The following is a 57,671-nucleotide window of genomic DNA, read 5'->3' on the forward strand; positions in this document are numbered from 1 at the left end:
CTCGTAGTCCTCGTCGCGCGGATTGGTGCCGTCCTCGCCGACGACCCAGTCCAGCACCGGAATGGCGATCAGCACGATGATCGGGCCGATCCACCAGAACACCCGCAACCCGGTGTGCAGTACCAACTGTGACGGCAACAGGGCACAGCCGGGGGCGATGAGCCCGAGCACCCACAGGTATCGCTTCGGGTCAGGCCTACCCGAGCGATTGCCAACCGATTGCACGTTTGCCCCACTAATTGATTCCTCTGGACTATTGCCAGTAGATAGGTACAGACATTAGGACCGTTACACAAAGTTTCGGGAGCCGTAAGTGGCAACCGTTACATACGGTTCGGTCCATTTTTCAGCCGTTACTCATGTCCCGGCAATGACCGCATACGGCGGGCAAACACCACACCCACCCTCGCACGATGCGTCGTCCTCTCGTTCGAGCCTTGCAGATCGTAAGTTTCCGCCTGAGAGCACACACCGGGCGAGTCGACGCAATCGTTATACAACACAACACAATTCGGATAACTCCGAGGCGGTCGCAACGAACCGGCCGACTGAACTTCGCACGAAGTCAGCACTCTCCGCCGCCAGAAATATCACATTCGACGCCGCCCCGCCCGATGCACCCGGAGCCCGACGCTTCTACCGTAGAGCCACGACACAACGTGAGGTCGTGCCGCATAGCTGCCCCGGTCCCCCGACCACGCTTCCGGCAACCTCCGGCCGCGCGGCGGACCGCCCGGCGTCCCCCGAGGCCGAACACGCTTCGACCGACCCGGACCGGCCCCGTCCGAACCTGTCCGGGCCCGCCCGCAACCGCACGTCGAACGCAACCCGAACGATGCGAACCCGAGATGTGCCGTCCCTCACGCCGCGCGCGCTCATCTCCGCCAGACGTACCGCACCTGCGGTCGGCCGGCGCGGCCGTAGTCGGTCTGCCGCTCCACCGCGCCCGCGGTCGCCAACTGCTCGAGATAACGCCAGGCCGTCACCCGCGAGACGCCCACCGCCCGTCCGGCATCGGTGGCCGAAAGTCCCTGGGGCGCTGCTCGAAGCGCCCGCGATATCTCTTCGAGAGTCGGCGGGGAGATGCCCTTGGGCACCGATGCCTTCGGATCCGGGGTGCGCAAGGCACCGAACGCCCGATCGATGTCGTGCTGGGTCAGCGCCGATTCCTCGGCGGGCAACGCGGCCCGGAATTCCAGGTAGCGCTCGAGCTTGTCCCGGAAGGCCGCGAACGGGAAGGGTTTGAGCAGGTACAGCGCCACGCCGTGGGCCACCGCGGCGCGCACCATCGCCAGATCCCGGGCCGAGGTGATGGCGATGATGTCCGGGCGCGGACTCAGCCGGGCCAGCGCAGCGCTCACCTCGAGGCCGCCGATATCGGGCAGCCCGATGTCCAGCAGCACCAGCTCGATCGGCTCGCCCTCGGCCACCGCCTGCGTCGCGGCACGGATCGCGTCCCGGCCGGTGTGGGCGATACCGACGGGCGTGAAACCGGGTACTCGCCGCACATAGGAGTCGTGGGCCTGGGCGATACGTGCGTCGTCCTCCACGATCAGTACCCGGATCATCGCGGAATCCTCACCACGACAGCCGATTCGGGAGTTCGTTCGGCATGCAGGACGCCGCCGTGACGCGTCACGAGCCGCCACACCAGTGCGAGCCCGAGCCCGTGGTGATCGGACTTGGTGGAATGTCCTCGTTCCACGGCGCGGGCGAACGCCTCCTGTGACATGCCGGGACCACTGTCGGCGACCCGCACGAACAGTTCCGAATCCCGGGCGCGCACGGTGACCTCCACCCAGGCGTCGGCGTCCTCGGCGACCGCGTCGATAGCGTTGTCGATGAGGTTGCCGACCAGGGTGATCATGTCGTGCGCGCTCAGCGGCGCGGTGGAGTCCAGCGCGGTGTCCTGCGCGACGGTGAGTTCCACGCCGCGTTCGATCGCCTGATCCACCTTGCCCAGCAGCAACGCCGCCAGCGCGGGTTCGCGCACCGCCTCGGTCAGCCGGTCGATGAGGGCCTGGGACAGTTGCAGCTCCGCGGTCGCGAATTCCACGGCCTCGCCGAAATGCCCGAGTTCCACCATGGTGATCACCGCGTGCAGCCGGTTGGCGGACTCGTGCGCCTGGGCGCGCAGCGCGGCGGACAATCCACGGGCGGAATCCAATTCGCCCATGATGTCCCGCAACTCGGTGTGGTCGCGGATCGTGAGCACGGTGCCCAGGTTGCGTCCCGACCAGGTGACGAGGTCCTGATTCACCACCAGCACCCGTTCCGCGGTCACATGCATCTCGTCCCGCACCACGATCGGGTCGAGGTGCTGCAACGACACCGGCAGGTCGGCCCGGCGCACCGGTCCGGCCGGGAGTTCGAGCAACCGGCGGGCCTCGTCGTTCACCACCGTGGCCTCCTCGGCGTCCCGCTCGAACACCACCAGGCCCTCGTGGATCGAGTGCAGCACCGCGTCGTGATGTTCGTAGAGGGTACGCAGTTCGCCGGGACCGAGCCCGTGCGTCTGCCGCAGCAGGCGTCGCCGCAGCAGCAGCGCCCCGAGCACGGCCAGGAGCAGTCCGGCCGCCGCCGCGCCCAGGATCAACGGCAACTGCTCGATCACCTGATCGACGACGCGGGACCGGGTCACACCCGCCGAGACCAGCGCGACGACGTGACCGCCGTCGTCCTGGACCGGGGTCACCGAGCGGATGGACGGACCCAGCGACCCGACGTAGGTCTCGGTGAACGTCTCACCGTCCAACGCCCGACTTATGTTGCCGCTGAACGGCTTTCCGATCAGCGCGGGATTGGTGTGGGTGTATCGGGTGCGGTCCGGAGCCATCACGACGATGAAATCGACCCCGGTCCGCAGCCTGATGCGTTCGGTCACCGGCTGCAACTCCCGTTTCGGGTCCGGCGCGCGCACCGCCGCCACCGTCGCGGGAGACTGCGCGATCGCCACGGCGATGCCGAGCACCCGCTGTCGCGTCGCATCGTCCTGTTCGCGACGCACCTCCCAGACCGCCAGCACGGAACCGACCGCGATCACCACGATCAGCGCGACCAGTTGTACGACGAAGACCTGACCGGCCAGGGTCGTTCCCCGGCCGCGCCGGAACCCGGCCCAGCCGCTCGCCCGCACGACACCTCCCGTGAACCGAATTCCGTGAACGAAATGTACGCAATAGTGACCGCCGTCACGGTAGCCGCCAGGATTGGCTCCACCAACGCGTGGCCCAGCTCACGCCGGACCGGAGGCACGATCGTCATGACCAACTCGACCGGGTCGCACCGTCGCGACCGCACCCACTGGCTCTACCTCGCCGTCATCGCGGCGGTGGTGGCCGGAGTCCTGACCGGATGGCTCGCACCGGGTTTCGGGAAGTCGGTGGGAAATCTGGGCACCATATTCGTCGATCTGATCAAGATGATGATCTCGCCGGTCATCTTCTGCACGATCGTGCTGGGTATCGGCTCGGTGCGCGCGGCCGCGCGGGTCGGCCGAATCGGCGGGATCGCCGTCGCCTACTTTCTGGTCACCTCGACCGTGGCGCTCGCGATCGGACTCGCGGTCGGCAATCTGCTGCATCCGGGCAGCGGACTGAACATCCACGCGCACGCCGCCGACGCCGCAATCTACACCAAGCAGGCCGCGGGCGCGGGCGGCACCTGGCATTTCCTGGAGAGCATCGTCCCGACCTCGTTGCTGTCCGCGCTGACCGCGGGCAGCGTGCTGCAGACGTTGTTCGTCGCGCTGCTGGTGGGATTCGCGATCCAGGCGATGGGCGCTTCGGGTGAACCGATCCTGCGCGGTGTGACACTCGTGCAGAAACTGGTGTTCCGGATTCTGTCCATGATTCTGTGGCTCGCGCCGATCGGCGCGTTCGGCGCGATCGCCAACGTGGTGGCCGATACCGGACTCGGCGCGGTGAAACAGCTTGCGGCACTGATGTTCGCGTTCTATCTGACCTGCCTGATCTTCGTCTTCGGCGTCCTGGGCCTGACGATGCGACTCACCGCCGGGATGTCGATCTTCCGGCTGGTCCGCTACCTGGCGCGCGAATATCTGCTGATCTTCTCCACCTCCTCCTCGGAGTCGGCGCTGCCGCGGCTGATCGCCAAGATGGAACATCTGGGCGTGGAGCGTTCGACCGTGGGCATCGTCGTGCCGACCGGATATTCGTTCAACCTGGACGGCACCGCGATCTACCTGACGATGTCGTCGCTGTTCATCGCCGACGCCACGGGTAAGCCGATGTCGCTCGGCGCGCAGATCGGCCTGCTGGCCTTCATGGTCATCGCCTCCAAGGGTGCGGCCGGAGTGACCGGTGCGGGACTGGCCACGCTCGCGGGCGGCCTGCAGAGCCATCGTCCGGATCTGCTCGGCGGCGTCGGGCTGATCGTGGGTATCGACCGCTTCATGTCCGAGGCCCGCGCGATCACCAACTTCTCCGGCAACGCCGTGGCCACGGTTCTGGTCGGCACCTGGACCCGCACCATCGATCCGGACCGCGCCCGGTCGGTGCTGAATCGGGAGTTGCCGTTCGACGAATCGGCACAGGCCGAGGAGCAGTCGACCGAATCTCCCGCCACGCCCGCCTCGGAGCAGAAGGACCTGATCACGGCCTGAGAGCCTGCGCCGCGCACGGCGCAGGCAGTCAGCGCAACGGCAGATCGGAATCGTCGGGCAGGGAATCCACGGACCACCAGCGCAGGTCCGTGGATTCCGAACTGCGCACCGGGACAGCGTCCTTCGGCGCGCGGATCTTGAACAGCAGGTCCAGGTGCCGGGTGGGGCGACCCAGCGAGCAGGTGATCGGATGCGCCTGGAGGCCGTAGAGACCGGGTTCGATACTCAGGTCGGGGATGCCCGATTCCTCGGTGGCCTCGCGCAGGGCCGCGGCCTGCACGGTGTCGTCGGATTCCTCGCAGTGGCCGCCGAGCTGGATCCAGCGGCCCACACGGGGATGCAGGGTCAGCAGGACCGCGCGTTCGTCGTGCGAGAAGACCATCGCCGACGCGGTGATATGTCCGGCGGCGTGCTCGCGCAGGCACCCGCGCGGAGCCGAGCCCAGGAAGGCGAGCACGGCCTGACGCAGCGACTGCTCCGGCCCCGTTGCCGCAGGCCAGGTTTCCAGCAGTTCGGTCGCCGACTCGTGCAACGAACCAGCGCTCACAGCTCGACCAGACCGATGCCGGGATCGCGCGGCTCGCGCGGGGTGAGTTCCTCGTCCGGATAGCCGACGGCGATCGCGCCCAACGGATTCCACTCCGCGCTCAGCCCGAGCACCTCGCGGGTCGTCTCCGGGGCGAAGATGGTCGACCCGATCCAGCAGCTGCCCACGCCCTCGGTGGCCAAGGCGACCAGCAGTCCCTGCACCGCCGCGCCGACGGCCACGGTGAACATGGTGGATTCGGCCGCGCGGCGACGCTCGTCCGGATAGTCGTGCGCACCGTCGGGCAGGCAGAACGGAATGATCACCTCGGGTGCGTCGAACAGGATCTGCCCGCGTGCGACCCGACGCTCCACACTCTCGGCAGTGCGGCCGTCGCCGGTGAGATCCGCGCGCCACCGATCGGCCATCGTCTCGAGCAGCCGCGCCCGCAACGCCCGATCACGCACCCAGACGAACCGCACCGGCCGGGTGTGATGCGGCGCGGGAGCGGTCAACGCCACCGCGACCGCGGACCGGATCAGCTCGGGATCGACCGGGGTGTCGGCGAATCGGCGCACCGATCGTCGCAGCAGCAGCGCCTCGTGCCGCCCCCGTTCGATCGCCTCGGCGGTGCCGAGCCAGAACAGATCGTCCTCGCCGCCGCGCAGCAGATCCGCGGCGCGCGAACCGTCGTCGTGCGGGCTGAGCCCGCGCACCACCGCGACCGGGACGCCACCGAGTTTGCCCTTCGCCAGATCGGCTGCGGCAGCGAGTTCGTCGGCGACCGCGACCTGGGTGACCTGCAGTTCGTTACCCTGCCCGTCGACCGAGCCCGCGTAGTCGTGCAGCACCCGCAACCCGGCCGCGCCGATCGCCGCGTCGGTCTGACCGTTGCGCCAGGCACGGCCCATGGTGTCGGTGACGACCACCGCGACGTCCACGCCGAGGCGCTGCGCCAGCGCGCGGCGCAGGGCCGAGGCGCTGGCGTCGGGATCGCTGGGCAGCAACACCAATTCGCCCTGTTCCACATTGGAACCGTCCACGCCGGAAGCGGCCTGCACGATGCCGAGCTTGTTCTCGGTGATCAGGGTGCGGCCCTTCTGCGCCAGCACCCGCACCGACTCCGAGCGCACCAGCTCCCGGCGGAGCGCATCGCGCTCCTCGGGATCCTGTGGCGCGGCGACGATCCGGCCCTCCACCTTGGCGACGATCTTGCTGGTCACCACCAGCACGTCGCCGTCGACGAGCCAGGGCGCCTGTGCCGCAATATGTTCGGCGAGGTCGTCACCGGGACGGAATTCCGGCAGGCCGGGCACCGGGATGATCCGCAGCTCACCGCCGGGCGCGTGATCACCGGTGTCCGACAGCACCGGTGCGCGCTGTGTCGAGGATTCACTCACGGCTTCACCCCCGCGATATCCAGTGCCTCGCGGGCCATTTCGGCGGTCGCGGCCGGATCGGTCATCAGCAGCGGCACACTGCGCACCTCCACGCCCGGGACGTCGGCGGTGTCGGTGGAGTGCACCAGCCAGCCGTCCAGGATGCCGGTGTCCGAGCGCGCCCCGAAATGCCTGCCGATGGCCTCGGCGCTGGTCTCCACACCCAATACCGAGAGGCATTCGTCCGCCATGCCGCGCAACGGTTTTCCGTCGATCACCGGTGACAGGCCGACGACCTTGGCGGTGGTGGTGCGCAGCGCGCCGCGAATTCCGGGGACCGCGAGGATCGCGCCGATGCTCACCACGGGGTTCGACGGAGCCAGCAGAACCGCATCGGCCCGCTCTATGATCTCCGTCACACCTGGCGCCGGAGTGGCTTGATCCGCCCCGATTGTGACGAATCCATGGGTCTCGACGTCGGCGCGATAGCGTACCCACCACTCTTGGAAATGAATCGCGCGACGTTCGCCAGCGTTCTCCGGCTCACTGATGACGACGTGCGTTTCACATCGGTCGTCGGTCGCGGGAAGAAGTTTCACACCGGGTTGCCATCGGTTGCACAACGCTTCGGTGACCGCGGAGAGCGGGTATCCGGCACGCAACATTTCACTGCGAACCAGATGTGTCGCGATATCGCGATCTCCGAGCCCGAACCAATCGGGCTGGGCGTGATATTTCGCCAACTCCTCCTTGGCATGCCAGGTTTCCCCGACCCGGCCCCAGCCACGTTCGGTATCAATGCCGCCACCGAGCGTGTACATGCAGGTGTCCAGGTCCGGGCAGATGCGCAGACCGTGCATCCAGACGTCGTCGCCGACGTTCACGATGGCCGAGATATCGGCATCGGGCAGTAGTTCACGCACGCCCTGTAGGAACCGTGCGCCGCCGACTCCGCCGACCAGAACGGCAACACTGGTTCGGGGACCGGCATACTCGGCAGCGGGCGCGATGTCCGCTTGTTCTCCAGTCACATCCGCATAGCCTATGCGTTGCTTCGAAGGGCCCGCCGAGGAGCATATTTGCTGCTCATTTGCTACTAGACGGTCACCGAACGGCCTAGAACCGGGTCGCGGATAGTAACGGAATTGTGTCGGCAGCTTGACCACCGCGCCGTCCGGCGTGTCTAATCACAGGCATGTCATTCCGGGCATGCGCGAGAGCACAAGGCGCAGACCAGGTTTCGAACAAATGTTCGAACAGGAGTGACAAGCTCGGGGATGTCCGCGGGACAACGTCGCGGTGTTGGGCCGTCGGTTTGCACATCGGGTCCGACGGATAAATCTTTCTGCGCTAACACACAGTGAGGAGGCGGAGCGATGGCCGAGGAGCTGGCCCCGTCGGGCATTCCGGGTGGTGTATCGCAAACCGATTCCACGGCAGGCGCAGTTCCAGGCGTCTGCACCGACCGCTGGATCGATGAACGAGAGGGGGGAAGCATGGTGACCGGAATCGAGTCGGACACACCCGTACAGCTGGACGGTCACTCGCAGCAGGGCGGCCAGTGGGCACGCACACAGCGCAAGCCCGAGCCGCCACAGCTGAGCCTCATCGTCACAGACTTCGATGCGATGTTCGACACCATCGAGGAGCAGTGGCAGGAACGGGCCCTGTGCGCCCAGACCGATCCGGAGGCGTTCTTCCCCGAGAAGGGCGGCTCGACGCGCGAGGCGAAGCGGATCTGCATGGGCTGCGAGGTCCGCGACGAGTGCCTGGAATACGCACTCGCCCACGATGAGCGTTTCGGCATCTGGGGCGGCCTGTCCGAACGCGAACGCCGCCGCCTCAAGCGCGGCATCGGCTAACTCCCCCGCCTCTCCGCGACTTCAGCGGGTCGTGGGGCCGCGAGATTTGGGCTTCGGGCCGGCGGTTGGGTAGATCCTCGGGTTCTGGGCGTTCCCGGGGAGTTACCGGTGTACGTGCGAAGTCAGTTGCTGCTTTTCGTTGTCCGCCTCGCTGCGCATCGGGGGCGAGACGTTACTCCTCGGGGTCGATGACGTCCGGTTCTACGCCCAGATAGGTCGCGATCTGCTGGACCAGTACCTCGCGTAGCAGGTCTACCAGGTCGTCCGGATCGTTGGCGCGCAGCTCGAGTGGCTTGCGGAACAGCACGACGCGGGCGCGGGTGGCCGCGCCGCGTGAATCGACCCCCGCGGGAATCAGGCGGGACAGCGGCACCGCGCCGTCGGCCACCACCTCGTCCGGCCAGGTCACCGAATCCGGGTGCAGCGCACGGATTTTGGGCACGTCGTCGACCGCGATATCCAATTTCGTGAGCCGGTCGTGCCAGCGGCTGTCCAGGGGCGCGAACGCCTCGAGCACCAGTCGGTCGAACTGCTGCCCGCGCGTACGCCAGGCCGGAACCGTCGGCGGCAGCATCGGGCCGCGCACTCCCCGCCCGCGACGGATCACCGACCGTGCCGTCGGCGGTCGCCGCTTCCGTGAACGCGTCATAACCACGAGATTAGTCACTCCGTCCGGCACCGGGGCGAGGAGGTGAACGCGACAAACTGGTATGCCGCATTCGCGCGTGTCTCCTCGGCGCGCGGGCCCCGGGAGGGTTACTCTCCTTTGCGTGATTCCCATGCGTCGTTGCTGCCGACCCGGCTGCAAGAACCCGGCCGTCGCGACGCTGACCTACGTCTACTCCGATTCGACGGCCGTCGTCGGCCCGCTGGCCACCGTCGCCGAACCGCATTCCTGGGATCTGTGCGAGACCCACGCCTCCCGGATCACCGCTCCCAAGGGCTGGGACATGGTCCGCCACGAGGGCAGCTTCTCCTCCGCCAGTCCCGACGACGATGATCTGACCGCGTTGGCCGAGGCCGTGCGCGAGGCCGGGATGCGCCGCCGCCCAAGCGAACCCGAACAGCGCGGCTACTCCGCGGAGTACCAGCCCGCACCGCAGCGCCCGGCCCGTCCGGCCCGCACCGGCCGCCGTGGGCACCTGCGTGTACTGCCCGACCCGCCGAACTGAGTGGCGGATCCGGGACGGAATATGTCCCGGCGCATCGGCCCTATTAGGGTGTTGGGCATGACAGTCGCCCGGTCTGCCGAATCGGTTCAAGCAGTTGTCAAGGCTTATGACGTACGGGGTGTGGTCGGAGAGCAGATCGACGAGGATTTCGTTCGCGACGTCGGCGCGGCCTTCGCCCGTCTGATGCGCGCGGAGCAGGCGACCCGGGTCGTCATCGGCCACGATATGCGCGACTCCTCCCCCACGCTGTCCGCCGCCTTCGCCGCCGGAGTCCTGGCACAGGGCCTGGACGTGGTGCAGATCGGCCTGGCCTCCACCGACGAGCTGTATTTCGCCTCCGGACATCTGGGCTGCCCCGGCGCGATGTTCACCGCCAGCCACAATCCCGCGCGCTACAACGGCATCAAGTTGTGCCGCGCCAACGCATTGCCCGTCGGCCAGGACACCGGACTGGCGACGATCGCCGAGGAACTCGTCGAGGGCGTCCCGGCACACGACGGCGCACCGGGCACCGCCACCGAGGAGAGCCTGCTCGACGCCTACGCCGAATTCCTACGCGGGCTGGTCGATCTCGGCGGCATCCGCCCGCTGAAGGTCGCGGTCGACGCGGGCAACGGCATGGGCGGGTACACCGTGCCCGCGGTGCTGGGCGCGGTGTCGGCGCTGACCATCGATCCGCTGTTCTTCGAACTCGACGGCTCGTTCCCCAATCACGAGGCCAATCCGCTGGATCCGAAGAACCTGGTCGATCTGCAACAGCTGGTCCGCACCTCGGGCGCGGATATCGGCCTGGCCTTCGACGGCGACGCCGATCGCTGCTTCGTGGTGGACGAGCGTGGCGAGCCGGTCTCGCCGTCGGCGATCACGGCCCTGGTGGCCGAGCGCGAGCTGGCGAAAGAGCCCGGCGCGACCGTCATCCACAATCTGATCACCTCGCAGTCGGTGCCGCAGCTGGTCACCGAACTCGGCGGCACCGCGGTGCGCACCCGCGTCGGCCACTCGTTCATCAAACAGCAGATGGCCGCGACCGGAGCGATCTTCGGCGGCGAACATTCCGCGCACTACTACTTCCGGGATTTCTGGGGTGCGGACTCGGGTATGCTCGCCGCCCTGCACGTGCTGGCCGCGCTGGGCGGCGGAGACCGTCCGATGTCGGAACTGGCGTCGTCCTATTCGACGTATGCGGCCTCGGGCGAGATCAATTCGACGGTGGCCGATGCGAAGGAGCGGACGATGGCCGTGCTCGCGGCATTCCAGGATCGGGCCGTCGCAGTGGACCGGCTGGACGGGGTGACCGTGCAGCTGCCCGAGGACGCGTGGTTCAATCTGCGCGCCTCCAACACCGAGCCGCTGCTGCGTCTCAACGTCGAGGCTCGTTCGACCGAGGAAGTAGACGCACTCGTAACCGAGATCCTGAGCATCGTGCGCGGCTGACTGGAATAGTGGAATCACAGGGTGTGTATTCGCCCCCGGACTTTTCACTCCGTACGGACAGGTTCTCCCGGCCTGGTGACTCGATGAGGGGAGGTGGCAACGCCCGATGATCGCAGGGACACCTGTTCTCGACCTCGATGACGTCGCCTCACTGGAGGCCGCCGATTCCGGGGGGACATTGCGTTCGGCCGCATCCGGTGGCGCCCAGGTGCGCGCCACCGCGGCGGCTGTCGGCGAAGGCGTGCTGACACGACTGAGCGATATGCGGCCGCGCAGCCTCGTGATCGTGACCGGCGCGGGTCGTGCCGCGCGGGCGGCCGCTCTGCTGGTGGCCTGTCTGGGCGACCGCGCGGCACTGCCGATCGTGCCCGTCACGGCGATTCCGCAGTGGGTGGGCCCGCTGGACGTGGTGCTCGTCGCCGCAGACGATGCGGGCGATCCGCGGGTGATCGGCGCGATCGATCGGGCGCTGCATCGTGGCGCGGAGGTCGTGGTGGCCGCACCGGACGAGGGTCCGCTGCGCACCGCCGCCGCCGGACGCGCGGCCATGCTGCCGCCTCGGGTGCCGGTGCTGGACCACAATCGCCTGCTGCGATATCTGGCGATCGGCATCGCCGTCCTGCAGGCGATCGATCCGACGCATATCGGCCCGCTCACACCGGATCTGGAGACACTGGCCGACGCACTCGATGCCGAGGCCCTGCGCGACGGACCCACCAACGAGGTCTTCCACAACCCGGCGAAGATGCTGGCCGCGCGGATGCACCAGCGCAGCATCGTGCTGTCCGGGGACTCCCCTGCCGCGACGCAGGTGGCCGCGCACATCTCCGAGGTGCTGCTGTCGTCGGCCGGGCAGATCGGGACCGCCGCCGAGCTGGCTCAGGTGGCGGCCGCGCACAACCTGATCTCCGAGGCCGCCGGCGCTGCCGCACCCGGTTTCGATCCGCTGTTCCACGACGAGCAACTCGACGGCCCGGCCCCCGTGCAGCGGGTGGGCCTGTTCGTGGTGAGCGCGGACGCCGATCAGCTCGCCGCGCATCGTCGCCTGACCATCTTCGGCGCCGGATCCGGCCTGATCGATGCCGAGTTGGTGAACGTCGATGCCGAACTGATCGCCGGACAGCCGGGCGAGCAGAGTCCGCGAGCCGTACGCCCCGGCAGCGAACTCGAGCAGCTCGCGGTGCTCGTGCTGCGGCTGGAGACGGCCGCGGCCTACCTGCGCCTGCTCAGCGGTCCCGCGACACCGGCCGATCGTTCTGCCCACTACGACGGGGGCCCTTTCTAGTGCACGAACTCGTGGGTGCGTTGCGTTCCTATGCCTGGGGCTCACGCACCGTTCTGGCTCAGCTGTGCGGACGTCCGGTGCCATCGGCACATCCCGAGGCCGAACTGTGGTTCGGCGCGCACCCCGCCGACCCGGCACAGGTGCACATCGACGGACGCACCGAATCGCTGCTCGAGTTCGTCGCGGCGGATCCGCAACGTCAATTGGGCGCGGTGGCACCGGAATTCGGCGGACGGCTGCCGTTCCTGCTGAAGATCCTCGCGGCCGAGGAGCCGTTGTCGCTGCAGGCGCATCCCAGCGCCGATCAGGCCCGCGCCGGATTCGAGCGGGAGAATCTGGAACGGGTGCCGCTGGATTCGCCCATGCGCAACTACCGCGACGACAGCCACAAACCCGAATTGGTGGTGGCGCTGAACCGATTCGAGGCGCTGGCCGGATTCCGCGATCCGCACCGCACCGTCGCGCTGCTGACCGCCCTGGCCGTTCCGGAGCTGAAGCACTATATCGGACTGCTCGCCGCACAACCGGATTCGTCGGGTCTGCGGACGGTGTTCACCACCTGGATCACGCTGCCGCAGGCCATGCTGGACACACTGCTGCCCAAGGTGCTCGACGGCTGTGTGCGCTATCTGGCCGACGGCCACGACGAATTCACCCCGGAGGCGCGCACCGTTCTCGAACTCGCCGAGGCGTATCCGGGCGATGCCGGTGTGCTGGCCGCGCTGCTGATCAACCGGATCACCCTCGAACCCGGCCAGGGTCTGTTCCTGGCGGCCGGGAATCTGCACGCCTATCTGAACGGGGTCGGCGTGGAGATCATGGCCAACTCCGACAACGTCCTGCGCGGCGGGCTCACCCCCAAACACGTCGATGTGCCCGAACTGCTGCGGGTGCTGGATTTCGAACCGCTCGCCCTGCCCATCGTCACCCCGGAGCCGGTCGACGAGCATTCGTTCCGATACTGCACGCCCGCAACGGAATTCGCGCTGCGCCGCTTCGAACTCGAGGCCGGGGCCGACCCGACGCCGATTCCGCGCACCGGGCCGGGCATCATCCTGTGCACGGCCGGGACGGTGCGGCTGCTGCAGGGGGTCGACGACCTGGAGATCACACCGGGCGGCGCGGCCTGGATCTCCGCGGCGGACACCGATATTCGCGCGCAGGCGGTCGACGGGGCGGCACAGCTGTTCTGCGCCTGCGTGGGCGGTGAGTAGTGCTCCCCGACCCGATATCGGACCGTTCCGCTAGGGTTGCGGACAAATCGGACACTGATCGAGCAGGGCGACGAAAGGGTAGGGGCGAGGGGTATGTCTGCGAGTGGCGGTAAGAAGGCGATCTTCGCTGCACTCAGCGCGAACGCGGGCATCGCAGTCGCCAAATTCGTCGGTGCGCTGATCACCGGATCCGGATCGATGCTGGCCGAGGCCGTGCACTCGCTGGCCGACACCGGAAATCAGGGACTGCTGCTGCTCGGTCAGAAGCGCGCCGAACAGGAGGCCGACGAGCTGCATCCGTTCGGCTACGGGCGCAATCGCTACTTCTACTCCTTCGTCGTGGCGCTGGTGCTGTTCACGCTCGGCTCGATGTACGCGATCTGGGAGGGCATCCACAAGATCCAGCATCCGGAGGAGCTGAGCTCGCCGATCGTGGCGGTCGTCATCCTGGCCATCGCCGCGGTGCTGGAGGGCTACAGTTTCGCCACCGCCATGAAGGAGTCCGCGGCGTTGCGCGGCAGCACCGGATGGTGGCGGTTCATCCGCAATTCCCGCAATCCCGAACTTCCTGTGGTGATGCTCGAGGACACCGGGGCCCTGGTCGGCCTGCTGATCGCACTGCTGGCGGTCGTGCTGACCATGCTCACCGACAATCCGGTCTGGGACGGCATCGGCACTCTCGGCATCGGAATCCTGCTGGGCGTCATCGCCGTCGTACTGATCGTGGAGATGAAGAGCCTGCTCATCGGTGAGGGCGCGACTCCCGAGCAGATCCGCGCGATCCGGGAGAACCTCGTCGACGGCACCCACATCGATCGGGTCATCCACCTGCGCACCGAATACCTGGGCCCCGAGGAACTCCTGGTTGCCGCCAAGGTTGCGATCGTTCCCGGTCTGGAGATCGGCGATATCGCCACCGCCATCGACGCCGCCGAGGAGCGCGTCCGCACCGCGGTCCCCATCGCCCGCCTCATGTACATCGAGCCCGATCTCTACCGCACCCAGCCCGCGTAACACCGCGACCGCGCGGGCGGACCGCATTCCGGTCGCAGCGTGATCATGGCGTCCGCAGGCGGGATGATGACGTACCGAACAGCGATCGGTTGTCGTGCAACAGAATTCCTCGCCCGGCGGTCAGCCGGGGATCGCGGCGGTTCCGGCGGCGAGGGTGAGTGGATCGGTGCGGATGCCGAAGCGGGTGCGCAGGGCGTGCGAGGCCGCGTGCAGACCGGACATGCCGTGCACGCCCGGGCCGGGTGGGGTGGATGCCGAGCAGAGGTAGACCCCGGGAAGCGGAGTCGAGTACGGATTCCAGCGCGGAGTGGGACGTAACAGGGTCTGGCGCAAGGTCATCGCGCCCGCCGAGATGTCGCCGCCGACGTAGTTCGCGTTGTACGCCGGCATCTGCGCGGCCGTGCGGACGTGCTGGGCGAGAATCAGATCGCGGAAACCCGGTGCGAAGCGCTCGATCTGGGCGATCACCTCGGCACTGACGTCGCGCGAGGAACCGTTGGGGACGTGCGCGTAGGCGTAGAGCGTGTGATTGCCCTGCGGCGCACGGGAATCGTCGACGACGCCGGGCTGGATGACCAGTACGTACGGCCGATCGGCATGGCGCCCGGCGGCGACGTCCCGCTCGACCGCGAGCGCCTCGGCTCGGGTGCCGACCAGATGCAGCGTCCCGGCCAGCGCACAGTCCGGCGTCCGCCACGGCACCGGCCCCGACAGCGCGAAATCCACCTTGCACGCCGCGCCGCCGTAGCGGACTCGGGAGAGTTGGGCGGCGTAGCGGGCCGGTAGGCGATCGCCGCCCAGCCGCAGCAGCTCCGCGGGTGCGGTATCGAGCAGAATTGTTCGCGCACTCTGCAATTCGTCGAGCGAGTCGATCCGGTGACCGGTCACGATACGTCCGCCGGACCGTTCGAGTCCGCTGGCCAGCGCATCGACGATGGTTCGGCTGCCGCCCCGCGGAATCGCCCAGCCCCCCACGTGCGCGAGGGTGCCCAGCAGCAGCGCGACGCCCGCGGCGGAGAATGCGCGCGGCGGAACGATCGCGTGCGCGGCCACTCCGGTGAACAGCGCGGCGGCGGCTTCCTCTCGAAAACGCAAGTTCCACAGCGGCGATGCCTGTTCCAGCAACCGCCGGCCGAAACGCACACCGGTGATCGCGTCCAGCGGCGGATGTCGGGTGTCGGACATCGCCAGGGCCACGAGTTCCAGCCAATCGCGCACCAGCGGACCGAACAACCCGCGCCACGACGCGCCGTCGCGGCCCAGCCCGGCCACTGTGCGATCCAGGTCGCGCCAGGCCAATCCGGCCGCACCACCGTCGAGCGGATGGGCGTAGGAGATCTCGGGAGTGAGCAGCTCCACACCGTGCGCGGCCAGATCGAAGGCGCGGAAGAACGGGGAGGCCACCGCCATCGGATGCGCGCCCGCGCACTCGTCGTGCCGGAAGCCGGGCAGGGTCGTCTCGGCGGTGCGACATCCACCGCCGAGCGTGTCCGCCGCCTCGAACACCTGCACATTCAGTCCCGCGCGGGCGCAGATCACCGCCGCGGCAAGACCATTCGGCCCGGATCCGACAACGGCGACGTCCATGATCACCATGGTAGGGGCAGATCTCAGCGGCGTGTCCAGTGGTCGACGAGGACGGCCAGGCGCTGGTCACGAAACGCCGGGCGGAGCCGGCCGTGCTGTTCCAGCGTCGCCAGCCCGTGCAACGCCGCCCAGCCGACCTCGGTGAAGGTCTCCACGTCGTGCCCCGCGGCGAAAGGCGCGAATACGGCCGCTAGCTCGGCGAACGCATCCTGCAACGCCTGGGGTGCACCCTCACCGAAGGTCAGATTCACCTTCTGCACGAACATCGCGTCGTACAGTGCGGGACTGTCCCGGGCGAAGTCCAGATAGCCGGTCGCGACGGCGGTCAGGGCCGCTTCCGGGGTCCGCGCCGCGACCCGCAATTCTCGGGACCGAGCCGCTATCTCGGCGCACCCCTGTTCGGCGACGGCGGCCACGATCGCATCACGCCCGCTGAAATGGCTGTAGAGCACCGGCTGGCTGTATTCGATCGCCTCGGCCAGCCGCCGCACGGTCACCGCCTCCCAGCCCTGAGTCTCGGCGATCTGCCGCGCGGCATCGATGATCATTTGATGCCGCTCGGCCTTTTGCCGTTCGCGTCGCGTCTGGGTGCTCATATCCGAATCCTAGCATCGCTAGACAATATAGCCGTGCACAATCTAGCATTGCCACATCAGTTAGCGCTGCTAGATTCAGGCGCGCAGACCATGACACCGTCCCGCATCACCACCGGCGTACTACTCATCCGCGAACGCCGCGCCGCGCCGACTCCGGCCCCTGCCGAAGTCGTCTGAACGGGACCGGTGAGACACGCTGCGCCACAGCAGGAATCGGCAGCGGCCCGCCGAGGAATTCCTAGACGTCCGTGGAGAATCGAATCCCGCCGTCGGGCAGATCGACGCCGGGCCAGATGCGGGCGCCGCGCAGGAGTTCGCAGCGGGCCCCGACACTCGCGCCGTCACCGATCACGGCGTCGCGGACCAGCGCCCGCGGGCCGATCCGAGCGCCGAAGCCTATGATCGAACGTTCCACGGTGGCACCGGCTTCCACGCGCGCGCCGTCGAACAGGACCGCGCCGTCCAGGCGCGCGCCCGCGCCGACCTCCGCGCCGCGGCCGACGACCGTACCGCCGATCAGCAGCGCACCCGGAGCAACACCGGCCCCCGGATGCACCAGCGACTCGCCACGCTGGCCCGGCAGCGCGGGCGAGGGCGCGATACCGCGCACCAGATCCGCCGAACCGCGCACGAAATCCTCGGGAGTGCCCATATCGCGCCAGTACGAGACGTCCACGTGGCCCTGGATGTGCGCACCCTCGGCCAGCAGCGACGGGAACACCTCGCGCTCCACCGACACCGGACGCCCGGTGGGGATCTTTTCGATGTACTCGCGGCGGAACACGTAGCAACCGGCGTTGATCTGATCGGTCGGCGGATCCTGGGTCTTCTCCAGGAAGGCGGTGACCCGCCCCGAATCGTCGGTGGGCACACAGCCGAAGGCCCGCGGATCGCTGACCCGCACCAGGTGCAAGGTCACATCGGCCTCGGTCGCGGCATGAGTGTCCAGCACCGCGCCCAGATCCGCACCGCCGAGCACATCGCCATTGAACACCAGCACGGTGTCGGCGCGCAGTTTGGGCAGCACGTTGCGGATACCGCCGCCGGTGCCCAGCGGCTCGGTCTCGGTGACGTACTCCAGATCCAGCCCGAGTTCGGACCCGTCGCCGAAGTGCTCCTCGAACACCTCGGCCTTGAACGAGGTGCCCAGCACCACGTGGGTGATACCCGCATCGGCGATCCGGGCCAGCAGATGATGCAGGAACGGCAGACCAGCGACGGGAAGCATCGGCTTGGGCGCGGAAAGTGTCAAGGGGCGTAGCCGGGTGCCCTGACCGCCCACCAGGATCACCGCGTCGGCCGTCGCGCCGGGCTCGAGCCCGGCGGTACGGTTCGTCGACTCAGCGTTGTCCGCCATCAATCTCCCCTTGTCAGGTTCGGTCCACGCGGGCGTGGGTGGAAGTCGTCGCGCTAACGCTGTGCGTCACGTTCGCGCAGCGCAGATCGAACCGCAAGCCTGCAGCGAATCGCAAGTCCGGCCTTGAGAGCCCACCGCAACGGTGCCTGCCACCAGTGCGGATGCCGATCGGCCTGAAAACGATATGCCGACGCGTGATGCGCGGGCAACATCGTTTCGGGATGGCGGCCCGCCGCATGGCCCTTCGCATGCGTGACCTCCGCCGAGGGCACGAAGACGTTGTGCCAGCCCGCGCGGCCCATCCGGTCGCCGAAATCGACGTCCTCCATGTACATGAAGTACCGGGAGTCGAAGCCGTCGATGCTGTCGAACGCGGCGCGGCGCACCAGCAGGCACGAACCCGAGAGCCAGCCCACGGTGCGCTCGGCGATCCGCTCGTTGTCCTGACGGTAGCGCCGTGTCCAGGGATTTCCCGCCCAGACACTGCCGAGAACGGCGTGACCGGCGCCGTCGAGCACGCCGGGCACCGATCGCGCGGACGGGTACACACTGCCGTCGGGTTCGCGCACCATCGGGCCGATCGCCCCGGCGCGCGGCCAGCGCTGCGCGGCCTCGAGCAGGGTGTCGATCGAATCGGTACCCCAGCGAATGTCCGGATTGGCGATGATGACGAACTCGATCTCCGGATCGATCTCCGCCACGGCCCGGTTGATCGCGCCGCCGTAACCGATATTGCCGCCGGTCCGCAGCAGCCGAACATTCTCGTTCGCCTCGGCCGCGAGTTCGGGGGTTCCGTCGTTCGATCCGTTGTCGGCCAGGATGACCTGCGGCTTCTCGCCGGTCGCGGTGGTCAGGGTACTGATGAAATGCTCTAGGTGCTCGCCGGGCGAATAGGTCACGGTGACCACGACCAGACGGGGCCGAGGGGTCGTCTCACCGTCGTGCCGTTCTACTGCATCCGAAGAGTTCACCGGTGCAGCCTACTGGTCCGGGCGAGCCAGCGCGTCGTCGAGTGCGAGCCGCCAATCACGCAGCGGGGTCAGTCCCGCGTCGGTCCAGGCACGGTTCGACAACACCGAATATGCCGGGCGCGGTGTGGAACTCGGATATTCCGCACTGCTGCACGGACGCACCCGTTCCGGATCCGCGCCGACCCCGGCGAAGACCGCGCGAGCCAATTCGAACCAGCTGGCCCGACCGGCGTTGGTGGCGTGCAGGATCGGCGCGATACTCCGCACATCGGCAGCGACCGATCCAACCAGTTCGAACAGACCCGCGGCCAGATCCGGGGCGAAGGTGGGCGAGCCGATCTGGTCGTCCACGACGGTGACGGTCTCGCGTTCGCGTTCCAGCCGACGCATGGTCGCGACGAAATCGCGCTGATCACCGGTGTAGACCCAGGCCGTGCGCACGATGTGCGCGTCGGGCGCGAGGCGCAGCACCGCCTGTTCACCGGCCAGTTTGGAACGGCCGTAGACGGTGGTGGGCCCGGTCGCGTCGCCGGGCTCGTACGGGCGGGTCCCGGTTCCGTCGAAGACGTAGTCGGTGGAGATGTGAATCAGGGTGGCGCCCAGCGCGGTACAGGCCGCCGCCAGTACCGCCGGTCCGGTCTCGTTGCGGGCGAACGCGCCCGCGACATCGGATTCGGCGGCGTCGACAGCGGTGTAGGCGGCGCAGTTGAGCACCACGTCACCGGGTTCGAGGACGGCGCGCACACCTGCGTCGTCGGTGATGTCGAGATCCTCGCGGCGCAATGCCACGACGTCGGGAGCCTGCGCGCACACGGCTCGACCGAGTTGGCCACCCGCGCCGGTCACCACCACACGCCTGGAATTTTCTGGGCACACGCGGGCCAGTCTGGCACGCCACGCCCGTCGCGCTTGAGGGGTGCCCGCGACTGCGTTGGCTAGCCTCGATTCACGGGGTCGATACGTGGAAAGAGCGTGCAAAGAGTTTTCTTCAGGGCGTGGCCGAAAGGATCAGAGCATTGCCGCAGAAGCTGTCTCCCGCTCGGCCAGGACGACCGCCTGCCGCCCGTCCGGGCCGACTGCTGGTCGCGGCACTCGCGGCCCTGATCTTCATCGTGACCGGTTTCGGCTGGCACAGCGTCGACGGACTGATCTCCGGCATCGAGCGGATCGGCGATCTGGGCCTGGGCGGCGGCAGCGACGGAGCCACCGACATTCTCATGGTCGGCGTCGACAGCCGCACCGATGCGCACGGAAACCCGCTCAGCTCCGCCGAACGGGCGATACTGCACGCCGGGGACGAGGTCGGCACGAACACCGACACCATCGTCCTGATCCGGATACCCAACAACGGCCGTTCGGCCACGGCGATCTCGATCCCCCGCGACTCCTACGTGGACATTCCCGGCATCGGCAAGGGCAAGATCAACTCGGCGTACGGCGCGACGAAAGAACTGACCCGGCAGAAGCTCACCGCGAAGGGCGTCTCGGATGCCGAGGCGGACAAGCGGTCCACCCAGGCCGGGCGCGAGGCGCTGATCAAGACGGTGGCCGATCTGACCGGTATCACCGTCGACCACTACGCCGAGGTGGGGCTGGTGGGATTCGTCCTGCTCACCGATGCGGTGGGCGGGGTGCAGGTCTGCCTGAACAACGCGGTCGACGAACCGATGTCGGGTGCGGACTTCCCGGCGGGCGTGCAGCGGCTCACCGGTGCGCAGGCGCTGAGCTTCGTGCGTCAGCGGCACGATCTGCAGCGCGGAGATCTGGACCGGATCGTGCGGCAGCAGGTGTTCATGGCCTCGCTGGTGCATCAGGCGCTCAGCGCGAAGATCCTGGCGAATCCGTCCAAGCTGGATGCGCTCAGCAAGGCGGTGGGCCGCACGATCGTGCTGGACGACAAGTGGAACGCACTCGATTTCATGAAGCAGTTGCAGGACCTCTCGGGCGGGCAGGTGCGATTCGAGACGATCCCGGTGGCCGATATCAACGGCACCACCGACGACGGCGAATCGGTGGTGCGGGTGGATCCGTCCGCGGTCCACACCTATGTCGCCTCGCTGGTCGGCCGTTCCGGCTCGGGCGGTGTCACCCCCTCGCAGGTGACCGCGGACGTGTACAACGCCAGCGATACCTCGGGATTGGCTTCACAGGTGGCACACGCCCTGGCGAACAAGGGATTCCGCACGGGGACGGTGGAGAACTGGTCGGGCGCTCCGGTGTCGACGAGCCGGGTGCTGGCGGCCAGTACCTCCGACGCCAAGGCCGAGGCGGTGGCCAAGGCGCTGGGCGGGCTGCCGGTGCAGGCCGTGCCGGGGACGCCGGAGGGGGCCGTGCGGGTGGTGCTGGCCGGTGACTACTCTGGTCCGGGCTCGGCGGCGGGCGAACTGTTCGATACGTCGGGGTCGGGGAGTTCGACCACCGCGACTCCGGTCCCGCCCGCGGCTCCCATCGACGCAGGCCAGAACGGACCGAAATGCGTGAACTGACCCAGACTCTCACCGATGCGCTCCTGGAGCCGATCCTGGCCCGGGACCCGGCCGGACCGCGGATCACCTATTACGACGACGCCACCGGCGCACGCATCGAACTGTCCGCCCTCACCCTGGCCAACTGGGCGGCCAAGACCGCGAACCTGCTCCGCGACGAATTCGGCCTCACCCCCGGCACGCGGGTCGCGGTGCTGCTGCCCGCGCACTGGCAGACCGCCGCGGTGCTGCTCGGCTGCTGGTGGGCCGGTGTGGAAGTGGTGCTGCGGCCCGACGACGACGCGGAACTCGCGCTGACCACCGCGGGGCGGCTCGACGAGGTCGACCACATCACCGAGGTGGTGGCGCTGTCGCTGGACGCGATGGGCGGTCCGGTGCGCGATCTGCCGCTCGGCGTCACCGATTTCGCGACGTCGGTGCGGACCCACCGCGATCAGTTCCACCCGCGTGGCGCGGGCCTCGCGCTGGACGGCACATCCGTCGCCGACACTCTGGCGCAATCCCGCGAATCGGCTGCCCGGCAAGGAATCTCGGAGAAGGACCGGGTGCTGTCCGAGGCGCCCTGGGATACCTCCGCCGAGGTGATCGACGGTCTGCTCGCGGTGTACGCGGCGGGTGCGTCGCTGGTGCAGGTGGACAATGCCGATCCCGCGAAGCGTGCGCCGCGCGTCGGCACCGAGCACGTCACCGTGTCACGATCCTGATCGATCGGCATCGCCATCGCGATCCGGACGGGTTCGCTATCGCGATCCGAATCGACTCGATGACGCACCCCGTTCGTGGATCCGCACACGGTTCGAAAGCGGCTGGGAGTGCGGTTACCGATAGCGGGTGCGCCTGGGACAGAAGTGTGTACGCGCTGGTATCGCGCTCGTAGCATGGGGCGTGGCAGTCCTACCGCGGTAGGGGATCGAGTCCGACCGCAGGACGTTTCCGCGAGCAGTACGCGTACGTACCGTGGATGCCGACCGGACGACAACGACGATTTGGGGGTAGCTATGGGGCCGCTGTACTGGATGCGGTGGATGTCGGTGCAGGGTGTGCCCCGGCTGGCGCTGAAGGCGTACGCCCGGCGCGGCGATCCGCTCGCGCAGTTGTTCGGCGATCCCGCGGTCACACATGATCCGTACCCGCTGCTCGAGTCGATCCGCGCACGCGGGCGGCTGGTCCGGACGCCGTTCGCCTGGGTCACCGCCGAACACGATCTGTGCCGGAACATCCTGCGCGACAACGCGATGGGCGTGGTCAGCGCGGAGAGTTTCGACATTCCGCGCCCGCTGCGCAAGCTGACCGCCCTGGCCCCGCTCCCGCCGAATCCGATGGAGCCGCCGTCCATGCTGGTCATCGATCCGCCCGAGCACTCCCGGCTGCGGCGATCGGTCTCGGCGGCATTCACCCCGCGGGCCATCGGGCGACTGCGCGATCGCGTCGAATCGGTTACCGAGGAACTGCTCGACGCACTGCCCTCGAACGGTTCGGCCGATCTGGTGGCCGATTTCGCCGCGCAGGTGCCGATCGCGATCATCTCCGAGATGCTCGGCTTCCCGCACAGCACGAAGGACCGCTTCCTGGGCTGGGGCGATGCGATCAGCCCGCTGTTGGATATCGGTATCCCGTGGCGCTCCTACCGCAGTGCCGTGGCCGCCATCGAGGAGATGGACGAATTCGCCGACGAGCACATCGCGCAATTACGCCGCACCCCCGGCGAGGACATCCTGTCCAGCCTGGTCACCGCGGGCGAACTCGACGACCAGGATCTGAAGGCCACCGCGAGCCTGCTGATGGGCGCGGGATTCGAGACGACGGTCAACCTCATCGGCAATGCCGTCGTACAACTGCTCGCCCATCCCGACCAGCTCGCCAGACTGCGCGAGGAGCCCGACCTGTGGCCCAACGCCGTCGACGAGGTGCTGCGTTTCGATGCCCCCGTGCAGAACACCGGACGCGTCGCCCTGGAGCAAGTGGAGTACGAGGGCATCCCGATGCGCAAGGGTACGACCATCGCGCTGTCGCTGGCCGGCGCCAATCGCGATCCGAAGGTCTTCGAAGCTCCCGACCGTTTCGACGTCGGCCGCGCCAACGCCAAGGACCACCTGACCTTTTCCTCCGGAATCCACGTCTGCCTGGGCGCCAGCCTGGCCCGCATGGAGGCCGTGCACGCCCTGCGCGCACTGTTCGACCGCTTCCCTGATCTGCGATTGGACGGCCCACCGCAGCGGCGCCCACTGTTCACCCTGCACGGCTACAGCCGTATGCGAGCGAACCTCGGTCGCCGCCACGCCGACCACACCACGCCGGTCTGACGGACGCCGCGGCTCAGCTGAAGCCGACGACCTGGTCGCCCCACGCGCTGTAGAGGTCGTGGTCCGGATCGTCCACGATCCGGTCCGCGACGTCGATAAGCAGTGTGGCGCGGGTGGATTCGCGGTACGGCGGCCAGTGCTTGGATCCGTCCAACGCCGCGGGTACGCCGTGCTCGGCGAATGCCAGCCAGCGCCGCATCATCCGGCCCGAGACCTCCATGGCCGCCTTGCGGCCACCGAGCCAGAACGTCGGATCATGGTTGAGGGTGCCGAAATTGCCGAAGACATACGGCAATTCGGTGGCATGTCCCGCGCCGACCCGCGCCGCCTTCAACATCGGGGTGGCCTGGTCGAATCGGTACATCCAGGTGCGGGTGTGCCGGGAGTGCGCATCGGCGACCCAGTGCGCGGGCATCCGGAACGCGGCGTCGGTGGACATCGCCAGGGCGCCGCGGGGTTTGCTCAGATCCGGGTAGGCCGAGGTGATCTCGGCGATCCGCTCGGGCGACATCTCGGGATGATCGGCGGCGACTCCCTTGAGCATGGCGTTCACCGCATCCGGGGTGACCGGCATGATCGGCGAGCGGAACAGCCGGAACAGCGATGCCTCGTCCCGGTTGGTGCCGATCATCAGGGGCACCCGATGTGAGCGTCCCTGCTGGAAGCGGTCGGTGGGATAGGTGGGCAGCAGATCGCCGTCCACCACGGGCGCGGCGGCCAACCGGCCCGGGGATTGCAGCGGCACCTCGTCCAGCAGGATCCCAGCCGCCTCGACGATCCGATCGATCGGGCATTCGAGCAGTTCGTTCACCCGCTGCCGCGGCAGATCCATCAGCTCCAGGAATCGACCGGCCACACCGATGGCTCGTTCGGGCCCGAAAACCGATGTGGCGGGCGGGCTCTGGGCGATGGCCCGATGAAACAGCCCGGCGGCCGGAGGCGAGGTGAGCAGGGCGGTCACACATCCCGCACCCGAGGATTCGCCGAACAGCGTCACATTGCCGGGATCACCGCCGAACGCGGCGATATTGTCACGCACCCACTCCAGTGCGGCGATCTGATCGTGCAGGCCCAGATTCGGCACGAATTCGCGCCCGAGTGAGGACAGGTCCAGAAAGCCCAGCGCACCCAGCCGGTAGTTGACCCCGACCACGACGACATCGCCGGTCTCGGCGAGTTTGCGCCCGTCATAGATGCCCTGGGCGGCGGTCCCGAGACAGTACGCCCCGCCGTGCAACCAGACCATCACCGGACGCGGCTCCGAATGTGCTGCGGCCGGAGCCCATACGTTCACCCACAGACAGTCCTCACCCATCCGCAGACCGGAATCGACCGGCACCATGGTGCCCATCGTCTGCGGGGCGATCTCACCGAACTCGGTGCAGTCGCGTTCCCCGTCCCACGGGACCGGCGGTTGCGGGCGGCTGAACCGATTGGGCCCGGCCGGGGACGCCGCATACGGAATGCCGCGCCAGACGTGCACCGATCCGTCGTGGAATCCACGCACCGCACCCGCGGCGGTGCGGGCTACGGGTTCGGGGCCACGGGTGTCCACACCGGGAGCCTCCTGGAAGAATTGAGTGCTCATTCCCGTACCTCGCTCGTGCTCGACTCCGGTACGACCACCGCGGCAGCTGCGCCTATCACTCGCTGGCCCATGCGGCACCTCCTCAACTCTCTGTAACGAGAGTACGTCCGAGATCATGTCCGACGGCGAAGCCCGAGCGCTCGCACGTCAGCCGCGATCGATATGACCGAGATCGCGACCGGGATCGATCCGGTCGCGTACGCGCTGTTTGAGCAGCGCGATATCGGGGAATCCGCCGTCGGACCTGCGTTCCCAGATCTGGTCTCCGTCGAGTGTGATGCGGAAGACACCCCCGTCCCCCGGGACCAGCGCCACCTCCGACAGTTCGGTGGCGAAGGTACTCAACAGCTCCTGAGCCATCCAACCCGCTCGCAGCAGCCAGCGGCATTGGGTGCAGTACTCGATCGCGACTCGTGGCATATCCGCACCCTACGTCGACAGCGGATATGCCCATGGAAAAACTTGTAGCAACTCCTCCGCTTCCTCGGTGCTTCCGTAGTGGGAACGGTATGAGCGTCCCCGGCACCGGGCAATAACTCGGGAAAGCCGCACCCGAATCGTTACATCTCGACATCTCCGTCCAGGTAGCGCCATGCGCCCTCGACCCTGGCAAATCTGCTGCACTCGTGCAGCACACCTCGTCCGGCCGCGCTGCGGTAGTGCGCGCGGAATTCCACGACACCGTTGTCGTCGAACGGACCGCCGGCCTGCGTGCGCACAATCTCCAGGAACATCCAGCGCTGCCCCGGATCCAGCTCGAGCTGACGCGGCCGGGTCCGGGGATGCCAGGACGCGAGCAGATATGCGGTGTCGCCAACGGCGAACGCGGTGTACCGCGATCGCATGAGCGTCTCGGCAGTGGGTGCGGGCCGAGTGCCGTCCAAGCGCGGCCCGCAGCACTGCTCGAACGATTCACCACTGCGGCAGGGACACCGATCGGCGCCGGCCGGAGATTCGCTGTGCATCGTTCGATTATCGGATCCGGGCGGCCCGCATACGGACCGCCCGGTCACCGACGCGGGTGCGGCGCCGGGTCATCGGATCCGCACCCGTCCGGTTCACAGCATGCTGAGCAGGTTCAGGACGCTGGCCAGCGCCGAGCTGGCATTGGCCAACAGTGCCGAACCGGAGTTGAGCAGGTTGAGCGTATCCATGATGCAGCTCTCTTTCATCGAGACAGATGAAACCCGACCGTGTACAACCGCATTCACGCCGCAAACCGAGCAGCAAGCACACAGTACTGTCCATAGGTCATCTGCATCACCGAAATCCCCATGTTGATAGCGATATTGGGGCGTTCGTCACTGAACTGCCGGACAATACGGGCCATTACGACCGGACGGTATGTGGTTGCTTGCCCATAGCCAGATTGTCGGATTCGGCCAACGCGGCCAATTCGTCGGCGAGCCGGGCGGTTTCGTCGAACCAGCGACGCAGCTCGACCGCGGTCGGGGCCAGCTCGTAATCCTGGTGATGCCCCACTCGGGACAGCGTCGCCCACAGCGCCGAGATCCGGGCCGAGGTCTCCTGGCCGGCATAGGAATCCAGCGCCAGCAGCTGGGCCCGCATACTGCACCGGGCCAACGGTGGGGCCACCACCAGCCACAGCCGGTCGATGGACTGTTCGAGCGCCAGGCGCAGGATCCACACCGTCGCCCGCGACCACAGCCCGCCCGCATCGGTCACGATGCCGCGCAGCAGCTCATCCGCCGCGGCGAGGCGCTGCGCGACCGTCGGCGGCTGTGACTCCGGCGCTACGGATTCAGCCATTTGACGAATTTCCTCGTCCCGCTGATCAATTCGCGGGTGCGGCGATCGATCCGGATATGCGCCCCGGCGGCCGCGTCCCGCAGCACCGCCCGCGCCCAGGCCGCATCACGGTCGAGCAGATCGTTCAGATCGTCCACCCGGTCCGGATCGCCGAAGACGGCCAGCGACACCTTCTCCCAGGTGGTGCGCGCGGCGTCGACCCGGCGCTGCACCTCGCGGTGATCGATCCCCTCGGCCAGCAGCGTGCGCCGGGACCTGGCCAGTGCGGCGGCCTCGATCGCCGACCGGCAGCAGGTCACCACCAGTTCGTCCGCGATGGAACGGGGCAGCTGTTTGGTGCGCGCCAAGGCGTTGGCATCGCTGAGATAGCGCCGCACCGGATCCTCCGCGACGCGCACCTCCACGGCCGAGCGTTCCCGCCGCTGTACATCCAGAACCGTTGCATCCAGCCGCAATCGGCGCACCGCCTCGGCCAGCCGCTCGTCGTGGGTGAACACCACGACCTGACGTCCGCTGCGCGCGGCCGCGGCCAGGACCCGGGCCAGGCCGTCCACCTTGGCCGGATCCATCGCCTGCACCGGATCATCGATGACGACGAAGCCGAACGGACTCTCCGGCACCGTCGCGCGCGGCAGGAACAGCGCCAGGCCCAGGGCGTGCAACTCGCCCTGACTCATCACCCCCAGCGCATTGCTCCCCGCCTCGTCGACGGTGACATCCAGCAGCACCTTGCGGCTGGCTCCGGCGTTGCCCTGCAACCGGATCACCCCGAGGTCCACATTGCTCTGCTGGCGCAGTCCGCGCCAAATTCCGCGGGCGTGCTCGGCCAGCGGAGCCATCCGCTCCTCGCGCAGTCCGGCGGCGGCCGATTTGAGCCAGTCCTCGGCGCGCCGGACGGTGTGCAGCTCGGATTCGGCGGCCGCGACCGTCCGCGCACCCTGCAGCCACGCGGCGATGCGCGGAACCAGTGGCACCCACACCGCGTCGAGCCGATCCAATTCCTTACGAGCCGAACCACGCAACGCCGCGAGCAGCCGAGCAAGATCCGCGTGGGCGGACCGCAACCGCGCCGGAAACTCCACATCCGGTTCCGCCTGCGCCAGCACCGCCCACGCGGACCAGGCCCGCCGCGCCGGTCCGGTGTCCACGTTGGGCGCCTGCGGCGGAGGCGGATCCAGTTCGGCGGGTACCGGCAGCACCAGGGCGCGGGCGCGTTCGGCGGCGGCGAGCAGAGCGTCGCGAGCCGCGGTGACCGCGGCTGCGCGCTCGGTCAGCCGGGCGATCTGGGTGTCGGTCTCGTGCAGCCACTGCGCATCGAGCGTGCCCGACCCGCACACCGGGCAGGCACACGTGCCTGCGGCCAGCGCATGTGTACGGGCGCGGGCGAGCAGCTCCAGCACACGCAATTCCGCCTCGGTATCGCCGGTCGTCAGCTCGCTCAGCCGCCGCGCACCCGCCTGGACCGCCGCGGCGGCCTCCGCCACCGACTCCGCATCCGGCAATCGCAGCCGGAGCATCGACTGCAATGCGGCGGTGCCCGCCGGATCGTGCCGGGCGCCCGACACCTCGCCGCCGATGGCCGCCAGATCCGGATCGGCGACCCGCAGCAGCTGCGCGACCCGAGCCGCGCGGTCGTCGGCGACCGAATCCAGAGCGATGAGCAGTTCGTTGCGTTCGTCGCGGGATTGTCTTGCCGCACGCTCCAATTCCAGGCGGCGCACCCGGGTGCGCTCCTGCGCCGCGGTGAGATCGTCCAGGCCCAGCAGCCGATGCAGGGCGTCGAACAGATCACTGGGGCGGCCGTCGACCAGCGCGCCGAGTTCGCTGTAGGACAGGAACGGCCGGTAGAGCTCGAGTGCACGAGACCATCGCTCGACGCGAAATTCGGTGGGGTCGGCGGCTTTTCGCGACTGCGTCCAGGTGCCGCCGGTGAGATCGGATCCCTCGGGCCACTCGCGGGCGATCGTCAGCGCGCCGTCCGGAGTAGCTGCGGTGAGCTCCACCTCGACCCGGGAGGTATTGCCGTCGTGCAGGTTTCGCCATCCCTCGCGCCAGACCGAAGCCCGGCCCGCCCAGCGACGCGTATCACCGGTCAGGGCCAGCTCGGCGGCCTCGGCGAAACTCGATTTGCCGGATCCGTTGCGCCCCACCACGAGCGTGAGTCCCGGGCCCGGATCCAGACGTAGCGATGCCTCGGGGCCGATACCGCGGAAGCCGCGAACTCGAATGGTGCGCAGGAAGATTCCGTTCATCCCCAGACTCGGCGACGGGTCGGGTTCGGCGTCCAGCGCGGCCAGCACCGCACTCGATACCTCCGGGGTGATCGTCGGATCGGCATCCAGGCGGTGCAGCACCAGATCGGACAGGCGTTGCGCGACGCCGGTGGACACGTCCCCCAACTGCCACTCCCTCCGCAAACGCCGTAGCGCGTTCGGACTACCGATATGCCGACGCTACCGGATGCGCCGCACACTCGCGTATGCCGGAGGCCGCGAACCGTCCCGGACGGGGTGCTTATGGCCATCGAGCGGTGATCCGCCCGATGTCCACCCCTCGGCCGTCCCCGGCCGGGCAGTTCTACGGGTCTCGCCCGAATTCGGGCGGTTCGGATCAACCGAACAGAACAGAATGACAGAGTTCGATCTCCAGCACAAGAGCACATGAAGTTTCAATTACTCACCGCCCCAGCGACATTGGTCTCGCAAACCCACCGCGAACCCGGTCGCCGAACCCGTCGGGCGATTCCTGTCGGTGGGGTGGGGTAGAAATCCGATCAACCGAATGAACGGGGGACGGCAGTGACGACGACACCAGTGGGAACCGAATCGATGACATGGACCGCACAGCAGGTCGCCGTGCTGGCACCCGATGCCGCATCGCTCACCGCCGCGCGAAAACTGCACGGGCGGTGGAACTCTGCCGGATGGTGTGACACCGCGCTGTGGGGGCTGTGCAAGGGCAGTGGCGCGAAGCCGTACCAGACGATCGTGGATCTGTCCGGGCCCGCCTACAAATGTTCCTGCCCCAGCCGGAAATTCCCCTGTAAGCATGCCTTGTCGCTCCTGCTGATCTGGTCCGACGGCATGGTTTCCGAGGCCGCCGCACCCGCCGACTACGCCGCGGAATGGCTCGCCGCCCGCGCGCAGCGAGAAGCCAAAACTGCTGCGGCACAGCAGAAGACGCCATCGGCAGCCACGGCGGCACAGCGCCGCGACCGGGTCTCGGCCGGACTCGCGGATCTGGACGTGTGGTTGTGCGATCAGGTGCGCACCGGTCTGGCCCAGGCGGATCGCTCCTTCGGCGCCTTCGAATCGGTGGCCGCGCGGATGGTCGACGCACAGGTTCCCGGCGTGGCATCGGCGCTGCGGCAACTTCCACGCAATGCTGTCGGCCGGGAGGACTGGCCGGCGGTCCTGCTACGCGAGTACGCCCGGCTGCACCTGCTCGCCACGGCACATCGCCGTCTCGACGATCTCGAACCGGCGCTGGCGGCCAGTGCGCGCACGCACATCGGCTATCCGGTCACCGCGGAGTCGGTCCGCAGCGAATCCGCCGTCCGCGATCACTGGATGGTGCTGGGCCTGCGGATCACCGAGGAGGAGCGGGTGCACACCCGCAAGGTCTGGGTACGCGGGCGGACGAGCCGGCGCTGGGCACTGATCCTCGACCACTCGTTCGGCACTCCGGCCTTCCCCGCGGATCTGCCGGTGCCGGGCTCGATGGTTGATGCCGACCTGCATTTCTATCCGGGAGCCGCCGCACTGCGTGCGCTGTGGGGCGAACGGCACGGCGTCCCGGAACCGATCCCCCGACCGTTCGCCACCGCACCGGAAACCCCCGGCGCGGAGCCGGGCGGTATCACCGACGCGCTGACCGCGCACGCCCGTGCCCTCGGCACGGATCCGTGGCTGCGATCGTGGCCGGTGCTGCTCAGCGATGTCGTTCCGGTGGTGTCCGGCGATGCCTGGTCCGTCGTCGACCAGGCGGGTTCCGCACTCCCGCTGGCGCGACTGGCCCGCCAGCCCTGGCAGCTGATGAGCCTGTCGGGTGGACATCCGGTGACGGTGGTCGGCGAATGGACCGCCGACGGTCTCGTCCCGGTGTCGGCGTGGGCGGGCGGCGAGATGGCCGCCATCGACGCGGAGGCGATCGGCGGATCCCGGGCGCAAACGGACGAACTGGCCTCGGTGGCCCTGCTGGGTACGGCACGTCGCGGGGTCGATCCGGCAGTACTGCCCGAACCGGTGGCCGAAGCGGCAGGTCGCCTGCCCGGTGATCCGGCGCAGATCCTGCTGGAGGCCGCCGCGCTACAGGACGTCTTCGCCCGCGGCGCGGTCCTGCCCGGCACGGGTGAGCCGCCCCAACCCGCCGAGACCGACCAGCGCCCGATCCTGCCCGCTGCGGCCGCGACTCGCCTCGTGCGCCTGCTGAGCGAGGGGTCGCCGTTCCGCACCGAATGGTTCGACGTCGCCGAACCGCACGATTTCCGCGCACCCGACGCGATCTGCACCCTCCTGCTGGACCAGGCGAAATCCCGTACGCCCCTGCGTGAGTCGCTGCTACGTCTGGCCGGGGAACGCGGCCGCTGGCTGGCCGAACACCATGCACCGTGGCACACCCTGGCCCGCGCCAGGCCCGACGATCAGAGCGTCTGGTCGCACGGCCGCCCCGCCGAGCGGCGCGCCTGGCTGGTGCAGTTGCGGGCGCACGATCCCCGAGCGGCCCGCGAAACCCTCACCGGCACCTGGCGTTCCGAACCCGGTCCGGTGCGCGCGGATCTGCTGGCCGTCCTCGCGGAGGGACTCACCCTGGCCGACGAGCCGCTCCTGGAATCCGCGCTCGACGACTCACGCGCCGAGGTCCGTCGGGTCGCCGCCGATCTGCTCGCCCGCCTGCCGGATTCGGCCTTCGCCGCGCGAATGATCGAACGCGCCTCGCGCTGGCTCACCTTCGACGGCAAGCAGCTGGTCGCCGATCTGCCCCACCGGCTGGAGGATTCGGCCCGCCGCGACGGCATCGCGGACCGCACCGCGCACACCGCCTACCGGCTGGACGGAGCGCCGCACGTCGCGGCGGAGTGGCTACGACGGGTGATCGCCGCGACCCCGATGCGTCACTGGGACGCGCTGTTGGGCGCTCCGGGATCGGCTGCCCGGGTGGGTATGCGGGCCGATCTACTCGGTCCGGTCACCGCCGGATGGGCCGACGCCGCACTCGCCCAGCACGACAGCCGTTGGGCCGCAACATTGTTCGAGGTGCTGACCGGCACCCCTACGCTCGGGGCCGACCCCGATGTGCGGCGGCAGCTGTTCGCCCTGCTTCCGCTCGACCGGCGGGTGGAGTATCTGCGCACACTGGACAGCAGCTGGCTGGCCGAGATCGAACTGCTGGTGCAGGCGGTGCCGCGGCCGTGGCCCGTCCCGCTGGCCCAGTACCTGATCCGGCTGCTGCTGGACCGCGCCAAGCTCGCCGCGGCACGTCCCGGCGCGCCGGGACTGTCCCCCGCGTCCTATCGCACTCTGTTCCGCACTGCCGCGGTGCACTTCCCGATCGAGGCGACCGCCGCGGTCGAGATCGCCGCCCGCCGCTGCGGTGATCCCTACTGGGAGACCTGTTTCAACGAGCTCGCCCATGACCTGATCCAGCGCACGACCATGCTCGAGGAGTTGCAATGACCACGACGGATACCACCGATTCGGCATCGAACAGCCTGCTGCGTCCGCACGCCGAACAGGCCTTCGCCGATGAGCTGCGCGCACTGGCCGCGGCCGACGACCGCCCCCGCCCGCCCTCGTGGCGACTGTCGCCGTGGGGTGTGGTCACCTACCTGCTCGGCGGCACCCTGTCCGACGGCACCGTGGTGAGCCCCAAATACGTCGGGCCGCGCAGGCTGATGGAGGTCGCGGTCGCCACGCTCGCGACCGACCGCGCGCTGTTGCTGCTCGGTGTGCCCGGCACCGCGAAAACCTGGGTGTCCGAACATCTTTCGGCGGCCGTGTGCGGTGAGTCGACGCTGTTGGTGCAGGGCACCTCCGGAACCGCGGAGGAGGCCATCCGCTACGGCTGGAACTACGCCCGGCTCCTGGCCGAGGGCCCCAGCGAGGGCGCGCTGGTGCCCTCCCCGGTGATGACGGCCATGCGCCTGGGTTCGATCGCCCGCGTCGAGGAGCTCACCCGCATCCCCTCCGATGTGCAGGATGCGCTGATCACGGTGCTCTCGGAGAAGACCCTGCCGGTCCCCGAACTGGGGATGGAGGTGCAGGCCACCAAGGGCTTCAACGTCATTGCCACGGCCAACGACCGCGACCGCGGCGTGAACGAACTGTCCTCGGCGCTGCGGCGGCGCTTCAACACCGTCGTTCTGCCGTTGCCCGCCGACGAGGACGAGGAGGTCGCGATCGTGACCCGCCGCGTCGAACAGCTCGGCGCCGCATTGGAACTGCCCGCGGTGCCCGCCGCCGCGGAAGAGGTGCGCCGGGTGGTCCGGGTCTTCCGCGAGCTGAGGTCCGGAATCACCGCCGACGGCCGGACCAAACTCAAATCCCCGTCCGGCACGCTGTCCACCGCCGAGGCGATCTCGGTGATCACCAACGGACTCGCGCTCTCGGCGCATTTCGGCGACGGTGTGCTGCGCGCCGCCGATATCGCGGGTGCGGTGCTCGGCGCGGTCGTGAAGGATCCGGTGGCCGATGGCGTGGTCTGGACCGAATATCTGGAAGCGGTCGTCCGCGAACGGGAGGACTGGGCCGACTTCTACCGGGCGTGCCGCGAGGTCCACGCGTGAGCCCACACCGCACAGCCGACTCATCATCGGAATCGGCCCCGGCCGCCGAAGCGCCGCAGACCCGTGTGTTCGGCATCCGCCATCACGGCCCGGGCTCGGCGCGCTCACTTCGCCTGGCGCTGGAGCAGTTCCGGCCCGATGCCATCCTGATCGAGGGCCCGGCCGATGCCGATCCGCTGATCGCCCATATCGCCGCCGCGGACATGACACCACCGGTCGCTCTGCTGGCCTATGTCCCGGATACCCCCTCCCGCGCGGCGTTCTGGCCCTTCGCCGTGTTCTCCCCCGAATGGCAGGCGCTGCGTTACGCCCATGAGCACGAGGTCAGCGTCGGCTTCTGCGACCTGCCCGCCACCCACGCCCTGGCCGCGACGGACGAACCCGGCGACCGCACCGACCCTCTCGCCGTCCTGGCTGCCACCGCGGGCTACGACGACCCGGAATGCTGGTGGGACGCGGTCATCGAATCCAGCGCCGACGCAGATGTTTTCGACGCCGTCACCGAGGCCATGGCCGCCCTGCGCGAGCCGACCTCGGAGCCCACCGATTCACCAGCCGAGACCATCAGCGCGGGCGACGATTGCTACGCCGCTGCCGATCGCGAGGCGAGCGAAGCCGCTGACGCACCGGGTGGTTCAGGCGAAGCTACCAACGCGAATGAGGACTCCGATACTACTGCTGCACAAGGTGATTCCGATTCGCAGGTGCTCGAAGCGCCCCACGAGATCGGCGAGCCGCCGACAGCGATCGATCCGGCACGCGAGGCCGACGAGCTGATCGGATCCTCGGTGGATCCGCATACCTTGCGGCGCGAGGCATATATGCGCCAGACGATGCGTAAGGCATTGAAGGGCGGGGCCATGCGACTCGCCGTGGTATGCGGTGCATTTCATGCTCCGGCGCTGGTGGGTCCGCTCGGGCCCGCGGCGGCCGATACGCGGATGCTCAAGGGATTGCCGAAGGTGAAGGCGACCTCGACGTGGGTGCCTTGGACACATTCGCGCCTGGCGGGTTCCTCGGGTTACGGCGCGGGCGTCACCTCGCCGGGGTGGTATCACCACCTGTTCACCGAGACCGATCAGCCGATCGCGCGCTGGCTCACCAAGGTCGCCGGTACCCTGCGGGCACACGACCTGCCGGTATCCAGTGCGCACATCATCGAATCGGTGCGGCTCGCGAACACCCTCGCCGCCCTCCGCGAGCGACCGCTGCCGGGACTCTCGGAAGTCACCGAGGCCACCCGAGCGGTGTTGTGCGAGGGCGACGAGACGATGTTGCGCCTGGTCACCGGGGAGCTGGTCGTCGGCGAGGCGCTCGGCTCGGTACCGGAGGACACTCCCGCGGTTCCGCTCGAGGCGGATCTGCGCGCACAGGCGCGTTCGCTGCGGCTGACGCGTCAAGCCCTGTCCCGCCAGCTGGATCTGGACCTGCGCAAGGATCGCGACGTCGCGCGCTCACACCTGCTGCACCGGTTGCGACTGCTCGCAATCGGTTGGGGTACACCGACATCGAGCGAGGTCCGCAATACCGGAACCTTCCGGGAGACGTGGACGCTGGTCTGGGAGCCCGAACTCGCCATCGCCGTCATCGAGGCATCCCGCTGGGGCACCACCCTGCTGTCCGCCGCCGAGGCGAAGATCCTGGACTCCGCCACCGCACCCGATGCCACCGTCGCTGATCTGGGCGGTGCCCTCGAACAGGCCCTGCTGGCCGATCTCGGCGGCGCCGTACCGGGACTGGTGGCCCGGCTCGAATCCGCCGCCGCGGTGGATCACGACGTCACCCGTCTGCTCGCCGCTCTGCCGGGGCTGATCCGCACGCTGCGGTACGGAGATGTGCGCGGTACCGACGTCGCGGCGCTCACCCGTGTCGCCAACGGGATGCTGGTGCGCATCTGCGCCGGATTGCCCAGCGCCGTCACCGGATTGGATGCCGACGCCGCGGCCGCCCTGCGCGTCCTGCTGGACGACGCGCACCTGGCCCTGGCGACCCGCGACGACGAGTGGTCGACCCGCGAATGGCACAGCGCCCTGGGCAAACTCGCCGACCGCGGCGATGTGCACGGCAGTCTGGTCGGCCGCGCGGTCCGGCTGCTGTGCGACGCGGGCATCCTGGACGACGCCGAATCCGCCCGTCGCCTGTCCGCGGCACTGTCGGTCGGTCACGATCCCGCCGAGAAGGCCGCGTGGATCGACGGCTTCCTCGGCGGCCGTGGGCTGCTCCTGGTGCACGACCGAAACCTGTTGCACCGCATCGATATCTGGCTCCGCAGCCTGGACGAGGACCAGTTCGTCGCCACCCTGCCGCTGCTCCGCAGAACCTTCGGCGCCTTCGAATCCGGTGAACGCCAGGCAATCGCGCAGGCCGTCCGCGACGGCGGCCCCGTCCCGGTCACCCCGACTCGAACCGGCGGCTTCGACCCCGACCGCGGCGCACTGGCCCTGCACGCCGTCACCCGAATCCTGGCGGTCGCGTGATGCCCGGAAACTCACCCGCCGTGCATCGGCCCATCACCGACCTGACGACGAAACCCGCACGACGCGGATCCATCCGCAGCGGTACGAGGAGGCGTTACCACCGATGACCGACATCGATCGAACACAGTCTCGCCGTTGGCGTCTGGTGCTGGGCGCGCCCGCGGAGTCCTGCCTGGGCGGACTCGGTTCCGGAGGTGACGCGGCGATGGATCGGGCGCTCTCGGCGCTGTACAACGCCGAGGAGCTGACGCCGTCGGAGAAGCGGACGGGCGGGCTGGGCGGATCGGCGCCCAGGGTGGCCCGATGGCTGGGTGACATCCGCAGCTATTTCCCGTCCACCGTGGTGGAGGTGATGCAGCGCGATGCGGTGGAGCGGCTCGATCTGACGCAGCTGTTGCTCGAACCGGAACTGCTCGAGGCCGTCGAGCCCGATGTGCACCTGGTCGGCACCCTGCTGAGCCTGAACCGGGTGATGCCCGAGACCACCCGGTCCACAGCGCGCATGGTGGTGGAGAAGGTGGTGCGAGAGATCGAGCGGCGCATCGCCTCGCGTACCGTCGCCGCAGTATCCGGCGCGCTGAACCGCGCCGCACGCACCACCCGCCCGCGGCTGCGCGATATCGACTGGGATCGCACCATCCGCCGCAATCTCGCGCACTACCTGCCCGAACACCGCACGGTGGTACCCGAACAGCTGATCGGGTACGGGCGCAAGTCGCAGGCGGTGCGACGCGATGTGGTGCTGGCGATCGACCAGTCCGGATCGATGGCCTCGAGCGTGGTGTACGCCTCGGTGTTCGGTGCGGTCCTGGCCTCGATGCGTTCGCTGAAGACCTCGATGGTCGTCTTCGACACGGCCGTCGTCGATCTCACCGATCAGCTCTCGGATCCGGTCGACGTCCTGTTCGGCACCCAGCTCGGCGGCGGCACCGATATCAATCGCGCCATCGCCTACAGCCAGCAGCTGATCACGCGTCCGGCCGACACGCTGTTCGTCCTGATCTCCGACCTCTACGAGGGCGGGATCCGCGCGGAGATGCTGCGCCGGATCGCCGCGATGCGGGAATCCGGCGTCCAGGTGTTGGTCCTGCTGGCACTGTCCGACGACGGCGCACCCGCTTACGACCACGAGAACGCCGCCGCACTGGCCGGCCTGGGCGTCCCCGCCTTCGCCTGTACCCCGGACAAATTCCCGGATCTACTGGCGGTGGCCCTCGACCGCGGCGACGTACGCACCTGGGCGAACACCCACGCGGGGTGAGCCGGACGCTACGTGCCCGGCGCGCTGCTGCCGAGCGCGCTCAGGAATCCCATCAACGACTGCGCCAGTCCCAAACCTGCATTCAGAACCCCCAAAGCGCCACCGAGCGTGCCGAAGAGATCCATCTCCAGACTCCTTCACCGACCATGCGGACCAGCGGGCGAACCGGACAGATGCAGATCATACGATCCGCATACCCCCGGACCCGGCATCTCGCCTGCGCGTCACCCGACGACTGTGTCGCCCCGGGTAACTCGCCGACGAAACGCCGGATGCTCGACGCCCGCCAGGCTCACAGATCGGCGATGGCGGCCAGGGGTGGCGTGCGCGCGGCCCGGATCCCGGGCCACACGGCGGCCAGTACACCCACCACGCCGGAGCCGACCAGCATCAGCACGATCTGGATCCACGGCACGGTGATCGTGCTGATGCCCAGATCACTGAGGGTCCGCAGGAATCCGACGCCGAGTCCGAGCCCGAGCACCACACCCACGAGCGCACCGAACACCGCGATCAGCATCGACTCCAGATAGATGCTCCGGCGCACCTGCGGTCGCTGCATGCCGACCGCCCGCAACATGCCGATCTCGCGACGGCGTTCGACCACCGACAGCGCGAGCGTGTTGACGATGCCGAGCACCGCGATCACCACCGCCAAGGCCAGCAACCCGTAGAGGATCGCGAGCATGGTGTCGATCTGTTGGCCCCGCGTGCCCTTGAATTCCTCCCGGTTCTCCACCTGCACCACGACGAACGGCGCGGTCGCCTTGACCAGGTTCTGCCGCATGAGCGTCAGATCGGCCCCCGGCGCGGCGGAGATCAGCACGATCACATCGGCGCGGAACGCGACGGGCATCACCTGGTCGTACAGCGCCGAGGACACCACCAGGGATCCGAGCAACTGGGTGTCCTTGTAGATTCCGGACACCGTGACGGTGAACTTCTTGTTGTCCATGCTGGTCAGCTGCACCTGCTGACCGGCGTGCCAATTGTGTTTCCCGGCTTCGGTTTCCGAGACCTGAATATCGTTGTCGCCGAGTGTTTTACCGCCACTGCGAATCTCGTAGTTCAGCACGGGACTCATCGCCGCATCCGGTGAGATGCCGTACAGCGGATCCTCGCCGATCTTCATCTGCACGCCGCGGAAGGCCACCACATCCTGGACTCCCGCAACAGATCTCGCGGCCTGCCCCGCGCCGACGGGCACCCCGATCAGCTGCGGACCGGTCAGGACGTAATCGGCCTTGACGCCCTGGTCGACCACATCGCTCACACTCGCCTTCGCCGAGGCTCCGAGCATGCCGATCGCCGAGACCAGCATCAACCCCAGGGTGAGCGCGAAAGCGGTCGCCGCGGTGCGCCGCGGATTGCGGACCGCGTTGTTGCGCGCCATATGCCCGATCGACCCGAACGGCCGCACCAGCACGCCGAGCGCCGCCAGCACCGGCCGCGACAACGACGGCGAGGCGAACAATACCGCGAAAATCAGTGCCGCAGCACCGATTCCGACGGTCAACGCGGCATTGCCGCCGGTGTGGCGGGCCCCGAGCACAACCAGCACGACACCGACGACCGCGAGCGCCACGCCGATGCCCGTGCGCACCCGCAGCGATTCGCCGGTCGAGGCGAACTCCTCGCGCATGGCCTCCACCGGCGGAATCTTGGCCGCCCGGCGCGCGGGCGCATAGGCGCTGCCCACCGTCACCACGAGACCGATGCCCAGCGCCGCCAGCACGGTGCGCACCTGCACCTGCATGGCCCCGGTGGGCAATCCCAGGTCGAAGGCATTGAGCAGCCCGGACAACCCGAACGCCAGCGCGATGCCGCAGGCCAGACCCAGCGCGCTGCCGATCAATCCGATGATCGCCGCCTCGGCCACCACCGACAGCCCCACCTGCCGTCTACTCGCACCCACCGCACGCAGCAGCGCCAGTTCCCGCAGCCGCTGCGCCACGATCATCGAGAAGGTGTTGTAGATGATGAACGTGCCCACCAGCAGCGCGATCGCACCGAAGGCGAGCAGGAAGTAGTTCACGAATTTGAGCGCATTGCCGACCTGGGCCTTCAGATCCGCGCGCACCTGATCGCCGTCGAGCACCTTGTAGCCCGGCAGGACCCGGGACAGCCTGTCGCGCACGGTATCCGCCGAGACGCCCGGCGCCGCGGCCACGTCGACATAGCCCACGTGCTGTCCGTCGGTGAACAGATCGCGTGCCTGGGCGTCGTCGAACAGGATGCCGATGAATCCGCCGGAATCGGAACTCATGGTGTAGATCCCGCTGACGGTCACCACGATATTGCCCTTGGACGGCACGAGAATCTCCGTGCGATCCCCGACCGACAATCCGGCGCGTTGCGCCCCACCGGAATTGATCGCGATCTGTCCGGGGCCGGTGGGCGCGACGCCCGCGACGATCTTCTGCGGTTCGGCAACGGCCTTGTCCGGCGGCAGATAGGACTGCCCGAGACTGGGTGCGCCACCGGTCTGCACCGCGTGACCGTCCTTCAACAGCACGACCGGCCCCTGCACCGCGGGGGCGACCGCCCGCACGCCGGGGGTCGTGCTGACCTTGTCGATCACGTCGAGCGGAACGCCCAGCGACGTACGCTCCTCAGGCTGCACCCGCACGTCGACGCCCTTGGCCTGATCGGCGAAAATGCCGTTGAAGGTGCTCTGCAGAGTGTCGGTGAACACGAAAGACCCTGCGATGAAGGCGGTTCCGAGAATCACCGACAGCACGGTCAGCGCCAGGCGCACCTTGTGCGCGGCGAGATTGCGCAAGGCCACCTTGCGCATCGGGCTCGCGGCCATCAGGCGTTCTCCAGCTTTTTCATCCGGTCCAGCACGGATTCGGCTGTGGGATCACGCAATTCGTCCACGATGCGGCCGTCGGCGAGGAAGATCACCCGGTCGGCGTAGGAGGCGGCGTGCGGCTCGTGGGTGACGATGACGACCGTCTGCCCGAATTCGTCGACGGCCGCGCGCAGGATCGAGAGCACCTCGCCGGAGGACCGCGAGTCCAGATTTCCGGTCGGCTCGTCGCCGAAGATGATCTCGGGTTTTCCGGCCAGGGCGCGGGCGCACGCCACGCGCTGCTGCTGGCCGCCGGACAGTTCGCTGGGCCGGTGGTCGAGGCGGTCGTTCAGGCCCAGGCGTTTGATCACCGTGTCGAGCCAGTCCTGATCGGCGTTGCGACCGGCGATGTCCAACGGCAACGTGATGTTCTCCAGCGCGGTCAACGTCGGGACCAGATTGAACGCCTGGAACACGAAACCGATCCGGTCGCGGCGCAGTGCGGTCATCTCCTTGTCGGACAGGCCGGTCAGGTCGGTCCCGCCGATGTGCACCGCGCCGGAGGTGGCCGCGTCGAGCCCGGCCAGGCAGTGCATAAGGGTGGATTTGCCCGAGCCCGACGGACCCATGATGGCGGTGAACTCACCCGTGGCGAATTCCGCGCTCACCCCGTCCAGCGCCCGGACCTGGGTGTCTCCAGTTCCGTACAGCTTGACCAGGTCGGTAGCGCGGGCCGCGATCGTAGTGTCGGCAGTGGTTTCGGTGCCCAGGGCATCGGCAGTCATGTTCTCCAGTGTTGCCTGACCCGCACGTCTGCGCCATCAGGAATGCCCCCCAATACTTCGGGGGTATACCGGACCGGCTCAGCCCAGCGAACCGATGATCGCCAGCACGACCAGCAGGATGACCACCGCGCCGACGATGATGCCGATGATCAGGCCGGTGTTGGATTTGCGCTGCGGCGGCATCTGCGTGGGCTGATAGCCGTAACCGGTCTGCGGATACGGCGAATTCTGCGGATACATCTGCTGCGGAGGCGGCGTCGGCGAACGCACCGACATCGGCACGGGTGCGGGCCCCGCGGTGGGCATGGGTCCGGCGTTCTGCATTCCGGGACCGGTGCGCTGCGGCACCACGGGATTGCCGGGGCCGGTTCCGGTGAGGCCCATCTGCGGGCCGACGGTCTGCGGCCCTACCGTCTGCGGGCCCAGTGTCTGCGGGCCGACGGTCTGCATCCCCGGGCCGGTGAACTGCCGCGGCGGCGACAGCGGAACCCCCGGGGAGCTGGGCGCCGCCAGGGCGCGGCGGGCCGCGGCGGCGAATTCCGCGCACGAGACGAAACGGTCGTCCGGGCGTTTGGCCATGGCCTTGGCCAGCACGCTGTCCATCGCGGGCGGGAGTCCGGGCCGGATCTTGCTCAGCGGCGGCGCGGGCTCCTGCAGGTGTCCACGGATCACCGCGGCCGGATTGGACGCGGCGAACGGCCCGGTCCCGGTGAACAACCAGAACAGGCTGCAGGCCAGCGAATACTGATCCGCGCGGCCGTCCAGGTTGGCCCCGGTGAGCTGTTCGGGCGAGGCGTACGCCAGCGTCGCGGTGAACGTGCCGGTCTGGGTGAGGTGGCCGCCGTCGTCACGCAGCCGGGCGATGCCGAAGTCGGTGAGGTAGACGCGCTCGCCCTTACCGCCCGTCGAGCGGGCCAGCAGCATGTTCGCGGGTTTGACGTCGCGGTGCATGACACCGTTGCCGTGCGCGTAGTCCAACGCCTCGGCGACCTCGCCGATGATCTGCACCGCGCGCTCGGGCGGGAGTTTGGTGGGGTCCACACTGGCGGCGTCGATACCGTCGATGTACTGCATCGAGATCCACAGCTGACCGTCCTCGAGACCACGGTCGTAGACGGTGACGATATTGGGGTGGTCCAGCTGGGCGACCAGATCGGCCTCGCGCTCGAAGCGGGCACGGATCTCCTGATCGGATACCATTTCACGGTTGAGCAGCTTGAGCGCGGTCTTGCGCGGCAGACGCGGATGTTTGGCCAGATATACCGAACCCATGCCGCCGCGGCCGAGCAGTTGCTCGACGAGATATCCGGCGAAGACCTCACCGTTGGCCACCATGATGTCCGCTCCCACTTCCCGTGCCGCGCACCGGGACCCGCCAGCGCACGGCCGTGTACCGCATGAACTCCGTCGCCGTTACGAGCCGACCACGGGAAACACCGAAACCATAGCAGCCCGGACGAATCCGCACCCCGCGGTGGCGCGAACGCCGCCGCGGCCCATCACACCGATCCGATGCGGGTTGATCGCCCCGGAAGGACCGGTGGAAACGGCCGGTTCCGCGCCCCGGCGGAACCTGTCGGTGGGTACCGATACGCTCGATCCCATGCGCATTGGAGCACACGTCAGACAAGACAGTGATCCGATCGGCTTCGGCGAGAAACTGGGCGCCGAGGTCATCCAGATGTTCGTAGTGGATCCGCAGAGTTGGGACAAACCCCAGCCGCATCCGCTGGCCGAGCAGATCAAGGCCAGTCCGATCGAGTTGGTGGTGCACTCCTCGTATCAGATCAACGTGGCCAGCACCAACAATCGCCTGCGCATGCCCTCGCGGCAGGCGGTGGCGCTGCAGGCGCAGGCGGCGGCCGATCTGGGGGCGTTCGGCCTCGTCGTGCACGGCGGGCATGTGCGCTCGGATGCGGAGATCGAGGCCGGTATCACCAACTGGGGCAAGCTGTTCGAGCGCCAGCAGGACAAGGGCGGTTTCGCGGTGCCCATCCTGATCGAGAACACCGCGGGCGGAAATCACGCCATGGCCAGGTATTTCGACTCCATCGCCAAACTCTGGGACGTGGTCGGCGAGTACGACGCGGGATTCTGCCTGGACACCTGTCACGCCTGGGCCGGCGGCGAGGAGCTCGTCGGCGTCGTGGATCGGATCAAGGCCATCACGGGTCGGATCGATCTGGTCCATCTGAATTCCTCACGCGACGAGTTCAATTCGGGCGCGGATCGGCACGCCAACTTCGCCGAGGGCACCATCGACCCGCAACTGCTGGCCGAGGTCTGCCGCACCGCCGGTGCGCCGGTGATCCTGGAAACCCCCGCCGAGGGCGTCGCCGAGGATCTGGCCTATCTGCGCGAACATCTGGGCTGAGCGCGAGCGTTGGGATCCTCCTGACCGCAAATATGGTTCGTCCCGCTCGCCGGTGATGTGCTGCTCATGCACCACAGATCCGAGCGAAAGGCGCTTCATGTCCGTCGATCACGCAGTAGAAACCGAGACAGCCGTGCAGGTCGTCAAGCTCGGCACCCACATCGGCGCACGCATCGAGGGCGTCCGGCTCGGCGGTGACCTGTCCGCGCCGGCGGTCGAGGCGATCCGCGCCGCGCTCAACGAACACAAGGTGATCTTCTTCCGCGGTCAGGACCACCTCACCGAGGACGGTCAGTACGCGTTCGCGGAGTTGCTGGGCACCCCGACCACACCGCATCCGACGGTCACCTCCCGCGGCGTCCGATCCCTGGCCATCGACTCCGAGACCGGGCGGGCGAACAGCTGGCACACCGACGTGACCTTCGTGGACCGGGTGCCCAAGGCCTCGATCCTGCGCGCGGTCACCCTGCCCAGCTACGGCGGTTCGACCACTTGGGCCTCCACCGTCGCGGCCTACAACTCGCTGCCCGACCCGCTCAAGCGGCTCGCGGAGGGTCTGCGCGCGGTGCACACCAACGCCTACGACTACGCCGCCGGTCACGGCAAGGATTCGGACCCGAAGTACCAGTCCTATCGCGACGAGTTCGTCTCGACCTACTACGAGACCGAGCACCCGGTGGTGCGCGTGCACCCCGAAACCGGTGAACGCGCCCTGCTGCTGGGACATTTCGTGAAGCATTTCGCAGGGCTGCACAACTCCGAATCGCAGGCGCTGTTCCGACTGTTCCAGGACCGGGTCACCCGGCTCGAGCACACCACCCGTTGGAACTGGTCGCTGGGCGACGTCGCGATCTGGGACAACCGTGCCACCCAGCACTACGCCATCGACGATTTCGACGGCGCCGAGCACCGCAAGCTCACCCGCATCACCCTCGCGGGCGATATTCCGGTCGGCGTCGACGGCCGGACCAGCACGGTGATCGCCGGTAACGCCGAGCACTATTCGGTGGTCGAGCAGGCCGCAGCCTGATCGCGCCGCAGCCGAAGGTCCCCGTCGCAGTTCACCGCCACGACCGAGACCTTCGGCTGCCCCGGCAGCGCGGGCTACAGGACTCCCGTCGCGACTGGTTGAATCGATTCCATGGAGATTCGGCCGCTCGACGGAGTGCGGGTACTGGAGCTGGGCAATTACATCGCGGCGCCGACCGCGGGGCGGATCCTCGGCGATTTCGGCGCCGAGGTGATCAAGGTCGAGCGGCCGAAAACCGGTGACGAACTGCGCAACTGGCGGTTGTACGGTGGCGACACCTCGATGTTGTACCGGACGGTGAACCGGAACAAGAAGTCCATCACCCTGGATCTGCGGTCCGAGGCGGGCCGGGCGATCGTGCTCGATCTGGTCTCCCGGTCCGATGTCCTGCTGGAGAATTTTCGGCCCGGCATGCTGGAGAAGTGGGGGCTGGGCCCGCAGGAGCTGAACGCGGCCAATCCGGATCTCATCCTCACCCGGATCTCCGCCTACGGTCAGACGGGACCGATGTCCCAGCGACCCGGATTCGCGGCGGTGGCCGAGGCCGTGGGCGGTCTGCGCGAACTGGTCGGCGATCCGGATCGACCGCCGGTGCGGGTGGGCGTGTCCATCGGCGATTCGATCGCCGGGATCTACGCGGCCTTCGGCACGGTGATGGCGCTGTTCCAGCGCGAGCGGTCGAACGAGCCGATTCCGTTGCCGCACCGCATGATCGACGTCGCGCTGAACGAGTCGATCCTGTCGGTGATGGAATCGCTGGTGCCCGACTACTACGCCTACGGCATCGCCCGCGAACGGGTCGGCGGCCGGATGGAGGGCATCGCCCCCAGTAACGCCTATCCCTGCTCGGACGGGTTCAGCATCATCATCGGCGGTAACGGCGATGCCATCTTCCAGCGCTATATGCAGGTCATCGAGCGGCCCGATCTGGCCGCGGATCCGGAACTGGCCGACAACGCCGGTCGCTGGAAACATCGCGAACGCCTCGATGCCGCCATCGCCGAGTGGACGCGCGGCCACACCCGTGACGAGGCGCTGGCGATTCTGGAGGGTGCGGGCATCCCGTCCGGCCCGATCTACACCGCGGCCGATATCACCACCGACGCGCAGTACCTGTCGCGCAACATGATTCAGCACTTTCCGGTGGACGTCGGCGAATCCGAGCCGAAGCAGGTGGGTTTCCCGGGCATCGTGCCGGTGATCGGCGAGACGTCGTTGCCGATCCGAAACGTCGGCCCGGATCTGGGCGAGCACACCCACGAGGTGCTCGCCGGACTGCTGGGCATGTCGGACGAGCAGATCCGCGACTTGGAGGTGGACTGATGCTGCGCGATGTCACGCTGCGTGACGGCCTGCAACTGACCGGCAAGGTGCTGCCCACCGATCGCAAGGTCGAACTCGTGCGCACCCTGCTCGGTCTGGGCGTGCCCACGCTGGAGATCGGTTCGATGGCGCGGCCGGATCTGGTGCCGCCGATGGCCAACACGATGGATCTGATCGCCGCTCTGGAACCCGAAGAGCTGCAACATTGTTGGGTGTGGGTGGCCACGCCCCGGCATGTCCGCCGAGCCGCCGAGGCCGGTGTGCGCAATTTCCAGTACTGCTTCTCGGCGTCCGACGCGCACAACAAGGCCAATATCGGCCGCACCACCGAGGAGAGCCTGGCGGCCATGCCCGAGGCGATCGCCCTGGCGCACGAGGCCGGGGGATCGATTCAGCTGTGCCTGGCGACGGCGTTCACCTGTCCGTTCGACGGTCCCGTCGATCCACGCCGGGTGCTGGACATCGCGAACGATCCCCGCGCCGAGGGCGCGACCGATATCGTCGTCGCCGACACTCTGGGCCAGGCGTATCCGCAGCAGGTGAGTGATCTGATCACTGCCGTGCGGACCCGAACTCCCGAGCGCCGCATCATCTTCCACGGCCACGACACCTGGGGTATGGGCGTGGCGAATTCGCTGGCCGCACTCGATGCCGGAGCCACCATGGTCGACGGTTCGCTCGGCGGGCTGGGTGGCTGCCCGTTCGCCCCCGGCGCGAGCGGCAACACCTCGAGTGAGGATCTGCTGTTCGCCACCCGCCCGGACTGGTTCACCCCGGACACCCTGGCAACTCTGGTCGGCCTGTCCCGCGACCTGCTCGGCGAACTCGGCGAGCCGAATCGATCCCGCACCGCCGAAGGCGCCCGATCCGAGGCCGACGCCTTCGAATGGGTTGTGCACGAAAAGAACTGAACGGTCCGCCACGCAGCCGACAGACGGTTCACGCCGGCAGGCCGAGCCTGAGGGTGAGGCCGTCGAGGATGCAGCCGAGTATCCATTCGACCGGCTCGTCGGGGCCCGCGCCGGTACGCCCCTGGAACCATCGGCTGAAAGCCGGATAGCTGCCTTCGGCGAGAATCGGCTCCACGAAAGGGCGGGCGGCCGCAGCCAGCTGGTCGTCGGTGTGCAGGCCGACGCGCATGCGCATGCGTTGCTCGTGCGCCAATTGCAGTGCCGCGCCGAAGAGATGGCCGTCCACCGCGCTCGTGATCAATGACAGCTCGTCGGCGGTGCGGCCCAGCGGCTCCAGCATCGCGAACCGGAAATCGAAGTAGCGCAGCGCGTTCGGCCCCAGCGGTGGCCGGGTGTGCACGAGCTCCCCGAACCAGAGATGGCGCAGCAGTACCGCCCAGGTTTCCCGCGCCAGATGCTCGAGCCTCGAACGCCAATGTGCCGCAGGCTCGTCCGGCAGCGGTATCTCACCGTAGACGGCGTCGATCATCAGATCCACGAGACCGTCCTTGCTACCGACATAGCGGTACAGCGACATCGGGGTCGACGCACCCACGGCCGCGGCGACGCGACGCATGGTCAGCGCCGGCGCTCCCTCGGCGTCGGCGATCGCCAGGGCCGCGCGCAGGATGCCCGCGCGACCGAGACTGGTCGTGGGCCGTCCGGGCGGTTCGGGCAGGGTCCAGATCAGCGGTCCCGGAGCCTCCTCGGCCATTGCACCTCCTCGAAAATCCGTCCCTTGCCGGGCATTCAACCATTGGTGTACAACGTACATATAATGTACGACGTACACGAACATCGAGTCCTGATCGTCGGCGGCGGACTCGTCGGGCTGACGGCTGCCCTGTTCCTGCGGTATCACGGCGTGCCGTCACTGCTGGTGGAACGGCGCGCGACCACATCCCCACAGCCCAAGGCCCGGCGGATCAACATCCGCACCATGGAACTGTTCGACCAGATCGGCATCGGCGAGACGGTCCTGGACGCGGCGCGCGATCTGTCCGCCCATCAGGCCATGGCCGCCGGGCCGACCCTGGCCCGCGCCACCCGCCTGCCGTTCACACTGCCGGGCGGCATGCCCGACTGGGCCGCGATCACCCCGTCCACGGCCTGTCTGTGCGCACAGGATCTGCTCGAACCGACCTTGCGCACCCTGGCCACCGAGCGTGGCTGCGATATCCGCTTCGGTGTCGAATGCACCGAATTCGCCCAGGACACAACGGGCGTCACGGCGACGCTACGCAGCACCGACGGCGATACCCAACGGATACTGGTGAGCTATCTGATCGCCGCCGACGGAGCCGCGAGCCCGATCCGCGAGCGCCTGGGTATCACCCGCAGTGGTCGAGGCACCCTGGGCCGAGCGGTGAACGTCTATTTCCACGCCGAGTTGTCGAATCTGGTGCGGGGCCGCGAATTCAATCTCTGTCAGATCGAGAACGACCGCGCACCGGGGGCATTCATGTCCGTGGACGGCGCGCGCCGATGGATCTTCAGTACCTCGCACGATATCGACCGCCCGGTGCGGGATTGGCCGCGGGCACTGCGGATCGCGATCGGCGAACCGGGTGTCGACATCGAGGTGGTGAGCGTATTGCCCTGGGAGCCGGGCATGTTCGTCGCGGACCGGTATCGCGACGGCCGGATCTTCCTGGCCGGGGACGCCGCCCATGTCATGCCGCCGTACGCGGCTGCCGGCGCGAACACCGGCATTCACGATGTGCACAACCTCGCCTGGAAGCTGGCCGCGGTACTGCGCGGTGACGCCGGGCCCGGCCTACTGGACACCTACCACACCGAACGTCACCCGGTCGGCTGGTTCACCGCCGACCAATCCAGCGTCCGCACCGCCGATCTGCGCACCCCGCCCCACCGCTCGACCGACGGCACACCCCTGGCGGACCCGATCGCCATGATCCTGGGCCAGCGCTACCCGTCCGGAGCCTTCATCGACGACAGCAGCCCACACACCCTGACTCGCTTGGATCTCACCGGCCAGCCCGGCACCCGAGTGCCACATCTGCCCCTGCCCGACGGCCGCTCCACCCTCGACCTCCCCGGCCCCGGATTCGCCCTGCTCACCGGCCCGCAGGCCGGCCATTGGCAGCTGTCGAAACGACTGCCCGACGCGCTGAGCGAAACAGGCTGTGCAGCAACATCACCGGATGCATCCCCGACCGAACACCGGGCAGATCACCGAATTCCGCCGAGGCCGCGCACATCCGTCCACACACTGGACGAAAAGTGGTGCGCAGCAGCAGGTATCACCAGATCGGGTGCACTGCTGCTACGTCCCGATCAGATCGTCGCCTGGCGCACTCCGACCACACCAGCGGACCCCGCGACGGCATTCGACTCGGCACTCGATCGAATCCTGGCTGAACCCCAATAGCGCTGAGCGCCACCGATTCACCGGCAGCATGCGAATCCACATCGTCCACAGCCGATGCGCCGAACATCCCACTCGACGCGAGATCAGCCGGATCACCACATCGGACAGCACCCGACCGCAGTGGTAATCGTCGTGTGTCGCAATGGATCACCGAAGGCACCCATCGCGGACTGCCGGACCTGCACGAGGTCCCCAGGTCGGCTCGAACCGCACGCCCGCCGAAGGCGGGCACGTAATTCCCTATCGCCCAGCGGATTTCCGCGGGCGTTCACCGACCCGCGCGTTCAGGCCGATCCGTGCGCATCGGCCCGAAGCTTCAACAGCACCAAACCGGCGGTGCTGGCGAGGATCAGACCTGCGACGGTGACCAGGACGCGTAGATCGACAATGCCCATCACCGCTCCCACCATGCCGCCTGCGAAAATCACCCAGGCCACGAGGCGCGAGACGATCGCCCAGACGGGACGCGAGGATTCGGCTGCGGCCGAATCACTCTGGGGCGCCGCGCCCAGGGGGGTCGTCGAGAAAGCTCCCATCACCACTCCTCGATGACGCCGCCGGAGCCGTGAATTTCACGGTTTCCCCCGGCATATTGAAGGCGTCTCACGTGTAACTTTGCCCACACGCTACGTCTCCGTTGTCAAATCTCCACCCGACACGCGTACGACACGCCGAAGTTATCGATCCGTTATCTGAACCATAGTTGTTTGACATGACGGGTCGGTATTTTGTCGACCAGCACGCTCATCTGGCCCCCGACCCCGGCACTCGGATAATGTGAGGCCGGTTCGGGACAATTGAGGAGCTAGTCACCAATGCACGGCAGCAAGGCGGAGTTGGGGGATAACGCCGAGGACATCCCACACCGCCTGACCGCCAAGGTGGCAGGCCCGGCGATCGCGGCGGGCGCAATCTCGTTGGGGCTGGTACTGATCGGAGCCTGCGGACTCGGACAGCACGACGTCTATGTCGCCCCGCCGCCGCTCAGTGCGGACGGACACGTCGTCACGGGCACCCGCGCCGCGAGTGCGACGTCCTACGTCGTGGTCATCCCGCCGTCGCCGTCCTGGCGTATCGCGGCCAGGACCACGCCCCGCCCCACCTCGACCACCTCGCCGTTCCCCTCCGATCCGCCCTTTCCGGCCGCGACGCCGACCATGGATCCGTTCGACGAGCAGAGCTTCGATCCCCCAGGCCACACCACGCCGCCGACGAGTACCACCGACCCGTACGACGGGAACACGACCACCACCTCGCCCGCCACTTCGGTGACGACCGATCCGCAGTACCCCCACCATCGGCTGCCATCCGAGGAGGGCGACAACTGACGCGGAACGGCCGTCACCGCGGTCGCGCTACAGCTCGACCAGGTCGTATTCGCCGAGGCGATCGGTCAGCACCCGCAGATGCTCGAATCCGCCGCCGAAGGTGTGCTCGATGGCGGTGAGTCGCGCGACGTAGTGGCTGACCGGATATTCGGTGGTGATGCCGATACCGCCGTGCATCTGGACCGCCTCCTGACCGATGTGCCGGGCCGAACGGCCCACCTGCAGGCGAGCCCGCGACGCCACGGCCGGATCGGGTTCCCCCTCGGTGAGCGACGCGGTGGCGTACACGCTCATGCTCCGGGCCAGTTCCAGGGAGACGTACATATTCGCCGCACGCTGGGTGAGCGTCTGGAACTTCGACAGGGTAACCCCGAACTGCTTGCGGGTCTTCAGATAATCGGTGGTCAGCCGCAACGCCTCGGCCATCGCGCCGACCGACTCCGCGCACAGGCTCGCCTGCGCCTGCGCGATCAGCGCCGCGATGGCCGCCGAGGCGTCACCGGATTCGCCGAGCAGTTCGGCCGCCGCGCCGTCGAACTCGATCTGCGCGCCACGCAGACCGTCGAAGGTGCGATACGGCGTGCGGGTCGTGGCGTCAGCCGTGACCAGGAACAATCCGATCCCGCCACCGGGCAGCGTCGCGCTGACGACCAGCAGATCGGCGCAATCACCGTGCGGCACCGGATTCTTCACACCCGTGATCCGGTAGCCGTCGCCGTCGGCAGTCGCGGTGACCGCCGAACCGGTTGCGGGCCAGCGTGTTCCGGGCTCGTCATGGGCGAAGGCGAGCAGTGTTGTGCCGGAGACGACCTCGGGCAGCACGCGAGCACGCTGTTCGGCGGTGCCCACCCGGGCGATCAACCCGCCGGGCAGCAGCACCGCATCCAGCAGCGGTTCGGGTGCGAGCCGACGGCCGATCTCCTCCATGACCACCATCGTCTCCACGGGACCGGCGCCCACGCCGCCGTCCTCCTCGCTGAAACTCAGTCCCAGCACACCCAATTCGGCCAGCTGACCCCACACCTCGCGGTTCCAGCCCAGTTCGGTGTCGATCACCTTCAGCCGGGACTCCGGGTCGTAGCTGCGGGCCAGCAGATCGCGGACGGTGTCGCGCAGCATGCCCTGTTCATCGGTGAGTTCGAAATCCATGGCTGCGCCTCACAATCCGAGGATGGTGGAGGCGATGATGGTGCGTTGCACCTCGCTCGATCCTCCGTAGATGGTGGTCTTGCGGAAGTTCAGATATCCGGGACCAGTGCGCTGCGCCCAATCGGGCGAGGCGATGGCCTCGGCGTTCACCGGCAGGGAGTCCGGGCCCGCGATGTCCAGCAGCAGTTCGGTCGCGGCCTGCTGCAGTTCCGAACCACGCAGTTTCAGTACCGAAGAGACCGGATTCGGTTTGCCCTCGGCGGAATTGGCCACCACGCGCAGCAGGGTCAGCTCCAGTGCCAGCAGTTCGTTCTCCAGCTCGGCCACCCGCGCGCCGAACACCGGATCCTCGAGCAACGTGCCCGAGCCGATCTTCGTCTGCGCGGCATACTCCTTCGCGACCGCGAGCTTGACCTTGGTGCGACCCACACCGGTGATGCCGGTGCGCTCGTTGCCGAGCAGGAACTTCGCGTAGGTCCAGCCCATGTTCTCCTCGCCGACCAGCTGATCGGCGGGCACCCGGACGTTCTCGAAGAAGACCTCGTTGACCTCGTGATGTCCGTCGATCAACTTGATCGGGCGGATCGTCACACCGGGAGTGTTCACATCGAACAGCAGCATCGAGATGCCGGCCTGCTTCTTGGGCGCGTCCGGATTCGTGCGCACCAGGCAGAAGATCCAGTCGGCGTACTGGGCCAGCGTGGTCCAGATCTTCTGGCCGTTGACGATGTACGAGTCACCGTCGCGCACCGCGGTGGTGCGCAGCGAGGCCAGGTCCGAACCGGCGTCGGGCTCGGAGAAGCCCTGGCACCACCAGATGTCGAGGGAGGCGGTCGGCGGCAGGAAGCGCTCCTTCAACTCCTGCGAACCGAACTGGGCGATCACCGGGCCGATCATGTTCGCGTTGAAGGTCAGCGGCTCGGGCACGCAGGCCAGCTGCATCTCGTCTTCCCAGATGTGACGCTGCAGCGGCGTCCAATCCTTGCCACCCCATTCGGCGGGCCAGTTCGGCACCGCGAGACCGTTCGCGTGCAGGGTCTTGTGCGCGGTCACGATATCGTCGCGGGAGAGTTCCCGGCCGTATTTCACCTTGTCCCGAATCTCGGCCGGAATCTTGGTCCGGTAGAACTCACGCAGTTCGTCCCGGAAGGCCACCGCATCGGGTGCCAAAGCAAGTTTCATGGGCGTCTCCCACCGTGTTGGATTTCCGGGCTCAAACCTACTCCCCGGTAATCCGGGCCTGTCGGATGGATCACACCAGCGTATTCGTCCCGACCGGCGCAGCACGCCCGGTCCACCCCACTCGACCGGCTGCCAACTGGTAGGTTGCTCCGGAAGCAGGCTGCGGCCGTCCGGCAATCGGACGAATTCGGCGGCCGACCGGTTCACGATCAAGGAGTACGACGAGTGAACGGCAGGATCCTCGCGCGTCTGGCCGCGCTCTCGGCCTGTGCCGCGATCGGCACCGCGACCGCATTCGGCACCGCAGACGCCGCGCCGAGCGCGACCGACACCGCGATCGATCACCTCACCACGGCCGTGGGCTCCGATGCGGCGGCGAAGAACGCGGTGAGCAAGCTGGCCAAGTCCACGCATCTGCTCACCGCCGCCAAGCTCGATCACATCGCGGGCGCGTTCCAGCCGTTCTGGTTCTCCTCCCCCACGTTCGGCTGCCCCGGCAACCCGGTCACCATGACGGTGGCTTCGGGCGTCGCGGGATCCAACGGGGCCGACAACGGCCTGCACGGCGGGTACGGCACCCTGCGTTTCCAGGCCACCACCGCCACCCCCGGCTACGCCATCGGCTCGGGCCTGAACGTCGCGTGGCTCAACACCGGCAACGGCCGCAGCGGCGTCAGCCCGCTCGACGACATGACCCAGTACCACCTGCCCGGCCTGTCCAAGACGGTCGCGACCGGCCCCGGCACCGTCGTCGCGGCCCTGTGGGGCACCATCGGCTATCCGGGCGGCACCTGCGTCATCGCCCCCACCGTCGGCGCCTTCACCGTCTACAACGCGCCCGGCCCCAACTTCAACGCCCCCATCCCCGACCCCACCACCCCGGCGGCCCCGAAGCCCGCCCCGGGCCAGGCGGTCCCCGGCGGCGTCCCCTCGGGCCCGCGCAGCGCCCACTAGTCGAGCACAGTTCCGCCCCGAGAGAAGTGATTCTCCCGGGGCGGTATTTTTCCTCGCTAGGTACGCGGCTTGCGGCGATCGAAGCGCTTGGGCTCGCGGCGGGGGCCGCGGGACAGGGAGCGTTGTCCGGGCGGGCCCTGGTCGGGTTGTAACTGGATGAGGACGCCGCTGATTCTGGTGCGGCGCAACGCTTCCAGTGTCTCCGGGGAAAGGTCGGCCGGTAGCTCGACGAGGCTGTGATCGGGCCGGATGCTGATGTGGCCGAAATCGCTGCGGCGCAGGCCGCCCTCGTTGGCGATGGCGCCGACGATCGCGCCGGGCACCACGCGGTGGCGCTTGCCCACGGCGATCCGGTAGGTCACCATGTCCGCCCCGGTGCTGCGATGTTTGCTCGGCCCGGCCGGGCGGCGGTCCTCACGATCGTCGAACTTGCGCGGAGCCCGTTCGCGCCGTTGCTTTTCCGGCTCCGGCTCGGGTTCCATGAAGAAGTTGTCGCCGTCGTTCGACGCGACCGCCAGGGCGGCGGCGATATCGACCAGCGGGATGTTGTGCTCGGCCTCGTAGTCCTCGATCAGCTTGCGGAACAACGCCAGATTGTCCGAGGACAGATTCTCGGTGATGGCGTCCTGGAACTTCACCACCCGCTGCGCGTTCACATCGTCCACGCTGGGCAGCTGCATCTCGGTCAGCGGCTGGCGGGTGGCGCGCTCGATCGCATCGAGCAGGCGACGCTCGCGCGGCGCGACGAACAGCAACGCCTCACCCGTGCGACCGGCGCGACCGGTGCGACCGATGCGGTGCACATAGGACTCGGTGTCGTGCGGGATGTCGTAGTTGAGCACATGCGAGATGCGATCCACGTCCAAGCCGCGCGCGGCCACATCGGTGGCGACCAGAATGTCCACCGCACCGGACTTGAGCTGTCCGATGGTGCGCTCACGCTGATTCTGCGCGATGTCACCGTTGATCGCGGCCGCCGAATAACCGCGCGAGCGCAGCTTCTCGGCCAACTCCTCGGTGGCCTGCTTGGTGCGCACGAAGATGATCATCGCCTCGAAGGACTCGACCTCGAGGATGCGGGTGAGCGCATCGAGCTTGCGCTGATAGGACACGTGCACCCAGCGCTGGGTGATATTGCTGGCGGTGGTGGTCTTGGCCTTGACCGTGATCTCCACCGGATCGTGCAGATACTGCTTGGAGATCTTGCGGATCGCCGTCGGCATGGTCGCCGAGAACAACGCGACCTGCTTCTCGGCGGGCGTATCGCGCAGGATGCGTTCCACATCCTCCTGGAAGCCCATCTTCAGCATCTCGTCGGCCTCGTCGAGCACCAGATACTGTAGCTGCGACAGATCCAGCGTGCCGCGCTCGAGGTGATCGATGACCCGGCCCGGCGTCCCGACGACGACCTGCGCGCCCCGCCGCAGACCCGACAACTGCACCGCGTAGTTCTGACCGCCGTAGATCGGCAGCACGTGCACACTCGGCAGATGCGCGGAGTAGCGGCCGAACGCCTCGGCCACCTGGATCGCCAGCTCGCGGGTCGGGGCCAGCACCAGCGCACGCGGGCTCTTCGGCGCGCGACCCTCCGTGTTGGCCAGACCCATCAGGATCGGAATCGCGAAGGCGGCGGTCTTACCGGTGCCGGTCTGCGCCAGGCCCACCACGTCGGCCCCCGAGATCAGCGGGGGAATCGTGGCGGCCTGGATCGGCGACGGCGACTCGTAGCCGACGTCGGCGATGGCCGACAGAATGCGGTCATCGATGCCGAGATCGGCGAAGGACGGGTCGGCGGCGTCCCTCTCGTCGGACCGGGAATCGCTGTCGACCTCTGAGGTATTCATTGACCAGCAGTTTACTGCGTGCTGGTGGTCACCCCGACCATCGGCCCAATACGGTGAGACGTATGCAACCGCAGCAGCCGCCAGTGCCGCCCGTCACCGTCACCGCCGCAGACCCCGCGGCGCGACCGACCAGCAGCTCCGATGCCTCGCCGCCGGCGAAGGCACTCGACGTCGCGGTGGTGCAGTTCGATCCCTACACCGACAAGGACGCGAATCTGGCGATACTGCGCGAGCACGTGCGAGCCGCCGCCGAACGCGGCGCGCGGGTCGTGGTCGCCCCGGAGTATTCGATGTTCGCGGTGACCCGACTGGATCAGCGGGTGATCGACGCGGCCGAACCGCTCACCGGACGATACGTCACCGGGCTGCGCGGATTGGCCGCCGAATTCGGCGTGCACCTGGTCGCGGGTGTGGTCGAGGCGGGCGGACCGTCCGGCCTGGTCTACAACACGCTGGTCGCCGCCGCACCCGACGCCGAATTCGCGGCCGTCTACCGCAAGGTGCACCTCTACGATGCGTTCGGCTTCCGCGAATCGGACATCGTCCTGCCGGGACCGATCACCGAACCGGCGACGTTCACCGCGGACGGCGTCGTCTTCGGCCTGCAGACCTGTTTCGATCTGCGTTTTCCGGAGGGGTTCCGGCGGTTGGCCGCGGCCGGGGCGCAGGTGCTCCTGCTGCCCGCGCAATGGATTCCCGGACCGGACAAGGTCGAGCAGTGGTCGACGCTGTTGCGGGCGCGCGCCATCGAGAACACCGCCTACGTCGCGGCCGCCGATCACGCCGCGCCGCGCGGTGCGGGCTGGTCGATGATCGTCGATCCGACGGGCATGGTGCTCGCCGAACTCGGCGAGGGCACCGGATTCGCCACCGCCCGCATCGAACCCGATCACCTGGACAAGGTGCGGGCCACGAACCCCAGCCTGAACCTGCGGAGATTCGGTGTCGGCGAACTAGACTGACAGACACCATGATCTATCCCGATCGGATCGCCGCCGGTCGCTCGCTGGGTGGGTCGCTGATGCACCTGCGAGCGTCGGATCCGCTGGTGCTGGGACTGCCCCGGGGCGGGGTCCCGGTCGCGGCGGGCGTGCACGCGGTGATCGGCGGCGAGGTCGACATCCTGCTGGTTCGCAAGCTCGGCGTGCCGTGGCAGCCGGAGCTGGCGATGGGCGCGATCGGTGAGGGCGGGGCGCGGGTGATCAACGACGACGTCATCGGCCAGACCGGCGTCGGCCCCGGCCAACTGGCCGCCATCGAGGATCGCGAGCGCGCGGAACTCGCACGGCGACAACGGATTCTGCGCGTCGGAAAGCCACGCGTCCCGCTCACCGACCGCTGTGTGGTGATCGTGGACGACGGGATGGCCACGGGCGCCACGGTCGCGGTCGCCTGTCAGGTCGCGGATATCTGCGCGCCGCGTCGGCTCACGGTGGCGGTGCCGGTCTCCTCGATCGAGGCGCTGCGCCGGGTCGGCGAACTGGCCGACGAACTCATCTGCCCGCTGGTTCCCCGCGTGCTCGGTGGCGTCGGCGGGGCCTATCGGGATTTCCACCAGCTCACCGACGAGGAGGTCATCGACCTGCTGCGCACCTGCGCCGCGCCGGGCGAATCACCAGACTCCGGCCTCGGCGACGATGCGTTCGGCGGCGGTGAGCATCGGACGTAGCGCGGTGGTGAACGCCTCAGCGTTCGCCGGCACGATGTCGACCTCGGTGCGGGTGTGCACGGTATAGCGGCCGTCTCCGGCGACATCGATCCAGCACAGTACGCCCAGCGGGCGTAGTTCACCGTTGCTGCGGCGCGCGGAGACGATGATCTGCCCGATCCCGTCGCGCGGTTGTTTGAGCAGGCGGCGGATGCGGGCCGGGGCGGA

The 57,671-nt window shown here is 68.2% G+C and carries 49 protein-coding genes (2 of these 49 cut by a window edge); 23 read left to right on the plus strand and 26 right to left on the minus strand.

Annotated elements, in window-relative coordinates:
* From ON40_RS26560 to ON40_RS26570, 3 genes are all read right to left on the minus strand, one after another.
* Positions 1 to 171, minus strand: the start of a protein-coding gene (locus tag ON40_RS26560; protein ID WP_245568002.1) for an alkane 1-monooxygenase. 942 nt of this gene lie to the left of the window's left edge; the window shows 171 of its 1,113 coding nt (coding positions 1-171); the start codon lies at positions 169 to 171; its stop codon lies beyond the left edge, outside the window.
* A 704-nt stretch (positions 172 to 875) separates the two neighbouring features.
* Positions 876 to 1,568, minus strand: coding sequence for a response regulator (locus ON40_RS26565; RefSeq protein ID WP_040827316.1), 693 nt, complete (start codon positions 1,566 to 1,568; stop codon positions 876 to 878).
* Positions 1,565 to 3,136, minus strand: a complete 1,572-nt coding sequence (locus ON40_RS26570; protein WP_051193581.1) for a sensor histidine kinase — start codon at positions 3,134 to 3,136, stop codon at positions 1,565 to 1,567. Before ON40_RS26570 ends, ON40_RS26565 begins: the two co-directional genes overlap by 4 nt.
* Before the next feature lie 126 nt (positions 3,137 to 3,262).
* Here ON40_RS26570 and ON40_RS26575 point away from each other — a divergent pair, with 126 nt between their 5' ends.
* Positions 3,263 to 4,624, plus strand: a complete 1,362-nt coding sequence (locus ON40_RS26575) for a cation:dicarboxylate symporter family transporter (protein WP_040827318.1) — start codon at positions 3,263 to 3,265, stop codon at positions 4,622 to 4,624.
* A 28-nt stretch (positions 4,625 to 4,652) separates the two neighbouring features.
* Here ON40_RS26575 and ON40_RS26580 read toward each other — a convergent pair whose 3' ends face one another.
* The 3 genes from ON40_RS26580 to cofD are packed head-to-tail and all read right to left on the minus strand — an operon-like array spanning position 4,653 to position 7,560.
* The gene (locus ON40_RS26580; RefSeq protein WP_040827321.1) at positions 4,653 to 5,171 is read right to left on the minus strand and encodes an NUDIX hydrolase; all 519 of its coding nucleotides are present in this window, start codon (positions 5,169 to 5,171) and stop codon (positions 4,653 to 4,655) included.
* A complete protein-coding gene (locus tag ON40_RS26585) occupies positions 5,168 to 6,520 on the minus strand; it encodes a coenzyme F420-0:L-glutamate ligase (protein WP_040827499.1) in 1,353 nt (450 codons plus the stop codon). The genes ON40_RS26580 and ON40_RS26585 overlap by 4 nt, the downstream gene beginning before the upstream one ends.
* 26 nt (positions 6,521 to 6,546) lie before the next feature.
* Positions 6,547 to 7,560, minus strand: coding sequence for a 2-phospho-L-lactate transferase (gene cofD / locus ON40_RS26590; RefSeq protein ID WP_245568004.1), 1,014 nt, complete (start codon positions 7,558 to 7,560; stop codon positions 6,547 to 6,549).
* A 597-nt stretch (positions 7,561 to 8,157) separates the two neighbouring features.
* Between cofD and ON40_RS26595 the strand changes: the two genes are divergently transcribed.
* Positions 8,158 to 8,391 (plus strand): WhiB family transcriptional regulator, encoded by a 234-nt coding sequence (locus ON40_RS26595; RefSeq protein WP_040827503.1) that lies wholly within the window; start codon positions 8,158 to 8,160, stop codon positions 8,389 to 8,391.
* Positions 8,392 to 8,563: 172 nt separating this feature from the next.
* On the opposite strand, the gene ON40_RS26600 is transcribed toward ON40_RS26595, so the two are convergent.
* Positions 8,564 to 9,040, minus strand: a complete 477-nt coding sequence (locus tag ON40_RS26600; protein ID WP_169541908.1) for a metallopeptidase family protein — start codon at positions 9,038 to 9,040, stop codon at positions 8,564 to 8,566.
* A gap of 130 nt (positions 9,041 to 9,170) precedes the next feature.
* Here ON40_RS26600 and ON40_RS26605 point away from each other — a divergent pair, with 130 nt between their 5' ends.
* From ON40_RS26605 to ON40_RS26625, 5 genes are all read left to right on the plus strand, one after another.
* The gene (locus ON40_RS26605; protein ID WP_040827505.1) at positions 9,171 to 9,563 is read left to right on the plus strand and encodes a DUF3499 domain-containing protein; all 393 of its coding nucleotides are present in this window, start codon (positions 9,171 to 9,173) and stop codon (positions 9,561 to 9,563) included.
* 57 nt (positions 9,564 to 9,620) lie between these two features.
* Positions 9,621 to 10,997, plus strand: coding sequence for a phosphomannomutase/phosphoglucomutase (locus ON40_RS26610; protein WP_040827326.1), 1,377 nt, complete (start codon positions 9,621 to 9,623; stop codon positions 10,995 to 10,997).
* A 106-nt stretch (positions 10,998 to 11,103) separates the two neighbouring features.
* A complete protein-coding gene (locus ON40_RS26615) occupies positions 11,104 to 12,282 on the plus strand; it encodes a hypothetical protein (RefSeq protein ID WP_040827328.1) in 1,179 nt (392 codons plus the stop codon).
* On the plus strand, positions 12,282 to 13,496 hold the full coding sequence (manA, locus tag ON40_RS26620) for a mannose-6-phosphate isomerase, class I (protein WP_040827330.1): 1,215 nt from the start codon (positions 12,282 to 12,284) through the stop codon (positions 13,494 to 13,496). The genes ON40_RS26615 and manA overlap by 1 nt, the downstream gene beginning before the upstream one ends.
* 93 nt (positions 13,497 to 13,589) lie before the next feature.
* Positions 13,590 to 14,510, plus strand: a complete 921-nt coding sequence (locus ON40_RS26625) for a cation diffusion facilitator family transporter (protein ID WP_040827332.1) — start codon at positions 13,590 to 13,592, stop codon at positions 14,508 to 14,510.
* A gap of 120 nt (positions 14,511 to 14,630) precedes the next feature.
* Here ON40_RS26625 and ON40_RS26630 read toward each other — a convergent pair whose 3' ends face one another.
* From ON40_RS26630 to rfbD, 5 genes are all read right to left on the minus strand, one after another.
* Positions 14,631 to 16,097, minus strand: coding sequence for a phytoene desaturase family protein (locus tag ON40_RS26630; RefSeq protein WP_218008874.1), 1,467 nt, complete (start codon positions 16,095 to 16,097; stop codon positions 14,631 to 14,633).
* Positions 16,098 to 16,120: 23 nt separating this feature from the next.
* A complete protein-coding gene (locus ON40_RS26635) occupies positions 16,121 to 16,693 on the minus strand; it encodes a TetR/AcrR family transcriptional regulator (protein WP_040827336.1) in 573 nt (190 codons plus the stop codon).
* A 238-nt stretch (positions 16,694 to 16,931) separates the two neighbouring features.
* Complete coding sequence (manB, locus tag ON40_RS26640) at positions 16,932 to 18,050, minus strand: mannose-1-phosphate guanylyltransferase (RefSeq protein ID WP_051193582.1); 1,119 nt, start codon at positions 18,048 to 18,050, stop codon at positions 16,932 to 16,934.
* Positions 18,051 to 18,103: 53 nt separating this feature from the next.
* Positions 18,104 to 19,021, minus strand: a complete 918-nt coding sequence (locus ON40_RS26645; RefSeq protein ID WP_051193583.1) for a glycosyltransferase family 2 protein — start codon at positions 19,019 to 19,021, stop codon at positions 18,104 to 18,106.
* A 9-nt stretch (positions 19,022 to 19,030) separates the two neighbouring features.
* Positions 19,031 to 19,873 (minus strand): dTDP-4-dehydrorhamnose reductase, encoded by an 843-nt coding sequence (gene rfbD / locus ON40_RS26650; protein ID WP_083895943.1) that lies wholly within the window; start codon positions 19,871 to 19,873, stop codon positions 19,031 to 19,033.
* Positions 19,874 to 20,037: 164 nt separating this feature from the next.
* Here rfbD and ON40_RS26655 point away from each other — a divergent pair, with 164 nt between their 5' ends.
* The 3 genes from ON40_RS26655 to ON40_RS26665 all read left to right on the plus strand — a co-directional run bounded on the left by ON40_RS26655 (position 20,038) and on the right by ON40_RS26665 (position 23,810).
* Entirely contained in the window at positions 20,038 to 21,507 is a 1,470-nt protein-coding gene (locus ON40_RS26655; RefSeq protein WP_281033063.1) for an LCP family protein, read from the plus strand.
* Complete coding sequence (locus ON40_RS26660) at positions 21,495 to 22,211, plus strand: TIGR03089 family protein (RefSeq protein WP_040827510.1); 717 nt, start codon at positions 21,495 to 21,497, stop codon at positions 22,209 to 22,211. The genes ON40_RS26655 and ON40_RS26660 overlap by 13 nt, the downstream gene beginning before the upstream one ends.
* A gap of 294 nt (positions 22,212 to 22,505) precedes the next feature.
* Entirely contained in the window at positions 22,506 to 23,810 is a 1,305-nt protein-coding gene (locus tag ON40_RS26665) for a cytochrome P450 (protein WP_040827339.1), read from the plus strand.
* A gap of 13 nt (positions 23,811 to 23,823) precedes the next feature.
* Here ON40_RS26665 and ON40_RS26670 read toward each other — a convergent pair whose 3' ends face one another.
* From ON40_RS26670 to ON40_RS26690, 5 genes are all read right to left on the minus strand, one after another.
* The gene (locus ON40_RS26670; RefSeq protein ID WP_083895944.1) at positions 23,824 to 25,398 is read right to left on the minus strand and encodes a carboxylesterase/lipase family protein; all 1,575 of its coding nucleotides are present in this window, start codon (positions 25,396 to 25,398) and stop codon (positions 23,824 to 23,826) included.
* Positions 25,399 to 25,545: 147 nt separating this feature from the next.
* Positions 25,546 to 25,818, minus strand: coding sequence for an Rdx family protein (locus ON40_RS26675; RefSeq protein WP_040827341.1), 273 nt, complete (start codon positions 25,816 to 25,818; stop codon positions 25,546 to 25,548).
* A 140-nt stretch (positions 25,819 to 25,958) separates the two neighbouring features.
* Positions 25,959 to 26,363: a YchJ family protein gene (locus ON40_RS26680; RefSeq protein ID WP_040827343.1), complete on the minus strand. Its 405-nt coding sequence runs from the start codon at positions 26,361 to 26,363 to the stop codon at positions 25,959 to 25,961.
* A 364-nt stretch (positions 26,364 to 26,727) separates the two neighbouring features.
* Positions 26,728 to 27,168, minus strand: a complete 441-nt coding sequence (locus ON40_RS26685) for a hypothetical protein (protein ID WP_040827344.1) — start codon at positions 27,166 to 27,168, stop codon at positions 26,728 to 26,730.
* Positions 27,153 to 29,558: an AAA family ATPase gene (locus ON40_RS26690; RefSeq protein WP_051193602.1), complete on the minus strand. Its 2,406-nt coding sequence runs from the start codon at positions 29,556 to 29,558 to the stop codon at positions 27,153 to 27,155. The genes ON40_RS26685 and ON40_RS26690 overlap by 16 nt, the downstream gene beginning before the upstream one ends.
* A gap of 438 nt (positions 29,559 to 29,996) precedes the next feature.
* Between ON40_RS26690 and ON40_RS26695 the strand changes: the two genes are divergently transcribed.
* The 4 genes from ON40_RS26695 to ON40_RS26710 all read left to right on the plus strand — a co-directional run bounded on the left by ON40_RS26695 (position 29,997) and on the right by ON40_RS26710 (position 37,690).
* Positions 29,997 to 32,843, plus strand: a complete 2,847-nt coding sequence (locus tag ON40_RS26695) for an SWIM zinc finger family protein (RefSeq protein WP_040827521.1) — start codon at positions 29,997 to 29,999, stop codon at positions 32,841 to 32,843.
* Positions 32,840 to 33,952 carry an ATP-binding protein gene (locus ON40_RS26700; protein WP_040827348.1) on the plus strand — a complete coding sequence of 371 codons (1,113 nt, stop codon included), beginning with the start codon at positions 32,840 to 32,842 and terminating at the stop codon, positions 33,950 to 33,952. Before ON40_RS26695 ends, ON40_RS26700 begins: the two co-directional genes overlap by 4 nt.
* 65 nt (positions 33,953 to 34,017) lie before the next feature.
* A complete protein-coding gene (locus tag ON40_RS26705) occupies positions 34,018 to 36,429 on the plus strand; it encodes a DUF5682 family protein (RefSeq protein WP_373281980.1) in 2,412 nt (803 codons plus the stop codon).
* Between the two features lie 103 nt (positions 36,430 to 36,532).
* A complete protein-coding gene (locus tag ON40_RS26710) occupies positions 36,533 to 37,690 on the plus strand; it encodes a VWA domain-containing protein (RefSeq protein WP_040827353.1) in 1,158 nt (385 codons plus the stop codon).
* A 292-nt stretch (positions 37,691 to 37,982) separates the two neighbouring features.
* Here ON40_RS26710 and ON40_RS26715 read toward each other — a convergent pair whose 3' ends face one another.
* The 3 genes from ON40_RS26715 to ON40_RS26725 all read right to left on the minus strand — a co-directional run bounded on the left by ON40_RS26715 (position 37,983) and on the right by ON40_RS26725 (position 42,604).
* Complete coding sequence (locus ON40_RS26715) at positions 37,983 to 40,502, minus strand: ABC transporter permease (RefSeq protein ID WP_040827355.1); 2,520 nt, start codon at positions 40,500 to 40,502, stop codon at positions 37,983 to 37,985.
* Positions 40,502 to 41,269, minus strand: a complete 768-nt coding sequence (locus tag ON40_RS26720) for an ABC transporter ATP-binding protein (RefSeq protein WP_040827357.1) — start codon at positions 41,267 to 41,269, stop codon at positions 40,502 to 40,504. Before ON40_RS26720 ends, ON40_RS26715 begins: the two co-directional genes overlap by 1 nt.
* 78 nt (positions 41,270 to 41,347) lie before the next feature.
* Positions 41,348 to 42,604, minus strand: a complete 1,257-nt coding sequence (locus tag ON40_RS26725; protein ID WP_040827523.1) for a serine/threonine-protein kinase — start codon at positions 42,602 to 42,604, stop codon at positions 41,348 to 41,350.
* A gap of 268 nt (positions 42,605 to 42,872) precedes the next feature.
* On the opposite strand from ON40_RS26725, the gene ON40_RS26735 reads away from it, so the two are divergent.
* The 4 genes from ON40_RS26735 (at position 42,873) to ON40_RS26750 (ending at position 46,907) form a co-directional block, all read left to right on the plus strand.
* Entirely contained in the window at positions 42,873 to 43,643 is a 771-nt protein-coding gene (locus tag ON40_RS26735; RefSeq protein WP_040827361.1) for a deoxyribonuclease IV, read from the plus strand.
* Positions 43,644 to 43,740: 97 nt separating this feature from the next.
* Positions 43,741 to 44,673: a TauD/TfdA dioxygenase family protein gene (locus ON40_RS26740; protein WP_040827363.1), complete on the plus strand. Its 933-nt coding sequence runs from the start codon at positions 43,741 to 43,743 to the stop codon at positions 44,671 to 44,673.
* A 111-nt stretch (positions 44,674 to 44,784) separates the two neighbouring features.
* A complete protein-coding gene (locus ON40_RS26745; protein WP_040827365.1) occupies positions 44,785 to 45,996 on the plus strand; it encodes a CaiB/BaiF CoA transferase family protein in 1,212 nt (403 codons plus the stop codon).
* A complete protein-coding gene (locus ON40_RS26750) occupies positions 45,996 to 46,907 on the plus strand; it encodes a hydroxymethylglutaryl-CoA lyase (RefSeq protein ID WP_040827367.1) in 912 nt (303 codons plus the stop codon). Before ON40_RS26745 ends, ON40_RS26750 begins: the two co-directional genes overlap by 1 nt.
* A 28-nt stretch (positions 46,908 to 46,935) precedes the next feature.
* On the opposite strand, the gene ON40_RS26755 is transcribed toward ON40_RS26750, so the two are convergent.
* Complete coding sequence (locus tag ON40_RS26755) at positions 46,936 to 47,661, minus strand: TetR/AcrR family transcriptional regulator (RefSeq protein ID WP_040827368.1); 726 nt, start codon at positions 47,659 to 47,661, stop codon at positions 46,936 to 46,938.
* A 63-nt stretch (positions 47,662 to 47,724) separates the two neighbouring features.
* Between ON40_RS26755 and ON40_RS26760 the strand changes: the two genes are divergently transcribed.
* On the plus strand, positions 47,725 to 49,338 hold the full coding sequence (locus ON40_RS26760; protein ID WP_040827370.1) for an FAD-dependent monooxygenase: 1,614 nt from the start codon (positions 47,725 to 47,727) through the stop codon (positions 49,336 to 49,338).
* A gap of 284 nt (positions 49,339 to 49,622) precedes the next feature.
* Here the strand turns inward: ON40_RS26760 and ON40_RS26765 are convergent, their stop codons facing one another.
* Positions 49,623 to 49,874, minus strand: coding sequence for a hypothetical protein (locus tag ON40_RS26765; protein WP_157186430.1), 252 nt, complete (start codon positions 49,872 to 49,874; stop codon positions 49,623 to 49,625).
* Between the two features lie 279 nt (positions 49,875 to 50,153).
* Here ON40_RS26765 and ON40_RS48345 point away from each other — a divergent pair, with 279 nt between their 5' ends.
* Positions 50,154 to 50,666: a hypothetical protein gene (locus ON40_RS48345; RefSeq protein ID WP_051193585.1), complete on the plus strand. Its 513-nt coding sequence runs from the start codon at positions 50,154 to 50,156 to the stop codon at positions 50,664 to 50,666.
* Positions 50,667 to 50,693: 27 nt separating this feature from the next.
* Here the strand turns inward: ON40_RS48345 and ON40_RS26775 are convergent, their stop codons facing one another.
* Positions 50,694 to 51,815 carry an acyl-CoA dehydrogenase family protein gene (locus ON40_RS26775; protein WP_040827375.1) on the minus strand — a complete coding sequence of 374 codons (1,122 nt, stop codon included), beginning with the start codon at positions 51,813 to 51,815 and terminating at the stop codon, positions 50,694 to 50,696.
* Positions 51,816 to 51,824: 9 nt separating this feature from the next.
* Positions 51,825 to 52,997 (minus strand): acyl-CoA dehydrogenase family protein, encoded by a 1,173-nt coding sequence (locus ON40_RS26780; RefSeq protein WP_040827377.1) that lies wholly within the window; start codon positions 52,995 to 52,997, stop codon positions 51,825 to 51,827.
* Between the two features lie 225 nt (positions 52,998 to 53,222).
* On the opposite strand from ON40_RS26780, the gene ON40_RS26785 reads away from it, so the two are divergent.
* Positions 53,223 to 53,951: a hypothetical protein gene (locus tag ON40_RS26785; RefSeq protein WP_040827379.1), complete on the plus strand. Its 729-nt coding sequence runs from the start codon at positions 53,223 to 53,225 to the stop codon at positions 53,949 to 53,951.
* 56 nt (positions 53,952 to 54,007) lie between these two features.
* Here ON40_RS26785 and ON40_RS26790 read toward each other — a convergent pair whose 3' ends face one another.
* The gene (locus tag ON40_RS26790) at positions 54,008 to 55,795 is read right to left on the minus strand and encodes a DEAD/DEAH box helicase (RefSeq protein WP_040827381.1); all 1,788 of its coding nucleotides are present in this window, start codon (positions 55,793 to 55,795) and stop codon (positions 54,008 to 54,010) included.
* Positions 55,796 to 55,857: 62 nt separating this feature from the next.
* On the opposite strand from ON40_RS26790, the gene ON40_RS26795 reads away from it, so the two are divergent.
* Positions 55,858 to 56,757, plus strand: coding sequence for a carbon-nitrogen hydrolase family protein (locus ON40_RS26795; RefSeq protein ID WP_083895945.1), 900 nt, complete (start codon positions 55,858 to 55,860; stop codon positions 56,755 to 56,757).
* An 8-nt stretch (positions 56,758 to 56,765) separates the two neighbouring features.
* Positions 56,766 to 57,464 carry a phosphoribosyltransferase gene (locus ON40_RS26800; RefSeq protein ID WP_063713089.1) on the plus strand — a complete coding sequence of 233 codons (699 nt, stop codon included), beginning with the start codon at positions 56,766 to 56,768 and terminating at the stop codon, positions 57,462 to 57,464.
* Here the strand turns inward: ON40_RS26800 and ON40_RS26805 are convergent.
* Positions 57,408 to 57,671: the 3' end of an ESX secretion-associated protein EspG gene (locus ON40_RS26805; protein WP_040827383.1), read on the minus strand. The gene runs 495 nt beyond the window's last position; only the last 264 of its 759 coding nucleotides appear in the window; the start codon falls outside the window, past its right edge; the stop codon is at positions 57,408 to 57,410. The genes ON40_RS26800 and ON40_RS26805 overlap by 57 nt on opposite strands.

Origin of the sequence: Nocardia jiangxiensis NBRC 101359 (assembly GCF_000308615.1) — a bacterium.
Taxonomy (GTDB): Bacteria; Actinomycetota; Actinomycetes; order Mycobacteriales; family Mycobacteriaceae; genus Nocardia; species Nocardia jiangxiensis.

Coding starts and splice junctions, on each gene's coding strand:
- ON40_RS26565 (WP_040827316.1), bottom strand. CDS start 1,568: ATGATCCGGGTACTGATCGTGGAGGACGACGCACGTATCGCCCAGGCC.
- ON40_RS26575 (WP_040827318.1), top strand. CDS start 3,263: ATGACCAACTCGACCGGGTCGCACCGTCGCGACCGCACCCACTGGCTC.
- ON40_RS26595 (WP_040827503.1), top strand. CDS start 8,158: ATGTTCGACACCATCGAGGAGCAGTGGCAGGAACGGGCCCTGTGCGCC.
- ON40_RS26600 (WP_169541908.1), bottom strand. CDS start 9,040: ATGACGCGTTCACGGAAGCGGCGACCGCCGACGGCACGGTCGGTGATC.
- ON40_RS26605 (WP_040827505.1), top strand. CDS start 9,171: ATGCGTCGTTGCTGCCGACCCGGCTGCAAGAACCCGGCCGTCGCGACG.
- ON40_RS26610 (WP_040827326.1), top strand. CDS start 9,621: ATGACAGTCGCCCGGTCTGCCGAATCGGTTCAAGCAGTTGTCAAGGCT.
- ON40_RS26615 (WP_040827328.1), top strand. CDS start 11,104: ATGATCGCAGGGACACCTGTTCTCGACCTCGATGACGTCGCCTCACTG.
- ON40_RS26625 (WP_040827332.1), top strand. CDS start 13,590: ATGTCTGCGAGTGGCGGTAAGAAGGCGATCTTCGCTGCACTCAGCGCG.
- ON40_RS26630 (WP_218008874.1), bottom strand. CDS start 16,097: ATGGACGTCGCCGTTGTCGGATCCGGGCCGAATGGTCTTGCCGCGGCG.
- ON40_RS26635 (WP_040827336.1), bottom strand. CDS start 16,693: ATGAGCACCCAGACGCGACGCGAACGGCAAAAGGCCGAGCGGCATCAA.
- manB (WP_051193582.1), bottom strand. CDS start 18,050: ATGGCGGACAACGCTGAGTCGACGAACCGTACCGCCGGGCTCGAGCCC.
- ON40_RS26660 (WP_040827510.1), top strand. CDS start 21,495: ATGCGTGAACTGACCCAGACTCTCACCGATGCGCTCCTGGAGCCGATC.
- ON40_RS26665 (WP_040827339.1), top strand. CDS start 22,506: ATGGGGCCGCTGTACTGGATGCGGTGGATGTCGGTGCAGGGTGTGCCC.
- ON40_RS26670 (WP_083895944.1), bottom strand. CDS start 25,398: ATGAGCACTCAATTCTTCCAGGAGGCTCCCGGTGTGGACACCCGTGGC.
- ON40_RS26675 (WP_040827341.1), bottom strand. CDS start 25,818: ATGCCACGAGTCGCGATCGAGTACTGCACCCAATGCCGCTGGCTGCTG.
- ON40_RS26680 (WP_040827343.1), bottom strand. CDS start 26,363: ATGCACAGCGAATCTCCGGCCGGCGCCGATCGGTGTCCCTGCCGCAGT.
- ON40_RS26685 (WP_040827344.1), bottom strand. CDS start 27,168: ATGGCTGAATCCGTAGCGCCGGAGTCACAGCCGCCGACGGTCGCGCAG.
- ON40_RS26695 (WP_040827521.1), top strand. CDS start 29,997: ATGACATGGACCGCACAGCAGGTCGCCGTGCTGGCACCCGATGCCGCA.
- ON40_RS26700 (WP_040827348.1), top strand. CDS start 32,840: ATGACCACGACGGATACCACCGATTCGGCATCGAACAGCCTGCTGCGT.
- ON40_RS26710 (WP_040827353.1), top strand. CDS start 36,533: ATGACCGACATCGATCGAACACAGTCTCGCCGTTGGCGTCTGGTGCTG.
- ON40_RS26715 (WP_040827355.1), bottom strand. CDS start 40,502: ATGGCCGCGAGCCCGATGCGCAAGGTGGCCTTGCGCAATCTCGCCGCG.
- ON40_RS26720 (WP_040827357.1), bottom strand. CDS start 41,269: ATGACTGCCGATGCCCTGGGCACCGAAACCACTGCCGACACTACGATC.
- ON40_RS26725 (WP_040827523.1), bottom strand. CDS start 42,604: ATGGTGGCCAACGGTGAGGTCTTCGCCGGATATCTCGTCGAGCAACTG.
- ON40_RS26735 (WP_040827361.1), top strand. CDS start 42,873: ATGCGCATTGGAGCACACGTCAGACAAGACAGTGATCCGATCGGCTTC.
- ON40_RS26740 (WP_040827363.1), top strand. CDS start 43,741: ATGTCCGTCGATCACGCAGTAGAAACCGAGACAGCCGTGCAGGTCGTC.
- ON40_RS26745 (WP_040827365.1), top strand. CDS start 44,785: ATGGAGATTCGGCCGCTCGACGGAGTGCGGGTACTGGAGCTGGGCAAT.
- ON40_RS26750 (WP_040827367.1), top strand. CDS start 45,996: ATGCTGCGCGATGTCACGCTGCGTGACGGCCTGCAACTGACCGGCAAG.
- ON40_RS26755 (WP_040827368.1), bottom strand. CDS start 47,661: ATGGCCGAGGAGGCTCCGGGACCGCTGATCTGGACCCTGCCCGAACCG.
- ON40_RS26760 (WP_040827370.1), top strand. CDS start 47,725: ATGTACGACGTACACGAACATCGAGTCCTGATCGTCGGCGGCGGACTC.
- ON40_RS26765 (WP_157186430.1), bottom strand. CDS start 49,874: ATGGGAGCTTTCTCGACGACCCCCCTGGGCGCGGCGCCCCAGAGTGAT.
- ON40_RS48345 (WP_051193585.1), top strand. CDS start 50,154: ATGCACGGCAGCAAGGCGGAGTTGGGGGATAACGCCGAGGACATCCCA.
- ON40_RS26775 (WP_040827375.1), bottom strand. CDS start 51,815: ATGGATTTCGAACTCACCGATGAACAGGGCATGCTGCGCGACACCGTC.
- ON40_RS26780 (WP_040827377.1), bottom strand. CDS start 52,997: ATGAAACTTGCTTTGGCACCCGATGCGGTGGCCTTCCGGGACGAACTG.
- ON40_RS26790 (WP_040827381.1), bottom strand. CDS start 55,795: ATGAATACCTCAGAGGTCGACAGCGATTCCCGGTCCGACGAGAGGGAC.
- ON40_RS26795 (WP_083895945.1), top strand. CDS start 55,858: ATGCAACCGCAGCAGCCGCCAGTGCCGCCCGTCACCGTCACCGCCGCA.
- ON40_RS26800 (WP_063713089.1), top strand. CDS start 56,766: ATGATCTATCCCGATCGGATCGCCGCCGGTCGCTCGCTGGGTGGGTCG.